General features: G+C 72.3%; 52 protein-coding genes, 1 other RNA gene and 1 pseudogene. 41 read left to right on the top strand and 13 right to left on the bottom strand.

The window, feature by feature from the left end:
- From CNO22_RS03040 to CNO22_RS03025, 4 genes are all read left to right on the top strand, one after another.
- A partial coding sequence (locus tag CNO22_RS03040) for a glycosyltransferase family 2 protein (protein ID WP_100497885.1) occupies window positions 1–1,285 on the top strand: 1,285 nt, incomplete at its 5' end.
- 28 nt (window positions 1,286–1,313) lie between these two features.
- A complete protein-coding gene (glxA, locus tag CNO22_RS03035; RefSeq protein ID WP_100497883.1) occupies window positions 1,314–3,239 on the top strand; it encodes a radical copper oxidase GlxA in 1,926 nt (641 codons plus the stop codon).
- Window positions 3,236–4,276: a glycoside hydrolase family 6 protein gene (locus tag CNO22_RS03030; protein WP_100497882.1), complete on the top strand. Its 1,041-nt coding sequence runs from the start codon at window positions 3,236–3,238 to the stop codon at window positions 4,274–4,276. The genes glxA and CNO22_RS03030 overlap by 4 nt, the downstream gene beginning before the upstream one ends.
- 193 nt (window positions 4,277–4,469) lie before the next feature.
- Window positions 4,470–5,171 carry a hypothetical protein gene (locus CNO22_RS03025; RefSeq protein WP_100497881.1) on the top strand — a complete coding sequence of 234 codons (702 nt, stop codon included), beginning with the start codon at window positions 4,470–4,472 and terminating at the stop codon, window positions 5,169–5,171.
- Window positions 5,172–5,328: 157 nt separating this feature from the next.
- Here the strand turns inward: CNO22_RS03025 and CNO22_RS03020 are convergent, their stop codons facing one another.
- Together CNO22_RS03020 and CNO22_RS03015 are read right to left on the bottom strand one after the other, a co-directional pair.
- Window positions 5,329–6,333, bottom strand: a complete 1,005-nt coding sequence (locus tag CNO22_RS03020) for a patatin-like phospholipase family protein (protein ID WP_100497880.1) — start codon at window positions 6,331–6,333, stop codon at window positions 5,329–5,331.
- 34 nt (window positions 6,334–6,367) lie between these two features.
- Window positions 6,368–6,604, bottom strand: coding sequence for a hypothetical protein (locus CNO22_RS03015; protein WP_100497879.1), 237 nt, complete (start codon window positions 6,602–6,604; stop codon window positions 6,368–6,370).
- A gap of 51 nt (window positions 6,605–6,655) precedes the next feature.
- Between CNO22_RS03015 and cutA the strand changes: the two genes are divergently transcribed.
- Window positions 6,656–7,009: a divalent-cation tolerance protein CutA gene (cutA, locus tag CNO22_RS03010; RefSeq protein WP_100497878.1), complete on the top strand. Its 354-nt coding sequence runs from the start codon at window positions 6,656–6,658 to the stop codon at window positions 7,007–7,009.
- Complete coding sequence (locus CNO22_RS03005; protein WP_100497877.1) at window positions 7,006–8,847, top strand: putative bifunctional diguanylate cyclase/phosphodiesterase; 1,842 nt, start codon at window positions 7,006–7,008, stop codon at window positions 8,845–8,847. Before cutA ends, CNO22_RS03005 begins: the two co-directional genes overlap by 4 nt.
- A gap of 93 nt (window positions 8,848–8,940) precedes the next feature.
- Here CNO22_RS03005 and CNO22_RS03000 read toward each other — a convergent pair whose 3' ends face one another.
- Window positions 8,941–9,231, bottom strand: coding sequence for a DUF6343 family protein (locus tag CNO22_RS03000; protein WP_100497876.1), 291 nt, complete (start codon window positions 9,229–9,231; stop codon window positions 8,941–8,943).
- Between the two features lie 46 nt (window positions 9,232–9,277).
- On the opposite strand from CNO22_RS03000, the gene prfB reads away from it, so the two are divergent.
- The 6 genes from prfB to CNO22_RS02970 all read left to right on the top strand — a co-directional run bounded on the left by prfB (window position 9,278) and on the right by CNO22_RS02970 (window position 14,670).
- A complete protein-coding gene (prfB, locus tag CNO22_RS02995; RefSeq protein WP_100497875.1) occupies window positions 9,278–10,390 on the top strand; it encodes a peptide chain release factor 2 in 1,113 nt (370 codons plus the stop codon).
- Window positions 10,391–10,596: 206 nt separating this feature from the next.
- Window positions 10,597–11,286, top strand: a complete 690-nt coding sequence (ftsE, locus tag CNO22_RS02990) for a cell division ATP-binding protein FtsE (protein WP_100497874.1) — start codon at window positions 10,597–10,599, stop codon at window positions 11,284–11,286.
- A 47-nt stretch (window positions 11,287–11,333) separates the two neighbouring features.
- A complete protein-coding gene (gene ftsX / locus CNO22_RS02985; RefSeq protein WP_100497873.1) occupies window positions 11,334–12,218 on the top strand; it encodes a permease-like cell division protein FtsX in 885 nt (294 codons plus the stop codon).
- A 129-nt stretch (window positions 12,219–12,347) separates the two neighbouring features.
- Window positions 12,348–12,824 (top strand): SsrA-binding protein SmpB, encoded by a 477-nt coding sequence (smpB, locus tag CNO22_RS02980; RefSeq protein WP_100497872.1) that lies wholly within the window; start codon window positions 12,348–12,350, stop codon window positions 12,822–12,824.
- The gene (locus CNO22_RS02975; protein ID WP_100497871.1) at window positions 12,825–13,751 is read left to right on the top strand and encodes an NADP-dependent oxidoreductase; all 927 of its coding nucleotides are present in this window, start codon (window positions 12,825–12,827) and stop codon (window positions 13,749–13,751) included. It abuts the gene before it with no gap.
- Window positions 13,752–13,773: 22 nt separating this feature from the next.
- Window positions 13,774–14,670, top strand: a complete 897-nt coding sequence (locus tag CNO22_RS02970; protein ID WP_100497870.1) for an amidohydrolase family protein — start codon at window positions 13,774–13,776, stop codon at window positions 14,668–14,670.
- A gap of 31 nt (window positions 14,671–14,701) precedes the next feature.
- On the opposite strand, the gene CNO22_RS02965 is transcribed toward CNO22_RS02970, so the two are convergent.
- Window positions 14,702–15,022, bottom strand: a complete 321-nt coding sequence (locus CNO22_RS02965; protein ID WP_100497869.1) for a GYD domain-containing protein — start codon at window positions 15,020–15,022, stop codon at window positions 14,702–14,704.
- On the opposite strand from CNO22_RS02965, the pseudogene CNO22_RS29925 reads away from it, so the two are divergent.
- The 7 genes and pseudogenes from CNO22_RS29925 to CNO22_RS27425 all read left to right on the top strand — a co-directional run.
- Window positions 14,927–15,433 (top strand): annotated as a pseudogene (locus CNO22_RS29925) (protein-tyrosine phosphatase family protein); the annotation flags it as partial. The gene CNO22_RS02965 and the pseudogene CNO22_RS29925 overlap by 96 nt on opposite strands.
- A 191-nt stretch (window positions 15,434–15,624) precedes the next feature.
- A complete protein-coding gene (locus CNO22_RS02955) occupies window positions 15,625–16,494 on the top strand; it encodes an SCO6745 family protein (protein ID WP_100497868.1) in 870 nt (289 codons plus the stop codon).
- The gene (locus CNO22_RS02950) at window positions 16,491–17,027 is read left to right on the top strand and encodes a carboxymuconolactone decarboxylase family protein (RefSeq protein ID WP_100497867.1); all 537 of its coding nucleotides are present in this window, start codon (window positions 16,491–16,493) and stop codon (window positions 17,025–17,027) included. The genes CNO22_RS02955 and CNO22_RS02950 overlap by 4 nt, the downstream gene beginning before the upstream one ends.
- 44 nt (window positions 17,028–17,071) lie before the next feature.
- Entirely contained in the window at window positions 17,072–18,688 is a 1,617-nt protein-coding gene (locus CNO22_RS02945; RefSeq protein WP_100497866.1) for an SLC13 family permease, read from the top strand.
- A 396-nt stretch (window positions 18,689–19,084) separates the two neighbouring features.
- Window positions 19,085–20,224: a magnesium and cobalt transport protein CorA gene (locus CNO22_RS02940; protein ID WP_100497865.1), complete on the top strand. Its 1,140-nt coding sequence runs from the start codon at window positions 19,085–19,087 to the stop codon at window positions 20,222–20,224.
- Window positions 20,225–20,346: 122 nt separating this feature from the next.
- Window positions 20,347–20,723: a transfer-messenger RNA gene (ssrA, locus tag CNO22_RS02935) on the top strand.
- 186 nt (window positions 20,724–20,909) lie between these two features.
- The gene (locus tag CNO22_RS27425; protein ID WP_157936765.1) at window positions 20,910–21,080 is read left to right on the top strand and encodes a hypothetical protein; all 171 of its coding nucleotides are present in this window, start codon (window positions 20,910–20,912) and stop codon (window positions 21,078–21,080) included.
- An 85-nt stretch (window positions 21,081–21,165) separates the two neighbouring features.
- Here the strand turns inward: CNO22_RS27425 and CNO22_RS02930 are convergent, their stop codons facing one another.
- A complete protein-coding gene (locus tag CNO22_RS02930) occupies window positions 21,166–21,381 on the bottom strand; it encodes a hypothetical protein (RefSeq protein ID WP_100497864.1) in 216 nt (71 codons plus the stop codon).
- Window positions 21,382–21,859: 478 nt separating this feature from the next.
- Between CNO22_RS02930 and CNO22_RS02925 the strand changes: the two genes are divergently transcribed.
- Complete coding sequence (locus CNO22_RS02925) at window positions 21,860–23,626, top strand: BCCT family transporter (protein ID WP_232806746.1); 1,767 nt, start codon at window positions 21,860–21,862, stop codon at window positions 23,624–23,626.
- Window positions 23,627–24,193: 567 nt separating this feature from the next.
- Here CNO22_RS02925 and CNO22_RS02920 read toward each other — a convergent pair.
- Both CNO22_RS02920 and CNO22_RS02915 read right to left on the bottom strand, forming a co-directional pair.
- The gene (locus CNO22_RS02920; protein ID WP_100497862.1) at window positions 24,194–25,366 is read right to left on the bottom strand and encodes an NAD(P)/FAD-dependent oxidoreductase; all 1,173 of its coding nucleotides are present in this window, start codon (window positions 25,364–25,366) and stop codon (window positions 24,194–24,196) included.
- Window positions 25,363–25,683, bottom strand: coding sequence for a bifunctional 3-phenylpropionate/cinnamic acid dioxygenase ferredoxin subunit (locus CNO22_RS02915; protein ID WP_100497861.1), 321 nt, complete (start codon window positions 25,681–25,683; stop codon window positions 25,363–25,365). The genes CNO22_RS02920 and CNO22_RS02915 overlap by 4 nt, the downstream gene beginning before the upstream one ends.
- Before the next feature lie 130 nt (window positions 25,684–25,813).
- Between CNO22_RS02915 and CNO22_RS02910 the strand changes: the two genes are divergently transcribed.
- Entirely contained in the window at window positions 25,814–26,605 is a 792-nt protein-coding gene (locus CNO22_RS02910; protein WP_100497860.1) for an IclR family transcriptional regulator, read from the top strand.
- 289 nt (window positions 26,606–26,894) lie between these two features.
- Window positions 26,895–28,016, top strand: coding sequence for an aromatic ring-hydroxylating oxygenase subunit alpha (locus tag CNO22_RS02905; protein ID WP_100497859.1), 1,122 nt, complete (start codon window positions 26,895–26,897; stop codon window positions 28,014–28,016).
- Window positions 28,017–28,115: 99 nt separating this feature from the next.
- Here the strand turns inward: CNO22_RS02905 and CNO22_RS02900 are convergent, their stop codons facing one another.
- The 4 genes from CNO22_RS02900 to CNO22_RS02885 form a co-directional block, all read right to left on the bottom strand.
- Window positions 28,116–29,033, bottom strand: coding sequence for an MBL fold metallo-hydrolase (locus CNO22_RS02900; protein WP_232806745.1), 918 nt, complete (start codon window positions 29,031–29,033; stop codon window positions 28,116–28,118).
- Entirely contained in the window at window positions 29,030–29,851 is an 822-nt protein-coding gene (locus tag CNO22_RS02895) for a methylenetetrahydrofolate reductase (RefSeq protein WP_408609687.1), read from the bottom strand. Before CNO22_RS02895 ends, CNO22_RS02900 begins: the two co-directional genes overlap by 4 nt.
- A 100-nt stretch (window positions 29,852–29,951) precedes the next feature.
- Window positions 29,952–30,563 carry an MBL fold metallo-hydrolase gene (locus tag CNO22_RS02890; RefSeq protein ID WP_100497857.1) on the bottom strand — a complete coding sequence of 204 codons (612 nt, stop codon included), beginning with the start codon at window positions 30,561–30,563 and terminating at the stop codon, window positions 29,952–29,954.
- Window positions 30,560–31,651 (bottom strand): S-(hydroxymethyl)mycothiol dehydrogenase, encoded by a 1,092-nt coding sequence (locus CNO22_RS02885; RefSeq protein WP_100497856.1) that lies wholly within the window; start codon window positions 31,649–31,651, stop codon window positions 30,560–30,562. Before CNO22_RS02885 ends, CNO22_RS02890 begins: the two co-directional genes overlap by 4 nt.
- 201 nt (window positions 31,652–31,852) lie before the next feature.
- On the opposite strand from CNO22_RS02885, the gene glyA reads away from it, so the two are divergent.
- From glyA to folP, 9 genes are all read left to right on the top strand, one after another.
- Window positions 31,853–33,181, top strand: a complete 1,329-nt coding sequence (glyA, locus tag CNO22_RS02880) for a serine hydroxymethyltransferase (protein WP_100497855.1) — start codon at window positions 31,853–31,855, stop codon at window positions 33,179–33,181.
- Window positions 33,178–34,410: a sarcosine oxidase subunit beta family protein gene (locus CNO22_RS02875; RefSeq protein ID WP_100497854.1), complete on the top strand. Its 1,233-nt coding sequence runs from the start codon at window positions 33,178–33,180 to the stop codon at window positions 34,408–34,410. The genes glyA and CNO22_RS02875 overlap by 4 nt, the downstream gene beginning before the upstream one ends.
- A 15-nt stretch (window positions 34,411–34,425) precedes the next feature.
- Window positions 34,426–34,704 carry a sarcosine oxidase subunit delta gene (locus CNO22_RS02870; protein ID WP_100497853.1) on the top strand — a complete coding sequence of 93 codons (279 nt, stop codon included), beginning with the start codon at window positions 34,426–34,428 and terminating at the stop codon, window positions 34,702–34,704.
- The gene (locus CNO22_RS02865) at window positions 34,701–37,568 is read left to right on the top strand and encodes a 2Fe-2S iron-sulfur cluster-binding protein (protein WP_100497852.1); all 2,868 of its coding nucleotides are present in this window, start codon (window positions 34,701–34,703) and stop codon (window positions 37,566–37,568) included. Before CNO22_RS02870 ends, CNO22_RS02865 begins: the two co-directional genes overlap by 4 nt.
- The gene (locus CNO22_RS02860) at window positions 37,561–38,145 is read left to right on the top strand and encodes a sarcosine oxidase subunit gamma (RefSeq protein ID WP_100497851.1); all 585 of its coding nucleotides are present in this window, start codon (window positions 37,561–37,563) and stop codon (window positions 38,143–38,145) included. The genes CNO22_RS02865 and CNO22_RS02860 overlap by 8 nt, the downstream gene beginning before the upstream one ends.
- 50 nt (window positions 38,146–38,195) lie before the next feature.
- Window positions 38,196–40,661: a GcvT family protein gene (locus CNO22_RS02855; protein ID WP_100497850.1), complete on the top strand. Its 2,466-nt coding sequence runs from the start codon at window positions 38,196–38,198 to the stop codon at window positions 40,659–40,661.
- 97 nt (window positions 40,662–40,758) lie between these two features.
- On the top strand, window positions 40,759–41,379 hold the full coding sequence (locus CNO22_RS02850; RefSeq protein WP_100497849.1) for a cyclodeaminase/cyclohydrolase family protein: 621 nt from the start codon (window positions 40,759–40,761) through the stop codon (window positions 41,377–41,379).
- Window positions 41,376–42,215 (top strand): bifunctional 5,10-methylenetetrahydrofolate dehydrogenase/5,10-methenyltetrahydrofolate cyclohydrolase, encoded by an 840-nt coding sequence (locus CNO22_RS02845; RefSeq protein ID WP_100497848.1) that lies wholly within the window; start codon window positions 41,376–41,378, stop codon window positions 42,213–42,215. Before CNO22_RS02850 ends, CNO22_RS02845 begins: the two co-directional genes overlap by 4 nt.
- A gap of 241 nt (window positions 42,216–42,456) precedes the next feature.
- On the top strand, window positions 42,457–43,239 hold the full coding sequence (folP, locus tag CNO22_RS02840; protein WP_232806743.1) for a dihydropteroate synthase: 783 nt from the start codon (window positions 42,457–42,459) through the stop codon (window positions 43,237–43,239).
- A gap of 35 nt (window positions 43,240–43,274) precedes the next feature.
- Here folP and CNO22_RS02835 read toward each other — a convergent pair whose 3' ends face one another.
- Entirely contained in the window at window positions 43,275–44,000 is a 726-nt protein-coding gene (locus tag CNO22_RS02835) for a GntR family transcriptional regulator (RefSeq protein ID WP_100497846.1), read from the bottom strand.
- An 89-nt stretch (window positions 44,001–44,089) separates the two neighbouring features.
- On the opposite strand from CNO22_RS02835, the gene CNO22_RS02830 reads away from it, so the two are divergent.
- The 9 genes from CNO22_RS02830 to CNO22_RS02790 all read left to right on the top strand — a co-directional run bounded on the left by CNO22_RS02830 (window position 44,090) and on the right by CNO22_RS02790 (window position 55,351).
- Window positions 44,090–45,463, top strand: a complete 1,374-nt coding sequence (locus CNO22_RS02830) for an L-serine ammonia-lyase (RefSeq protein WP_100497845.1) — start codon at window positions 44,090–44,092, stop codon at window positions 45,461–45,463.
- Between the two features lie 10 nt (window positions 45,464–45,473).
- Entirely contained in the window at window positions 45,474–46,322 is an 849-nt protein-coding gene (gene purU / locus CNO22_RS02825) for a formyltetrahydrofolate deformylase (protein ID WP_100497844.1), read from the top strand.
- Between the two features lie 19 nt (window positions 46,323–46,341).
- On the top strand, window positions 46,342–47,718 hold the full coding sequence (locus CNO22_RS02820) for a bifunctional folylpolyglutamate synthase/dihydrofolate synthase (RefSeq protein WP_100497843.1): 1,377 nt from the start codon (window positions 46,342–46,344) through the stop codon (window positions 47,716–47,718).
- Window positions 47,715–49,592, top strand: a complete 1,878-nt coding sequence (pabB, locus tag CNO22_RS29605; RefSeq protein ID WP_100497842.1) for an aminodeoxychorismate synthase component I — start codon at window positions 47,715–47,717, stop codon at window positions 49,590–49,592. The genes CNO22_RS02820 and pabB overlap by 4 nt, the downstream gene beginning before the upstream one ends.
- A 466-nt stretch (window positions 49,593–50,058) precedes the next feature.
- Window positions 50,059–51,351, top strand: a complete 1,293-nt coding sequence (locus tag CNO22_RS02810) for a glycosyltransferase (RefSeq protein WP_198588064.1) — start codon at window positions 50,059–50,061, stop codon at window positions 51,349–51,351.
- Entirely contained in the window at window positions 51,351–51,914 is a 564-nt protein-coding gene (locus CNO22_RS02805) for an acyltransferase (protein WP_100497840.1), read from the top strand. The genes CNO22_RS02810 and CNO22_RS02805 overlap by 1 nt, the downstream gene beginning before the upstream one ends.
- A gap of 62 nt (window positions 51,915–51,976) precedes the next feature.
- Window positions 51,977–52,798 (top strand): class I SAM-dependent methyltransferase, encoded by an 822-nt coding sequence (locus CNO22_RS02800; RefSeq protein WP_157936764.1) that lies wholly within the window; start codon window positions 51,977–51,979, stop codon window positions 52,796–52,798.
- 10 nt (window positions 52,799–52,808) lie between these two features.
- Window positions 52,809–53,972 (top strand): glycosyltransferase family protein, encoded by a 1,164-nt coding sequence (locus CNO22_RS02795; RefSeq protein ID WP_157936763.1) that lies wholly within the window; start codon window positions 52,809–52,811, stop codon window positions 53,970–53,972.
- A 485-nt stretch (window positions 53,973–54,457) separates the two neighbouring features.
- Window positions 54,458–55,351 (top strand): ornithine cyclodeaminase family protein, encoded by an 894-nt coding sequence (locus CNO22_RS02790; protein ID WP_100497837.1) that lies wholly within the window; start codon window positions 54,458–54,460, stop codon window positions 55,349–55,351.
- A gap of 27 nt (window positions 55,352–55,378) precedes the next feature.
- On the opposite strand, the gene CNO22_RS27420 is transcribed toward CNO22_RS02790, so the two are convergent.
- Window positions 55,379–55,609 (bottom strand): LytR C-terminal domain-containing protein, encoded by a 231-nt coding sequence (locus tag CNO22_RS27420; RefSeq protein ID WP_157936762.1) that lies wholly within the window; start codon window positions 55,607–55,609, stop codon window positions 55,379–55,381.
- Window positions 55,610–55,634: 25 nt separating this feature from the next.
- Between CNO22_RS27420 and CNO22_RS27415 the strand changes: the two genes are divergently transcribed.
- Window positions 55,635–55,793 carry a hypothetical protein gene (locus CNO22_RS27415; protein WP_157936761.1) on the top strand — a complete coding sequence of 53 codons (159 nt, stop codon included), beginning with the start codon at window positions 55,635–55,637 and terminating at the stop codon, window positions 55,791–55,793.
- Window positions 55,794–55,915 lie beyond the last annotated feature (122 nt).

The raw sequence follows: 55,915 nt of genomic DNA, 5'->3' as shown, positions 1-55,915 counted from the left end.
CCCGGCGGTGCGCGCCATGTGCGCCGAGCTCGGCGTCCGGCACTTCACCCGACGGGGGGTGCCGGAGTGGAACCAGCCCGCCGGCCGGCACAAGACGAAGACCAAGCACGGCAACTACAACGCCTGGCTGGACGCGCACGGCGACGACTACGACTTCTGGGTGTCGGTCGACACCGACCACGTCCCGCTGCCGAACATGGTCGAGCGGCTGATGGGCTACTTCCACGACCCGGACGTCGCCTTCGTGGTGGGCCCGCAGGTCTACGGCAACTACGACAACTTCGTCACCCGCGCCGCGGAGTCGCAGCAGTACCTCTTCCACAGCGTCCTGCAGCGGGCGGCCAACCGGTTCACCACCGCGATGTTCGTCGGCACCAACAACGCGGTGCGCGTCTCCTCCCTGCAGGCCATCGGTGGCCTGCAGGACTCGATCACCGAGGACGCCGCGACCAGCATCGTCTGGCACGCCAGCACCAATCCCGAGACCGGCGCGGCGTGGAAGTCCGTCTACACCCCCGACGTCCTGGCCGTGGGCGAGGGCCCGAGCACCTGGCGGGACTACTTCACCCAGCAGGGCCGGTGGGCCCGCGGCACCGACGAGGTCGTGCTGCGCCGGTTCTGGCGGCTGGCCCCGCGGCTGTCGTTCCCGCGGCGGGCGCACTACGCGCTGTTGATGTCCTACTACCCGGCGACCGCCATCAGCTGGGTGCTGGGCGTCAGCAACCTGGTCGCCTACCTGCTGACCGGCGTCGCCGGCCTGCTCGTCTCCGCCCAACTGTGGCTGATGCTCTACGTCAACGCCGCCGTGCTGCAGGTCGCGGTCTACTTCTGGAACCGCAAGCACAACGTCAGCCCGCACGAGGAGGAGGGCTCCTCGGGCGTCAGCGGGATGGCCATCTCGGTGATGTCGACGCCGCTGTACGTCAGCGCGCTGTGGGCCGCGGTGCGCAACCGCAGCACCGGCTTCGCCGTCACCCGCAAGGGCGCGGTCTCCGGTGACCGGCCGACCTCCTTCACCCGGCACCTCGTCTGGGCCACCGTGCTGCTGACCGCGCTGACGACCTCGCAGCTGCTCGGCCACACCCACGCGGCGATCCGCGTCTGGGCGGTGCTGAGCCTGACCATGTGCCTGCTGCCGGTGGCCATCTGGGCCACCGGGGCGTCCGCCGGCGCCGGCACGCCCCCGAGCCGACGCCGTCCCTGCCCGCCCCGGTCGTCCCGGACGCCGTCGCCGCCGTCCGTCCCCGCACGCCGGCCGTCACCTTCGTCGGCAACCGCGCGGTAGACGTCCCCCAGACCCAGGAGAGCACCCGATGAACCGCCCCAAGCCGAGGCGCAGCCGCCGGCTGCGCAACGCTGCCCTGGTCGCCGCGACGGTGGCCGGGCTGGTCGCGGCCAACGGCCCGGTCGTCACCGCCGTCGCGCAGGAGGCCTACGACGACTTCCAGCGCAGCCAGCCGGAGTACAAGGCGCAGTACGGCTCGTGGGAGACCATCGAGCTGCCCGAGGAGTACCGGACGCAGGCCGTCCACGCCGCGCTGCTGCACACCGGCAAGGTGCTGCTCGTCGCCGGGTCGGGCAACGACGCCCAGGACTTCGAGGCCGGCAGCTTCGAGACGATCGTCTGGGACCCGGTCACCGGTGACACCAAGGAGGTGCCGACGCCGGAGGACCTGTTCTGCTCCGGGCACGCCTACCTGCCCGACGGCAACCTGCTCATCGCCGGCGGCACGCGGGAGTACGAGGTGCTCGCCGGGGACGTCACCAGGGCCGCCGGCGTGCTCACCGTGAAGAACGAGCGCCTCGACGAGTCGGTCACCCTGCCCGCTGGCACCCGGTTCACCGCACGCGGCCACAGCTACGTGTCGGAGGCGGACGTCACGGTGTCGCCCGCGCACCTGATGGCCGACGGCAGCTCCATGGCCGGCGAACAGGACGTGTGGATCGAGGCCGAGGCGGAGGGCGACGCCCCGGTCGTCAACGGCGGCCAGCAGTTCCAGGTCGAGGGCCTCGACGCCGAGGAGCGCGCCACCCTCTACGGCCAGGGCGACACCATCACCCTGGACAAGCAGAACTACCGCGGGCTCGACGCCTCCTACGAGTTCGACGTCGCCACCGAGACCTACCGCGAGACCGACCGGCTGACCGAGTCCCGCTGGTACCCCACGCTGGTCGGCCTGGAGGACGGCGGCGTGCTCGCCGTCTCCGGTCTCGACGAGCACGGCCAGGTCCTCGAGGGGGAGAACGAGGTCTACGACCCGGCCACCCGCACCTGGGAGGAGCGCCCGGACCTGGAGCGCTACTTCCCGACCTACCCAGCCCTGTTCCGCCTGGCCGACGGGTACCGACTGTTCTACAGCGGCTCCAACACCGGCTACGGACCGGCCGAGGAGGGCCGCCGGCCCGGCATCTGGGACCTCGAGGACAACAGCTGGCAGGACGTCCCCGGCCTGCGCGACCCGGAGTTCAACGAGACCAGCAGCTCCTTCATGCTCGCGCCCGCGCAGGACCAGCGGGTGGGCATCGTCGGCGGCGGCGGGGTCGGCGACAGCGAGGAGTCCACGGCGCGCTTCGACGTCGTCGACCTGACCGAGCCCGAGCCGCGCTACGAGCCGGCCGCCACCGACTACCCCAGCCCCGCCCGCTACCTCAACGCGGTCACGCTGCCCGACGACTCGACCCTGCTCACCGGGGGCTCGGTCGGCTACCGCGGCAACTCGCAGAGCGACCTGCACCTGACCACGATGTACGACCCGCACAGCGGCCACCTGCACGAGGCGGCGCCGAACCGGGTCGGGCGCAACTACCACGCCACCGCGCTGCTGCTGCCCGACGGCCGGGTCATGACCATGGGCTCGGACCCGCTGTTCTCCGACGAGGAGAACACCATCCCGGGGAGGTTCGAGACCCGGATCGAGATCTACTCCCCGCCGTACCTCTTCGCCGGGGACCGCCCGGAGATCACCGACGCACCGCAGGAGGTCACCCGGGGCGGCGCCTTCCCGGTCGCCACCGACGGGGACGTCACCGAGGCGCGGCTGATGCGGCCCAGCGCGGTGACCCACCAGACCGACCCCGAGCAGCGCTCCATCGCCCTCGACGTGCAGTCGGCCGGCAGCGGGTCCTACGAGCTCGGCGTCCCCGAGGAGGAGGGCCTCACGCCGAACGGCTGGTACATGTTGGTCGTGGTCGATTCCGAGGGCCTCCCCTCCCCGGCGCGCTGGGTGCACGTCCGATGAGGACGCGTCTGCACGCCCGACGCTCCGTCCGGGCCACGGTGCTGGCGGCCGTCGCCGGCACCGCGGTCGCCTGTGGCGGCAGCGCCGACACACCCGACGCCGCGGCCGAGGAGTCGAGCCGGCTGGCGGGGGAGGAGCTCTGGCTCAACCCCGAGGGCCACGCCCCCGTCGCCGTCGCGCAGGCCCGCGCCGAGGGGCGGACGGCGGACGCCGAGGCGCTCGCCCCGCTGGCCGAGCAGCCGACCGCCAACTGGATCGCCACGCCCGAGAACCCCTATCCGGCGGTCGAGGAGATCTCTCAGGCCGCGGCCGCCGCGGGGGAGCTCCCGGTGCTGGTGGCCTACAACGTGCCGGGGCGGGACTGCGGGTCCTACTCCGCCGGCGGCGCCGCCGACGTCGACGCCTACCTGGCCTGGATCGGCAGCTTCGCGGCGGCGCTGGGCGACCGGCCCGCGGTCGTCGTCCTCGAGCCGGACGCCGTCCCGCAGGCCCTGGTCGGCTGTGAGGGGGTGGACTCCGCCGCCCGCTACCAGCTGCTCACCCAGGCCGTGGAGATCCTCGACCGGCAGCCGGAGACGCGGGTCTACGTGGACGCCGGCAACGCCAGCTGGGTCGACGACGTGCCGGCGCTCGCCGAGGCGCTGCGCCGCAGCGGCGTCGACCACGCCGACGGCTTCGCGCTCAACGTCTCCAACTACGAGACCACCGAGGCCAGCGCGGAGTACGGCCTGGACCTGTCCCGGCAGCTCGAGGAGGGCGCGCCCGAGGGGACGCCGACCGCCCACTTCCTCGTCGACACCAGCCGCAACGGCGTCGGTCCGCCGGAGGACGCCGCCGGCGGGGAGGGCCGCTGGTGCAATCCGCCGGGGCGGGAGATCGGCACGGCGCCGACGACGTCCCCCGGGCTCGACCGGGTCGACGCCCTGCTCTGGATCAAGCAGCCCGGCGACTCCGACGGCACCTGCGGCGGCGGCCCGCCGGCCGGGCAGTGGTGGCCCGAGATGGCCCTCGAGCTGGTCGACGGCGAGGAGGGCTGACCGCACCGGAGGGGCGGGCGTGGATCGTCGCGTTGCCCACCTTCCGCTGTGAGCGGGGTCACGGAGGGGTGCCGGACACGCACCTGGCCCGAGAACTCCTGCTCGGGAGCCGACCGCGCCGGGGCCCGGCTGAGAACCGGGAGCGTCGTCGAGTCGCGGTGACTCGGCCGACGACTCTCCCGACAGGAGCATCATGCGCAACAGATCACTGTTCAGCGTCCTGGCCGGGGCAGCCCTGCTGCCCGCCCTCGCCACCCCCGCGCTCGCGTCGGACGGGTACCACGACGACCACCGGGATGCGGAGACCTACTCCGCCCGCCTGGAGCCCGTGCCGCATCACCCGAAGGCCGACAGCGGGTCCGACGTGCGCGGTCGCGCCACGCTCGTCGAGGTGGACGGCGAGCTGAAGGTCGAGGTGACCGCGCGCGGGCTCAGCCCGCTGCTCCCGCACCTCATGCACATCCACGGCGACCTCGAGGCGAGGAACGAGTGCCCCGGGCCGGAGTTCCGGGCCGGTGGCGTGGACGACCGGCTGATCGAGACCGCCGACGGGTTGCCGGCCTACGGCCCGATCCAGGTCACCTTCAGCGTGGAGGGCGACACCAGCGCGGGTTCCGGGCTGGCCCTCGACCGCGCTCCGGTGGCCGGGAAGGGCGGGAAGCTGATGTACCAGCGCGTCCTCATGGACGTCCCGGAGGGCGTCCTCGACGAGCTCGACGACCTGCACATCGTCATCCACGGTGAGGACCTGGACGACGACGGGATGTACGACTCCGGGCCGATCACGGCCCTGGGCGCACCCCTGGAGGCGGAGCTCCCGGTGGCCTGCGGCGAGCTCGACGAGCGCGGCAGGAGCCACGGCCACGGCCACGGCCACGGCCACCGCCACGGCTGATCGGCCGGACGCCGACCGTCCCACGGCAACCGCGGCAGGCCGCCGGTAGCCGAGGGCGCACGGGCGGCAGCACCTCCGGCAGGCCGTCACGGCCGGAGGTGCTGCCGCCCCGCGTGCCGGCTCCGACGCGGGCGTCTCCGTCGGACGATCGCGTCGATCACCCGATCCCCACACCGCGGCACTCGCGGAGGTAGGCCGCCCAGTCCCACCCCGCGAGGAACTCCCGCGCCGCCGTCGTCCCCGAGGCGACCAGCCGTGCGCGCTCGGCCGGGCCGACGTCGAACTCGGTGAGCCCGGTGCCGCTGGTGTCGACCGAGACCGCGCGCCGCCGCACGCAGGGCCGGGCGAGGTAGGCCCGGTCCCGCGCCGAGACCGTCGTGGCCACCAGCGAGTCCAGCAGCCGCAGCGGCCCCGGCAGCCGGCGCCAGGGGAAGACCGACACGTCCTCGTCCGAGAGGGTGTCCCCGACGCCGACGCCGAACGTCGGCCAGCGCGGGGCCGCGGCGTCGGTGCGGTCGAAGGTCTCCACCGGGAAGTTGGACAGCACCCCGCCGTCCACCAGCGTCGAGCGGCGCCCGGTGCGGGGGTCGCGCAGCGTCTGCGGCGAGAAGAAGTACGGGATCGCCAGTGACGCCCGGACGGCGTCGGCGACCGGCTGCGCGTCGGGGTCCAGGCCGTAGTCGCGGTAGTCCCAGGGCAGCCGCAGCAGCCGGCCCCGGGTGACGTCGGTCGCCGTCACCACCAGGCGGTAGCGCTGCCACGGCGCCAGCGCCGGGTCGTCCCCGGGGTCGTCGCGGCGCAGGTCGCCGAAGGTGTGCACGCCGAGGTCGGCGAGCTCCCGGCGCACCCACTCGGTGACGTAGCGCCCCGGGTGCAGCCCCGACCGGGTGAGCAGGCCGACCGCCGGCGCCACGACCGGCACCGGTGCCCAGGCGTCGGGCACGCGGTCGTACTCCAGCCGGGACGCCCGCTCGAGCACGCCCTCGGCGTCGAGCCCGGTGGCGAGGAAGGCGGCGAGCACGGCCCCGGCCGAGGAGCCGGCGACCCGCTCGAACCGGTAGCGGCGCAGCAGTTCGACGGCGGCGCCGACCAGGGCGATGCCCTTGACCCCACCGCCCTCGAGGACCAGGTCGGCCGGGAGCCGGTCGGGAGGGGGCGTCACGCCCGCACCGTAGGCACGCCCCCTCCCGGTCCGCTCAGCCGCCGCGCTGGACCTCGGCGGCCACCACGCCGCGCAGGGCGAGCAGGAGCGCCTCGTCGGAGGAGTCCCCGCGCTCCAGGGCGCTGCGGGCGCCCTCGGACAGGCTGGCCAGCGCGACGTCCTCGAGCCAGACCGTGTCGCCGCCCACCCGGCGGCCCATCGCGAGGGTGTCGCCCTCGGGCCGGAGGACGTACTCCTCGTTGTCGACCGTGATGGTCATCTCGTCGCTCATGGCCCCGCCCTACCCCGCGGACCTGTCACTCCACCCCTGTTGGATGACCGCGTGGTGGAGGACGTGTGCGAGATCGTGGTCACCGGAAGCGACGCCGAGTGGCTGGGCGGGTACACACGGACACTGGTGGAGGAGAGACTGGTGGCCTGCGGTCACCAGTTCGCCGCGATCCGGTCGGTCTACCGCTGGGAGGGTGCCGTGCACGACGAGGCCGAGGCGCGCGTCGCCCTGCACACGCGCCGGTCGCTGGTGCCGGAGGTCGTCGCCCGCACCGCCGAGCTCCACCCGTACGACGTCCCCTGCGTCATCGCCCTGCCACTCGTCGGCGGCGCCCCCGACTACCTGAGCTGGGTGGTCCGGGAGACCCGGGAGCCGCAGGGCGGAGAGGGGGGAGGGCGGGCATGAGCGCCGTCCACCTGGGCACCGTAGACGCGGAGACCGACGAGGACCGCTCGGACCTGGCAGGGGAGCGCGTGGGACGACGACCGGAGGAGCCCCAGTTGCCGCGCGACGTCCGCCGCCGGGTCGACGGGCCGTCCCAGTCCACGGTCGTCGTCGAGGCCGTGCTCGACGCGCTGCCCTCGCCGACGCTGCTCATCGACGCCAACGGCACGGTGCTGCTCGCCAACACCGCCTGGGAGAAGGCCGCCGACGTCCTCGGCGACGATCGGGTGCGCATCGGGGTGGACGGCGACTACTTCGCCATGGCGCGCCGGCTCAACGGCGACGACAGCACCGCCACGCTGATCGACGAGCTGCGGGCGCTCTCCCGCGGCGAGCGGCCCTCGGTGCAGGCCGACTACGCCCTCGAGCTGCGCGGCGGCACGTACTGGGTCCACCTGCAGGCCTCCCGGGTCGACCAGGCCGGCCAGGTCGTCGTCACCCACACCGACGTCACCAACCGGGTCGCCGCCGAGCGCGCCTCGGACTGGCGGGCGCGCCACGACACCCTCACCGAGCTGCCCAACCGCGCCCACCTGCACGAGCTGATCGACGCCGAGCTGCAGCAGCACGACCGGGGGCCGGTGTCGGTGCTCTTCCTCGACATCGACGGCTTCAAGGACGTCAACGACTCCCTCGGCCACGACGCCGGCGACGACCTGCTGCGCCAGATCGCGCAGCGGCTGACCGGCGTGACCCGCGCCGGCGACACCGTCGGCCGGCTGGGCGGCGACGAGTTCATCGTCCTGTGCCGTGACTGCGACAGCACCGGCGCGGAGGCCCTCGCCGACCGCTGCCGGGCCAGCATCGACCGCCCGTTCGACCTCAGCGGCCGGATGGTGCGGCTCGGCGTCAGCATCGGCATCGCGACCGCGGCGGAGTCCCGGCCCACGCGGGTGCGCTCGACCGACCTGGTCCGCGACGCCGACCTCGCGATGTACGCGGCGAAGGCCGCCGGCCGCAACCGGGTCCGGCTGTTCACCGCCGACCTGCGCGCCGCCGCCCAGCACAAGGCCACCGTCGCCGCCGAGCTGCGCGACGCCGTGGCCGACGGCCAGCTGGTGCTGCACTACCAGCCGGTGCTGCACCTGCCGTCTGGCCGGTGCACCGGCGTCGAGGCACTCGTCCGCTGGCAGCACCCCCACCGCGGCCTGCTCGCGCCGGCCGACTTCCTGCCGACGGCGGCCCAGCACGACCTGATGACGCCGATCGCCCGCTGGGTGCTGCGCACCGCGACCCGGCAGACCGCGGCGTGGGCGGCGGCCGGGCTGCACCTGGTCACCTCGGTGAACATCAGCGCCAGCCACGTCGCCACCGGTACGCTGGTCGCCGACGTCCACGAGGCGCTGGCGGAGTCCGGGCTGCCACCCGAGCAGCTCGTCGTGGAGCTGGCCGAGCGGTCGGTCGCCGAGGACGTCGAGCGCACCGCCGCGCAGTTCGCCGCGCTGCGCCGCTCCGGCGTCGAGGTCTCGATCGACGACTTCGGCGGCGGCTTCTCCTCGCTGGGGCAGCTGGTGGCCCTGCCCACCGGGCTGCTCAAGATCGACCGGAGCCTGGTCGCCTACCCCGAGGGACGGCGCAGCCAGGCGGCTGCGGCGATCGCCGCCGTCGTCGCGCTGGCCCGGGCCTGCGGCGTGCGCACCCAGGCCGAGGGCGTGGAGACCGCGGATCAGCTGGAGCTGGCCACCGAGCTCGGCTGCACCTTCGCCCAGGGCTTCCACCTGGCCCGGCCGATGCCCGCCGAGGACCTGAGCGGCTGGCTCGCCGCGCACGTGGCCCAGCCGGCCGCTGCGCTGTTCTGAGCAGGCCCGCGTCAGCCCGGTTCGCCGCGGGCGGCCTCCCTGCAGGGGCCCGCCGCGAACTCGCGAGTGGCGGGGGGGCAGGGAGGTCCTTTTTCAGCCGGGTTCGCCCCGGGCCTTCCGGCGGGCCACCACCACCAGGTCGACGGCGGCCACGGCGGCCAGCAGTAACAGCACCACCGCCGGCCAGACCGGCAGGGCGTCGCCGGAGAGCCACAGCAGGCCGGCGACCAGGCAGAAGACGAGGCCGAAGGCGGCCAGGACCAGCCGCAGCGTGAGGGCCGACCGCGCCGGCGGGGCGCCGCCGATGCCGGCCGTGGGGTCGTGGTGGTTGGGCAGCCCCCGTGCGTAGTCGTCGCGGGAACGTGGACGGTGCGGGTCACTCATGCCGCCACTGCCTACCCGCGGCCGGAGCGCACTACCCTGGGTCGATGTGGCCGCTGACTTCTCCGTCGTCCTGGACGAACTCGACACGACCCTGACGTCGATCGAGGCGGTCCTCGACGTCGACCGGCTGCGCCGCGAGGTGGCCGAGCTCGAGCAGCAGGCCGCCGCGCCGGACCTCTGGAACGACGTCGAGGCCGCGCAGGCGCTGACCTCCAAGCTCTCCTACCTGCAGGGCGACCTGCGCCGGGTCGAGGAGTTGCGCAGCCGGCTCGACGACGTCGGCCTGCTGCACGAGATGGCCCTCGAGGAGGGTGACGAGGCGACCGCGGCCGAGGCCGAGCGGGAGCTGGCTAGCCTGCGCCAGGCGATCGACGAGCTCGAGGTGCGCACCCTGCTCTCGGGCGAGTACGACTCCCGCGAGGCGCTGGTGACCATCCGCTCCGAGGCCGGGGGCGTCGACGCCGCCGACTTCGCCGAAATGCTCATGCGGATGTACCTGCGCTGGGCCGAGCGGCACAAGTACCCGGTCGAGCTGTACGACGTCAGCTACGCCGAGGAGGCCGGCATCAAGTCGGCGACCTTCGCGGTCAAGCAGCCCTACGCCTACGGCACGCTCTCCGTCGAGCAGGGCACCCACCGGCTGGTGCGCATCTCGCCGTTCGACAACCAGGGCCGCCGGCAGACCTCGTTCGCCGGTGTCGAGGTGCTGCCCGTCGTCGAGCAGACCGACCACGTGGACATCCCGGAGAACGAGATCCGCATCGACGTCTTCCGGTCCAGCGGCCCCGGCGGGCAGAGCGTCAACACCACCGACTCCGCCGTCCGGATCACCCACCTGCCGACCGGCATCGTCGTCTCCTGCCAGAACGAGAAGTCGCAGATCCAGAACCGGGCGGCCGCGATGCGCGTCCTCCAGGCGCGGCTGCTCGCCAAGCGGCAGGAGGAGCAGCGGGCCGAGATGGACGCGCTGCGCGGCGAGGGCAGCAGCTGGGGCAACCAGATGCGCTCCTACGTCCTGCACCCGTACCAGATGGTCAAGGACCTGCGCACCGAGCAGGAGACCGGGAACACCTCCGCCGTCCTCGACGGGGACATCGACCCGTTCATCGAGGCGGGCATCCGGTGGCGCCGACAGCAGGAGGCCGTGCCCTCCAGCTGAAAGAGGGTCGGCAGGACCCGGAGGGCCGGCGAGATCAGACGTCCCGTTCGTCACACCCGTCGCACGGCGGGACGCCGGATGGGCCACGCTGGGTGACGGGCGTCCCGGGCCCCCGGCGGAGCCGCTCACGCTCTGTCGGGACGGGACGGCGACCGACCGCGCGTGACACTCCAGTCTCCCGGGTTCGAGAGGTACCGTGGCCCCTCGTGATCGAACTGCAACACGTCACCAAGCTCTACCCGGCCAGCTCGCGGCCGGCCCTCGATGACGTGTCGACGGAGATCGACAAGGGCGAGTTCGTCTTCCTCATCGGCTCCTCCGGCTCGGGCAAGTCGACGTTCCTGCGGCTGCTGCTCAAGGAGGACGACCCCACCAAGGGGAACGTCATCGTCAACGGCAAGACGCTGAACACGATGAACAAGTGGCAGGTGCCGAAGCTGCGCCGCACCATCGGCTGCGTCTTCCAGGACTTCCGCCTGCTGCGCAACCGCACCGTGGCCCAGAACGTGGCCTTCGCGCTGGAGGTCATCAACAAGCCCCAGCGGACCATCAAGCGCGTCGTCCCCGAGGTCCTGGAGATGGTCGGCCTCGAGGGCAAGGCCGCCCGGCTGCCCAGCGAGCTCTCCGGTGGTGAGCAGCAGCGCGTCGCCATCGCCCGCGCGTTCGTCAACCGGCCGCTGGTGCTGCTGGCCGACGAGCCCACCGGCAACCTCGACCCGGAGACCAGCGAGGGCATCATGCTGCTGCTGGAGCGGATCAACCGCACCGGGACGACGGTCGTCATGGCGACGCACGACTACCACATCGTCGACTCGATGCGCCGCCGCGTGATCGAGCTCAACGGAGGAGTCCTCACCCGCGACCAGTCGCGCGGCGTCTACGGGGTCGGCCGCTGACCCGGCCCCCCGCTCCTCCACCTGCCTGACCTCACGACAGGGAATCCATGCGCGTCAACTTCGTGCTCTCCGAGGTGGCCACCGGGCTGCGTCGCAACCTGACCATGACGGTCGCGATGATCCTGACCACGGCCATCTCGCTCGGCCTCATGGGCACCGGCCTGCTGATCGCCGGGATGATCTCCGACATGAAGGAGATCTACTACGACAAGGTGCAGGTCTCCGTCTTCCTGGCCGACGACGTCACCGACCAGCAGCGGTCGGCCATCGAGCAGCAGCTCGCGGACTCGCCCGAGGTGGCGACCTACATCTACGAGTCCAAGGACGAGGCCTACGCCCGCTTCCAGCAGCAGTTCAGCCAGCAGCCCGAGCTCGTGCAGAACACCCCGCCGGACGCGCTGCCCGAGAGCTTCCGCGTCGAGCTGGTGAACCCGGAGCGCTACGAGGTCATCGCCGCGGAGTTCCCGAACGGGCAGAACGGCGTCGACCAGGTGCGCGACGAGGGCGACTTCCTCGACCGGCTGTTCAGCCTGCTCAACGGCGCCCGCAACGCGACGATCGCCGTCGCCGTCGTCCAGGCGTTGGCGGCGTTGCTGCTGATCTCCAACACGATCCAGCTGGCCGCCTTCAACCGGCGCAACGAGACCAACATCATGCGGCTGGTCGGCGCCTCCCGCTGGTACACCCAGCTGCCGTTCATCCTCGAGGCCGCGCTGGCCGGGCTGATCGGTGCGCTGCTGGCCATCGGCGGCCTGGTGGTCACCAAGATCCTGTTCGTCGACAAGACCCTCGCCGGGCCGATCCGCGCCGGGATCATCCCGCCGGTCGACTGGGGCGCGATCGCCTTCATCAGCCCGGTGATCGCCGGCGCCGGCGTGGGCCTGGCCGCCGTCGCCGCCTACGTGACCCTGCGCCTGTACGTGCGCATATAGGACTGTCGGCCTACCGGCCGACACCGCGACCACGTGCCGTCCCCCGTTGCGCTGAGCGCCGCCGTCGGACCCGCCGGGAGCCCTCCGGGCCCCGCGTCGGGTCCGACGGGGGCCCCTAGACTCGGGTCCATGCCGCGTGAACAGGGGCGGAAGCTCATCGCCCAGAACAAGAAGGCGCGGCACGACTACTCGATCCTCGACACCTACGAGGTGGGCCTGGTGCTCACCGGCACCGAGGTGAAGAGCCTGCGTGCCGGCCGTGCCTCGCTCGTCGACGGCTTCGCCACGGTGGACGGCGGCGAGGTGTGGCTGCAGCACGTGCACATCCCCGAGTACACCGAGGGCACCTGGACCAACCACGCCCCGCGGCGCAAGCGCAAGGTGCTCATGCACCGCGCCGAGATCGACAAGCTGATCGGCAAGACCAAGGAGGGCGGCCTGACCCTGGTGCCGCTCGACCTGTACTTCAAGGACGGCAAGGTCAAGGCGACCCTCGCGCTCGCCAAGGGCAAGAAGTCCTACGACAAGCGCGCCGACCTCGCCGAGCGCGACTCCCGCCGGGAGATCCAGAAGGCCTTCGGCCGCTACGTGAAGGGACGGCGCTGAGTGCGGGGCATCGCGTACGACGAGTTCGGCGGGCCCCAGGTCCTGACCCTCCGCGACGACCTGCCCGACCCACCGGTCGGCCCCGACACCGTGCTGGTGCGGGTGCACGCGGCCGGCGTCAACCCGGTCGACATGCTGATCCGAGCCGGCGGACTGACCGGCGCCTACCCGCACCACCTGCCGATCGTGCCGGGCTGGGACGTCGCCGGGGTCGTCGAGGCCGCCGGTCCGGCGGTCACCGCGTTCGCCGCCGGTGACGAGGTGTTCGGCTACGTCCGCCGGGACGACGTCCAGTGGGGGACGACGGCCGAGTTCGTGCCCGCGCCGCAGCGCTGCCTGGCGCACAAGCCGCAGTCGCTGTCCTTCGCCGAGGCGGCCGGGCTGCCGTTGGCGGGGCTGACCGCCTACCAGTCGCTGACCGAGGCGCTCGACGTCCACGAGGGCGAGCGGGTGCTGGTGCACCGCGCCGCGGGCGGGGTCGGCTTCTCCGCCGTGCAGATCGCCGTCGCGCTCGGCGCGCACGTCATCGGCACGGCCAGCCCGCGCAACCACGGCTTCCCCCGCGACGCGGGGGCCGCCGAGGTGCTCGACTACTCGACCGGGCCGATCAGCGCGCAGCTGTCCGAGCCGGTCGACGCCGTCCTCGACCTGGTCGGCGGCGACACGCTGGCCGACGCGCCGAAGCAGGTCCGCGACCCCGCCCGCATCGTGTCCGTCGTCGACCCGGTGGTGAACGAGATGGGCGGGCGCTACGTCTTCGTCCGGCCCGAGCACGAGCACCTCGAGGAGCTCGGCCGGATGGCCGACGCCGGCCAGCTGCGGGTGCCGATCGCCCGGGCGTTCCCGCTGGAGCAGACCGCCGAGGCGCAGGAGCTGGTCGCGGGCGGGCACGTGCGCGGCAAGGTCGTCGTCACGCTGCGCTCGTGACCACGGGCATGGTCACGCTCCGGTGACGGCGATCGAGGCCCCGGCCGACGACGCCGACGTCCCCCGGTACTGGCGCGAGCTGGGCCTGCCCGGGCTGGTCGACGTGCACGTGCACTTCCTCCCCGAGCGGGTGCAGGCCAAGGTGTGGGCCTACTTCGCCGCGGGCGAGCGGAACTACGGCGCGGCCTGGCCGGTGCAGTACCCGCTGCCGGAGGACGAACGGCTGGCGGTGCTCGACCGCCTCGGCGTCCGGGCGTTCCCCACGCTGCCCTACCCGCACAAGCCGGGCATGGCCGCCTGGCTCAACGACTGGTCGCACGGGTTCGCCGCCGCGCACCCGCAGGTGCTGCAGTCGGCGACCTTCTACCCCGAGCCGGAGGCCGCGGCCTACGTCGAGACGGCGCTGGCGGCCGGCGTGCGGGTGTTCAAGGTGCACGTCCAGGTGGGCGCCTTCGACCCGCGCGACCCGCTGCTGGACCCGGTGTGGGCGCGGCTGGAGGAGACCGGGACCCCCGTCGTCATCCACTGCGGCTCGGGTCCGCTGCGCGGCGAGCACACCGGGCCGGCGCCGATGACCGGCCTGCTCGAGCGGTACCCGCGGTTGCAGTTGGTCATCGCCCACCTGGGCATGCCCGAGTACGCGGCCTTCCTGGACCTGGCCGAGCGCTACGAGCGGGTGCACCTGGACACCACGATGTTCGCCACCGACTTCACCGAGCGGCTGATGCCCTTCGACCCGGCCCTGCGGCCGCGGCTGGGCGCGCTGCGGGACAAGGTGGTGCTCGGCAGCGACTTCCCCTCCATCCCGTACCCGTACGCCCACCAGCTGGCCGCGCTGCACCGGCTGGACCTGGGGGAGGAGTGGCTGCGCGCCGTGTTGTGGCACAACGGCGCGCGGCTGTTCGCGCTGGCGCCCTGACGGTCCCGCCGCTCCGCGCCCGGGGCGGACCTCAGTGCGGACCGGGGGCGTAGTCGGGGTTCAGGCTGGCGGCCCGGTCGACCTCTTCGGGCGTCAGCAGGACGACGGTCCGCACCCGCGCGACGCCGCCCCCGCTGATCGACAGCGTCAGCGCCGCGGCGGCCGCGGTGTCGGGCAGCTCGACGACCGCGTAGACGTCCTCGTCGCCGAGGGCGAAGTCGAAGCTCTCCAGCCGGCCCTCCAGGTCGAGGACGGCGTGCGCGAAGGCGCTGCGGCGGGCCGTGCCACCGGCGGCCATCACCGCCCGCGCGCCCTGCGCCTCGTACCGGGCGATGACCAGGAAGCGGGGCACGGGGCTCTCCTCTCGGCGGCCTGCGCCGATGCTGACGCCCGCCCGCACCGGTCGCAAGGGAGCCACGGGACCCGGTGGCCCGCCGTCCCTACGCTGCGCGGCGTGCGCTGGACCGACGACACCGGGCTGGTCGAGCTGCCCTCCGGCGTCCGGGTCCGCGGCCGCCGGCTGGGCGCTCCGGCGTCCCCGGCCGACCGGGCGGTGGTGCTCGGCGCCGGCCTGCTGCCGCCGTGGCCGGCGTGTCGGGTGCGCTGGCCGGACTTCCGGGTCCCGCTGGACCGCGCCGCCGCCCTCGCCGCGCTGGCCGAGGCGCTGGAGCACGCGCGGGCGGGGGAGCGGGTCGAGGTGGCCTGCCGCGGCGGGGTCGGCCGCACCGGCACCGCGCTGGCCGCGCTCGCCGTCCTCGACGGGCTGCCGGCCGCCGACGCCGTCCGGTGGGTGCGCGAGCGGTACCACCCGCGGGCGGTGGAGACGCCGTGGCAGCGCCGGTGGTTGCGCTCGCTCGGCCGGGACGCCGGCCCTCCCGGGCCCGGCCCCCCTGGAGGGTCCCGCCGCGAGCCTGCGAGTGGTGGGGGCAGGGGGGTCCTCTTAGGGTCCGGCGCATGGTCAGCGCCGATCAGCCCGCTCCCGACGTCGCCCGCGCGCACCGCGCCGTGGAGCCGCTGCACAACCACGTCTACTTCTCGCCCGAGCAGGACGAGTACCTCACCGCGGTCGGGCTGCGCCCCGGCCGGATGTGCTACTTCGCCGGCCGGGCGGCCGCGATGGGCGCGGTCGGGCCGGGCACCGTGACGGCCACCTTCGGCAACTTCGCCCCCACGCTCGTCGCCCGGCACGTGCCGCGCGCCTGGACCCTGGCCACCCCCGAGCAGGTGCTCGCCGCCCGGCTCGACGGGGCCCGCGCCTCGCTGACCCGGCTGCTCGGCGGCGCGGACGCCGCGGCCGCGCCCGAGGTGGCCGAGCTGGCCGGCCTGCTGCGCGAGGCCTGCGCCGCACTGACCCCGGAGGGTCGCCCGCTCTACGCCGCGCACGCCGACCAGCCGTGGCCCGACGAGCCGGTGCTGTCGCTGTGGCACGGGGCCACGCTGCTGCGCGAGCACCGCGGCGACGGGCACATCGCCTGCCTGCTGCGGTCGGGGATGACCGGTCTCGAGGCGCTGGTCACCCACACCTGGACCGGCCGCGGCTTCACCGAGGCCGCCGCCAAGGCGACCCGGGGGTGGAGCGACGAGGAGTGGGCCGCGACCTGCGAGCAGCTCACCGCGCGGGGTCTGCTCGCCGACGGCGGGCTGACCGACGAGGGTCGCCGGCTGCGCGCCGAGATCGAGGCCGGGACCGACGAGGTCTCCGCCGCGCCCTGGGTGCGCCTGGGTGCCGAGCGGACCGCCCGGGTGGTCGAGCTGGGCCGCGCGCTGTCGGCCCGGCTGGTCGCCAACGGCGCGTACCCGGCCGGCGTCCTCGCCGCCCGATGACCGGGGCACGCCTCCCGGAGTCCGGGGACGACGGGCCGACGGCGGAGCTGATGCGCGCCCGCCGAAGCGGCGAGCTCTCCGCGCTGGACCGGCTGCTGCTGCACAGCCCGCCGGTCGCCGAGGGCTGGAACGCGCTGCTCGGCGCGCTGCGCGGGGCGACGACGCTGCCGGCCGACCTGCGCGAGCTGGTGGTGCTGCGGGTGGCGGTGCTCAACGACGCCGACTTCGAGTGGGTCTCGCACGAGCCGATCGCCCGCCGCGCCGGGCTGGCCGAGCTGCAGCTGCAGGTGCTGCGCCGTCCCGACGCCGTCGGTGAGCCGGTGTGGACGCCGGTGCAGGCCGCCGTCCTCGCCTTCACCGACGCCTCGACGCGCGACGTCGTCGTCCCCGACGAGGTGTTCGTCGGAGTCCGGACGCACCTCGACGACCGGCAGGTCGTGGAGCTGACCGTGCTGGTGGGCGGCTACGCGATGGTGTCGCGCTTCCTCGTCGCGCTCGCCGTACCCCCGCCGGAGGGAGAGGTCGCCGGGTAGCCCCTACGCTCCCTATGGTCGGGGTCACAGACCGAGGAGGCGTCATGGCCATCACCGATCGGGGGCCCGGCTCCGGGGGACGCACGGACGTCGACGCCGCGTTCCGCGGCCACGCCACCTACCGCAGCCTGGGTGAGCAGCAGCTCAGCCCGGCGGAGGAGCGGTTCGAGAAGGGGCGCCGCACCGTCGGGTTGTTCCTCGCCCCGGCGGTGACGATCGTCTTCGCGCTGCTGCCGCTCGACCTGCCGCGCGACCAGCACCTGCTCGCCGCGGTGCTGCTCGGCGTCATCGTCCTGTGGATCACCGAGCCGGTGCCGATCCCGATCGGCGGGCTGATCGGGGTCGGCGCGATCGCCGTCCTCGGGGTCGTGTCGGGCGACGACGCCGTCGCCCCGCTCGGGTCGACGACGATCTTCACCTTCATCGGCGCCTTCATCCTGGCCCAGGCGATGCTCAAGCACGGGGTGGCCCGGCGGTTCGCCATGACGATCCTGTCGATGCGCTGGGTCGGCGGCTCGACCGCGCGGCTCGTCATCGCGTTCGGGCTGATCACCGCCCTGCTGTCGGCGTTCGTCTCCAACACCGCCACCGTCGCGATGCTGCTGCCCACCGGGATCGGCATCCTGTCGGTCATCGCCAAGCTGCTGCAGCACAAGGAGATGGTGGCGCCGGACTTCGACCCGCTGCGGCTGCGGGTGGGCGTCGCGCTGATGCTGATGCTGGCCTACGGCGCGAGCGTCGGCGGGCTGATCACCCCCGTCGGCAGCCCGCCCAACCTGATCGGCCGCGGGCTGATCGAGGAGGCGACGGGCGAGCGCATCGGCTTCCTCAGCTGGATGCTCATGGCCCTGCCCATCTGCGCCTTGATGTTCGTGGCGCTGGCCGCGGTCCTGCTGCTGCTCAACCGGCCGGAGATCAAGCGGATCGAGGGCGTGCACGAGTACGTGCAGCAGGAGCGCGAGGCGCTCGGCCCGATGTCCCGGGCGGAGAAGAACACGCTCATCGCCTTCGGGATCACGGTGGCGCTGTGGATCTTCCCCGGCGTCATCGCGCTGACCGCGGGCACCGACTCCGACCTCTACGCGGCGGTCGGCGACCGGCTGGACGAGGGCATCGTCGCCGTCCTCGGGGCGTCGCTGCTGTTCCTGCTGCCCACCGACTGGGGGCGTCGGGACTTCACCCTCAACTGGTCGGACGCGGCGAAGATCGACTGGGGCACGATCCTGCTGTTCGGCACCGGCATCATCTTCGGCTCGCTGCTGGCCGACACCGGGCTGGCCGAGACCATCGGCAACGGATCGGCGAACCTGCTGGGTCTGACGAACGTCTTCGCGATCACCATCTTCGCCGTCATCCTGGCGATCATCATCTCGGAGACGACGTCGAACACCGCCTCGGCGGCGGTGGTCGTGCCGATCGTCATCCCGGTGGCGGTGGCCGCGGGGGTCAACCCGTTCGTGCCGGCGCTCGCGGCCACCTTCGCGGCGTCCTTCGGCTTCATGCTGCCGGTGTCGACGCCGCAGAACGCGATCGTCTACGGCTCCGGCGTCGTGCCGATCACCAAGATGATCCGGTCGGGCATCTCCTTCGACGTCCTCGGCGCGATCCTCATCGTGCTGCTGCTGCCGCTGCTGATCGGCCTCGTGCTCTCCGTCGGCTGACAGCCGCGGGAGCATCGCAGTGAGCGCCGGCGAGCGAGGAGCGGACCGCGGCGCGGAAACGACCCATGGACGACGTCTGACCGTCGTGTGACGTTCACCCGGCCGGGGGAGCCGGGTGGACAGCGCGTGTAACGATGGACGACGGCCCATCGACCGGGCCGGCCCACGGACGACAGGAGGTGCTGCGCGTGCCCAGCGAACCGCCCAGTACCGGCACCGGGGCCGCACCGCCTGTTGAAGGACCCCGTCCTCCCCACCCTTCGTAGAAGGACCCCCTGCTCCCCACCGCTCGCGAGCTCGCGGCGGGGCCCTGCAGGGGGCCGGGACCGGGACGGGGCCACGGGGTGCGGACTCCCGACGAGTCCCCCCGCTCCAGCGTCTCCCCGGGAGTCCGCCGTGGTCGACCGCCGTCGTGCGTCCCTCACCGCCCTGTCCACCCTGGCCCGCCGGCCGCGTCCCGAGCTGACCCTCGCGCCCCCGCCGCAGCCCCCGGTCCCGGCCGTGCCGCAGCGGCAGTCGCTGATCGTCGACAACGCCGTCTACTCGTCGGGACGGCGGGTGGCGACGCCGGACAGCGTCGCCGAGAGCCACGAGTGGCTGGTCGAGGACCCCGACCGCCTGGTGTGGCTGGGCCTCTACCGGCCCGAGCCGGCCGAGCTCGGTGAGCTGGCCGAGCAGTACGACCTGCCCGAGCTGGCGGTCGAGGACGCGATCAAGGCCCACCAGCGGCCGAAGTTCGAGCGCTACGGCAGCACGCTGTTCGTCGTCCTCAAGGCAGCCCGGTACCTCGACGCGGCCGAGGAGGTGGAGTTCGGCGAGCTGCACCTGTTCCTCGGCCGCAACTTCGCCATCACCGTGCGGCACAGCGAGTCCCCGGACCTCTCCCGGGTGCGCCGGCGGCTGGAGAGCGAGCCGGCGCTGCTGGAGAAGGGCAGCGAGGCGGTGCTGTACGCGATTCTCGACGCCGTCGTCGACGGGTACTCGCCGGTGGTCGCGGGGCTGGCCACCGACATCGACGAGATCGAGACCGAGGTCTTCCGCGGGGACCCGGGCGTCTCGCGGCGCATCTACGAGCTCTCCCAGGAGGTGCTGGAGTTCCAGCGCGCCGCGCAGCCGCTCACCGGCATCCTCGCCGCGATCGCTGCGGGCTTCGACAAGTACGGCGTCGACGACGACCTGCGCAGCTACCTGCGTGACGTCGAGGACCACGTCGTCCAGGTCACCGAGCGGGTGGAGGCGTTCCGGCTGCAGCTGCGCGACATCCTCACCGTGAACGCCACGCTGGTGGCCCAGCGACAGAACGAGGAGATCCGCGAGCTCACCGAGGCCTCGATCGCGCAGGGCGAGGAGGTCAAGAAGATCTCCGCGTGGGCGGCCATCCTGTTCGCGCCGACGCTGGTCGGGACGGTGTACGGGATGAACTTCGAGGTCATGCCCGAGCTGGGCTGGGCGCTCGGCTACCCGTTCGCGCTGGTGCTGATGGCGGGGGTCAGCCTCACGCTGTACGCCGTCTTCAAGCGCCGCGACTGGATCTGAGGGAGGACCCCCCACCCCTCGCAGGCTCAGGGCGAGCCCCGGGACGGAACCGCGGCGGGGCCCGGGGTGGCGCGGGAACAACCCGTCGGTGGGTGCCGTTACCCTGTCTGCACAACTACACAGGGGGTGAATGGTCTCGACTGCGGTCGGATGACCAGGGGAAGCGAGCCGAGGAAGCCGACGATGAGCTCGTTAACCACGCGTCGGAAACAACACAAGCGCCGACTCCAGTCAGCGCGACTTCGCCCTCGCTGCCTGATAGCAGCGTAGGCGGGTCTGTCAGCCCGGGTTCGTCATCGGCCCGGATCCTGGCATCAGCTAGATGACTGACCGTGCGTGCCGGTCGCGGGCGCGCGCGGGACACCAAACAGCGACTGGGCCCGTCATCCCGTCTTGTTCGCGAGATCGGGAGGGTCGAGCAGAGACGCAGCGGACTGCGCTCGGAGAAGCCCTGGTGATGCGTCGTAGGACGCGGGTTCGATTCCCGCCACCTCCACCCCGGGGTCCTGGCGAAATGCCAGGCCCTCTGTTGGCGAAAAGCCGGGGACCCCCGCCGCTGTGGCGGGGGTCCCCGGCATTCGTCTAGCGCGTCAGCTACGTGTCGGTGAGCCCCTGTGGGCTCGCCTGACGCCAGTAGGCCCCCCCGCAGACAACTGCACGTCTCGTCCGAGCGCGCAGGCACAGCGTGCACTTCATCGGTCGTCAGTCGGCGCTGCTGGCCACACAACTTTGCGAGCGTGCCAGGTGCGGCCAGATCGGCCGGCCGCTGTTCCCCAACTCCGAGGACGCGGTGCTGGTCTACGGCCGCTCGATCACCGAGGCCCTCCTGCTCCGACCGCCGACTCGGCCGTTCTGAGCTCGGTCGCGGTGACGCTCCGGTGTCGGCCCTAGGCGCGCGCGTGCTTGGGACGTCTGGCCGCCCGCGTCACCAACCTCGCGGATCAGAACGTCCAGGCGTCGGGGACATGCGCTCCCTGAGTCCGCACGCCTTGCCCGGCCCTGCGCAGCCTGCCGGCTACCGGCACGCCGTCTGGTTTCATGTACGCGCCCGCAGCCAGCCGTGACTGCTCCACCCGGGGGACGTCATCGAGGTCGAGCGCCTCGGTGTCCTGCGCAACCCGACCGCCGGCAGTTGATGTCCGGGTGCTGCCGTGCATGATCGGCAGGCTGTCCGTCCGTCGTCGTGACCCGCGTTGGTGCTCGTTCGGCGGTCAAGGCTGAACGTGCCTGCAGCAGGCATCGGCGCCGACACCTTGGGCGCTTCCGGTGGCGCGCCATGACTGATTCCCCGCCCCGTGACCCTGACGTAACGCAGGGTCTCATCCGAGCGGGATGTGTAAGAAGTCACATCGCACTCTTGTCCCGGGATGCGCTATCTGGTTCCCTCCTGCGAAGCAGGTTTCAGATAACGCAACACGAGAGGGGAGTGTCATGGAGCAATCACGCGGCGAGCACGCCTCGTCCTCCCGCCCACCGAGCCAGTCCAACGGCGTTCGGACTGGTCCGACCTCTGTCGGTGGCACCGTCGGTGCGGGGGGTGAGCGCACCACCGCGGACGCCGCCGATGTGACCGTGACCGGAACCCACCCAGCCGTCGCAGAGCCGCCGCCCTGCGTGGCCGATCGCCACTGGGCCGTGGACCGGGTCCTTTTCGCCATCGCCGCGACCATGGCGCTGGGCTTCGTCGCCTGGGGCTTCGTCAGCCCCACCGGGCTGGGCACCGTGAGCGGTTCACTCCTCGGCTGGATCACCGGCAACCTCGGGTGGTTGTTCGTGCTCCTGGCGTCGGCCTTCGTGGTGTACGTCATCTGGCTGGCGGCAGGGAAGTACGGACGGATCCCGCTGGGGCGGGACGACGAGCGGCCGGAGTTCCGCACGGTCTCCTGGGTCGCGATGATGTTCAGCGCCGGCATGGGCATCGGGCTGATGTTCTACGGCGTCGCCGAGCCACTCTCGCACTACGTGTCCCCGCCGCCGCTCACGACCGAGGCCGAGTCGTCCCAGGCAATCCAGACGGCAATGGCGACCACGCTCTTCCACTGGACGCTGCACCCGTGGGCGATGTACGCCGTCGTCGGACTGGCCATCGCCTACGGCACCTTCCGGCGCGGCCGTCGCCAGCTGATCAGCTCCGCCTTCATCCCGCTCCTCGGTGAGCGGCGCGCGGCCGGGCCGGCCGGCCGGGTCATCGACGTCCTGGCCATCTTCGCCACGCTCTTCGGGTCCGCGGCCTCTCTCGGCCTGGGCGCCCTGCAGATCGGGAGCGGGGTCAAGATCCTCGGTTGGGCCGGCGACGTCGGGAACGGCGTCCTCGTCGCGATCATCGCGGTGCTGACCGCGGCCTTCGTCGCCTCGGCCGTCTCCGGCGTCGCCCGCGGCATCCAGTGGCTGTCCAACGTCAACATGGTCCTGGCCCTCGGCCTGGCGCTGTTCGTCTTCGTCCTCGGCCCGACGATCTTCATCCTCAACCTGATCCCGGACGCGGTCGGCAGCTACTTCTCCGACCTCGGGGAGATGGCTGCGCGCACGGAGGCCACCGGCGGAGACGCGATGGCCACCTGGTTGCGCGGGTGGACGGTCTTCTACTGGGCCTGGTGGATCAGCTGGACGCCGTTCGTCGGGTTGTTCATCGCCCGCATCAGCCGCGGCCGGACCATCCGGCAGTTCGTCACCGGTGTGCTCCTGGTGCCCAGCCTGGTCAGCCTGCTGTGGTTCGCCGTCTTCGGCGGGGCAGGCATCGCCGCCCAGCGGGATGGTCTCGACGTCGCGGGTCAGGGCACCACGGAGGGGCAGTTGTTCGCCGTCCTCCAGCAGTACCCCCTCGCCACCGTCGCCACCGTGGTCGTGATGCTGCTGGTCGGCATCTTCTTCGTGTCTGGTGCGGACGCGGCCTCGATCGTCATGGGCTCGCTCTCGCAGCGCGGCACCCTGGAGCCGAGCCGGGCGGTCGTCATCTTCTGGGGCGTCGTCATGGGCTCGGTCGCGGCGATCATGCTGTTGATCAGCGAGGACGGCGCGGCACTGACCGGGCTGCAGAACCTGACGATCATCGCGGCCCTGCCGTTCGCCCTCGTGATGGCCGCGATGGCCGTGAGTCTGGTCAAGGACCTCCGCCGCGATCCGATCGTCCTGCGCGGCAACTACGCCACCCTGGCGATCGAGAAGGCCGTCGTCGACGGCATCAGCCGCCACGGCGAAGACTTTGTCCTCGTCGTGGAGCAGACGCCCGACCCAGGGACGGACATCGAGGCCACGTCCCAGGCGAGCCCGGGGCTGAATCAGCGGTTGCAGGCCAGCCCGGACGGGAACTTCGTGTCCTCGGCGGGGCCCCCGCCGGTTCCCGCCCAGGATCAGCAGCCCACGGCGGAGGCGATCGGCCGGCCGATGGACCCCCGCCCCTAGGGGTACCGCCACCGCCAGGGGAGGGCCTCCCGGCGTCGGAACTCAGTTCCGCGCCGGGAGGCCCTTCGCCGTTCGAGGGATCGTGCTCGGCGCACGGCTGACCAGTGAGGTGGCGCGGTCGACGTCGCCGAGGGCGGTCGGGTGGCGACCCGGTGGTGCGCGCGCGGCTGCTCGCACGTGCCGTCGGACCTGGCCGATTCGACGCCAGCCCCGCCACAGCGGGGTTCTTGCCTGCCATCGCACTGAACGGAAGGGCGACGGTCCGCCTGGCGAGCGCTCGGGCGTGCACGGACGTATGCCTGATGGCGCCCGGCCGCCGCTCCGTCGCCGGCCATGTCATACCCAGCCGTAGCCGCGGCGGTCAGCTGGCGGCCGTTCAGTCGTGGTGTGCGACGGCGATCGGCGGCCGGGCGGGGGAGGCCGGCGCGGCGGGGCGCATGGACCGCAGCCCGGCGTCCACCCGTCGGGGACGGCCGGCACCACTGGAAGCGTGGCAACGACCCCAGAGGTCGGGCTGTGTGGCCCGACCTCTGGGGTCGTGGGATGTGGGCCGTGCCGGCCCGGTGGTCAGGACGGTGCCGGCACTGCGGAGCGGAGCTGTCGGCGCCACCGGGTGAACAGGCGGGGCTGGTTCATCCCCAGCACGGCGACCGGGACATCGTCGCGCTCGTAGACCACCAGGAAGCTCCGCTCGGCGCAGCTGCCCTCCACGACCCGTGCGACGTCATCCTCGCGGCGGGAGCCCGCGAACTGGATGCGGGCGCCGTACTGGTCGGACCAGAAGTAGGGGACCGAGGCCGGCACCGCGCCCTCGGCGCCCAACAGGGTGGCGACGGCGGTGGCCGGCTGCTCCAACGCGTGGGTCCAGTGCTCGATGCGGACGTGCCGTTCCGCGGAGACCGACCACGCCGCTGCGCAGTCGCCGACGGCAACCACACCGGGGATGTTGGTGACGCCGCGGGCGTCGGTGAGGACGCCGTTTCCCAGGGCCACGCCGGAGTCGGCCAACCACTCGATGTTCGGGATGGCGCCGATCCCCACGACGACCACGTCGGCGGGCAGGCGAGTGCCGTCGGTCAGCTCCACGGCCTCGACCCGGCCGGTGCCGACCAGCCCGGCGACCCCGCTGCCGGTCAGCAGGCGGGTGCCGTGGTCGGCGTGCAGCTCGGCGCACACCGCGCCCATCTCGGCGCCCAGGGGGCCGGCGAGCGGAACGGGCATGGCCTCGACGACAGTGACCTCGAGCCCGAGCTTTCGGGCCGTGGAGGCGACCTCCGCCCCGATGAAACCGGCGCCGATCACGACGAGACGGCTGGCGGAGGCCAGGTCCTCCCGGAGGGCGATCGCGTCGTCCAGGGAGCGCAGGACGTGCACACCGCCGAGTCCCTCGCTGCCGGGCAGGCGTCGGGCGCGGGCGCCCGTGGCGAGGACGACCCCGTCGGCCCGGACCTCGCTGCCGTCGCTCAGCAGCACCGAGCGGCTGACGCGGTCCAGGCCGACCGCGGTGGTGCCCAGCCGCCACTCGAGACCGAGTTCCTCGTCGTCGGGCGCGCCCAGGCCGATGTCGTCCAGCGAGGCCGTGCCGGCCAGGAACTCCTTGGACAGCGGCGGGCGGTCGTAGGGGGCGTGCACCTCGTCCCCGATGACCACGATGCGGCCGTCGAAGGACTGGTCCCGGAGCGCGCGGGCGGCCGAGAGGCCTGCCAGCGCCGCGCCGACCACGGCGATCGTGGGGCTCACGCGGCACCGTCCGCGGTGATCCCCGGCTGCACGTAGACCATGCCGTCCTGGACGACGACCCGGTGCGTGCGGACGGGCGTCTTGGCCGGTGGGCCGGACACCTTCCCGGTGCGCAGGTCGAAGCAGGAGGCGTGCAGGGGGCATTCCACGGAGCACCCGTCCAGCCAGCCGTCGGCCAGTGAGGCGTCCTGGTGGGTGCAGGTGTCGTCGATGGCGTAGAAGTCGCCGTCGACGTTGAAGACCGCGATGGGCTCTTCGGCCTCGATGCGGGTCGCCTCGCCGGGCGGCAGCGCGGTCGTGAGACAGACCGGGATCATGGGCGCTCCAGGCTTGTGAGTGTTGCGTGCACCGCAACCCTTTGCCGATAGCGCAACAGCATGTCTGAGTGCTCATGTGCCGTCAAGGGAGCCGGCCGCCTTGAGTCGGTGCGCCACCTACGCTGAGGACATGAGTGGGCCCCAGGGTGCGAACGGTGAGCGCGGCTCGGTCGCCGCGGTCCAGTCCGTGGACCGCGCGCTGAGCGTGCTTGAGATCCTGGCGGCCCACGGGGAGGCCGGCGTCACCGAGGTGGCCGCCGAGCTCGGCGTGCACAAGTCCACGGCCTTCCGCCTGGTCGCGGTGCTGGAGAGCAGGGGATTCGTCGAGCAGTTGGCCGATCGGGGCAAGTACCGGCTGGGCTTCGGGGTCGTGCGCCTGGCCGGCGCCGCTGCCGCACAGTTGGACATCGCCCAGGAGGGGCGGCCGATCTGCGAGGCGCTGGCCACCGACCTCGAGGAGACGGTGAACATCGCCATCCTCGACACCGACCGTGCCGTGAACGTCAGCCAGGTCCGGGGGCCGGCAGCGCTCAGCACGCACAACTGGGTCGGGCAGGGCACCCCCCTGCATGCCACGTCGAGCGGCAAGGTGCTGCTGGCCCACGCACCTGACGCCGTCCGCAAGGGGGTTCTGTCCCGGGACCTGCCACGGTTCACCCCTGCCACGATCAGCGACCCCGAGGCCCTGCGGGAGCATCTCGACCGCATCGTCGAGCGGGGCTGGGGTTCCACCGTGGAGGAGTTCGAGGTCGGACTCAACGCGGTCGCCGCGCCCGTGCGCGACGCGGCCGGTGCGGTGATCGCGGCCCTCAGCGTCTCCGGGCCGTCCTTCCGGATGGACCCGGAGGACTTCCCGAGGGTCGCCCGCCGGTTGACGGCCGGTGCTGACGAGCTGAGCCGACGGCTGGGTTTCTTCCGCTAGTCGCGCCCGCGGGTTGCTGTCCGCGGGCGTGCGCGGTGAGGCGCTGGGACGTCGCCTTGTGCGCCGCCCCCTGACCGCGCCCTGTCTGGAGCTGGCTCATAGTCGCGTGCCGAGTTGCTGTCGCATGTCCGACGAGAAGTTGTTGCGCTATGCGCGACGATCTCTGTAATGTGCAACACATCGGTCGTCCGGATGTGTCCTGGCGGAGGACGACCGTGGTGTGCCGCAGACCCGCGCTATCCGACTCCCGGCGTCCCCAGAATCGCCCGACGGAACCCCGAGGTGCCGTATGACCACCACTGACCTGCCCGCGAGCCTCATCTCCACGCTGCCGGGCCAGTACTACACCGACCCGGCCATCTTCTCGCTGGAGCAGTCCCACGTCTTCGAGAACATGTGGTTCTGCGCCGTGCGGTCGAGTGATCTCCCGACGCCCGGCTCGTTCAAGAAGGTTCAGGTGGGGAGGGAGAGCGTCCTCGTCGTCCGCAGCCGGGACGGACAGCTGCGGTCGTTCCTCAACATCTGCCGGCACCGCGGAGCGCAGATCTGCACCGACGACTCGGGACAGGTGAAGCGGGCCTTCCAGTGCCCCTACCACGCGTGGACCTACGACCTCGACGGCAAGCTCGTCGCGGCTCCGAACCTGACCAAGATGCCCGACATCGACCGAGTCGAGTACGGCCTGGTGCCGGTGGCGTTGCGCGAGTGGCTCGGCTACGCGTGGGTGTGCCTGTCGAAGGAGCCCCCGTCCTTCGAGGACGACGTCGTCGGGGCTGTCGTCGAGCGCCTTGGTGACGTGGAGTCGATCGACCACTATCAGCTCGACTCGCTGAAGGTGGGGCGCCGCATCACCTACGACGTCAAGGCCAACTGGAAGCTCATCATCGAGAACTTCATGGAGTGCTACCACTGCGCGACGATCCACCCGGAGCTGACCGAGGTGCTCCCCGAGTTCGCCGACGGCTACGCCGCGCAGTACTTCGTCGGGCACGGCGCCGAGTTCGGGGACGACGTCAAGGGCTTCACCGTCGACGGCAGCGAGGGTTTCGACAAGCTGCCCGGCGTCGACGACGACCACGACCGGCGCTACTACGCCATCACTGTTCGGCCGACCGTCTTCATCAACCTGGTGCCGGACCACGTGATCTTCCACCGCATGTTCCCGGTCTCGGTGGACCGGACGATCGTGGAGTGCGACTGGCTGTACTCGCACGAGGTCGTCGAATCGGGCAAGGACGTCACTCGGTCGGTCGAGCTGTTCCACCGGGTCAACGAGCAGGACTTCGAGGCTTGCGAGCGGACCCAGCCGGCCATGTCCTCACGTGCGTACGCAAAGGGCGGTGTGCTGGTGCCCTCTGAGCACCACATCGGCGCCTTCCACGAGTGGCTGACGCAGCGCCTGGCGCACTGAGACCGATCCCAGCACGGTCGAGTGGCGGGGCCGGGAGGACGACGTCCTCCCGGCCCCGCAGCATGCCTCCTGCACTCCGGCGCGACCGGACCGGGCGCGTCACACGGCCAGGTAGCCGTCGCCGGTGGCAACGACCCTGCCGTGGCGCTCCAGTCGTTCCAGGTGGAGGAGGGCCGTCCGGCGTTCGACCGCCTCGGTGAACAGCAGCTGGACGTGCGGCCGGTACACGAGCCGGTGTGCGACGACGTCCTTCAGCGTCCGTGGCTGCCGAAGCAGCTGCAGCAGCGTCTCGTCCCGGCGGTCGATCACCGCGGCGAAGCGGTCCAAGGCGTCGAGGAACGCCTGCCGGTCGTCGAGTACGCCGACGTGGTGGGAGGTCCCGTACCAGCGGGCGTCCATGCCGCGGAGTCGTTCGATCGACGCGACGAAGGCATCGAGGCTGCTGGACAGGTCGCCGTAGTAGGGGCCGAAGGACGTGAGGTCGACGTCTCCGAGGAAGAGGAACCCGTCCGGCTCGACGAGCAGGCCGCAGTGTCCGGCGGTGTGCCCCGGCAGGTGGACGACAGTCACCGACCGCCGGCCGAGGTCGAGCACCGCGCCGTCGTCCACGGTGTCCACCGGCCCGTGACCGCGCACGTGAAAGGTCTCGCGCACCTGGTGTCGGAAGACGGCTGCGTCGGCATCAGCCATGCCGAACGCGGACACGAGCGCTTCGGGGTCGCGGACGGCGGTGGCCTCCGCGGGGTGGACGACGACCGGCACCTCCGGGAACAGGTGGAGCCCCGCGACGTGGTCCTCGTGGGCGTGGGTGACGGCGATGAGCTCGACAGGGACGTCCACACCGCCTCGCCGGTCGACCTCGAGTGAGGGGTCGACGAGGACGTTCGCCTCCGTCCCGCGGATGAGCAGGGAGTTGCCGGACGGATAGCGGCCGCCGCCGGGTGAGGTGAGGAGCGTGACGCCCCCGTACTGCATGTCGGGCCCGCGCCTGCCGTCCTTCTGACGGGCCCGCGTCACCCCGGCACTGCGTCGGACAGGCGTTCCAGCCACTCCTGCCGCCACGCCTCCGTCCGTGCCACCTCGTTGAACGTGAACAGGTGGAACCCCTGCAGGTTCTGCTCGGGATGCCCGAGGGCAGGTGCGAGGCGGTCGATGAGCCGGTCCGGCCGGTATCCGTGGGGCAGGAAGAAGCGCCAGAACAGGCTGTGCTGCTTCGCGAGGAAGCGAGCCGACTGACCCAGCCCAATACCGGCCGAGATCCGGACGAGCTTCTGGCGCGTCACGGCGCCGGGGAGCCCGATCCGGATCGGCAGGTCGACGCCCCGCAGCTTCACCTGCCGCGCCCAGGCCCTCGTCGTCGCGGGGTGGAAGCACAGCTGGGTGATGATGTGGGTCGCGTGCGGGGCCTTCCGCTCGAGGGCGCATTCGATCAGCTCTGCGCTGAGGTGCCCGTGGCCTTCGGGGTAGCCGCCGATCCCCACGTGGCGGAAGTGGTGACCGCCGGCGTCCAGGGCTTCGAGCAGGGACAGCGCGTCGGGAAAGGACCCCGCGGGCTCAGGGGCATCGCCCCCGATGACGAACACGCTGTCCACGTCCGCAGCGCGCAGGCGGGCCACGATGTCGGCCAGCTGGGCCTTGTCCCGGACCAGGCGGGCGGCCAAGTGGGGCGAGGTTACGAACCCGTGACCCGACAACCGCTCGGCCAGCTCGAGGGTGGGCGTCAAGCCCTTGGCCTCCGTCACCGTCACGGTGAGTGGCACGGTCCGGGGGACGTGCTCGACGACCGACTCCTCGGCGCCCCGCAGCGGCAGGACCTCGTAGCTGGCATCTCGCAGCGCCCGCTCCAGCGCGACGCGGGATCGCCGCCGCGTCGCCCGGCCGTCGTCCGTGGGCGGAGACCCTGTTCTCGTCGGCGCACGGGTCCCGCCTGGCATCTCACCGGACACGGCCCACCTCCGCGGCGACGGTCGTGTCGTCACCGTGGCCGGTCTTGACGACCGTGTCGCCGGGCAGGGTCAGCAGACACGAGCGGATGGAGTTGAGGATGGTCGGTCTGTCGCTGTAGGACCGTCCGGTGGCGCCGGGGCCACCGCAGAACAGGGTGTCCCCGGTGAAGACGGTGTTCAGGTCACGTGCGTAGAGCGAGGTGCTGCCGGGGCTGTGGCCCGGGGTGTGCATCGAGAGGAGGGACGTCCCGGCCACGTGGAAGGGGGTGCAGTGGCCGAGGGGCTGGTCGGGCAACGCCTCCGGATGGACGCTCTCCCAGAGCATGAGGTCGGCGGCGTTGAGCCAGATCGGCGCCCCGGTGGCCTCGCGGAGGTCGACGGCGGCGGTGATGTGGTCGTTGTGCCCGTGGGTCAGCACGATGGCGGTCACCCGCCGCCCGCCGATGGCCTCGACGATCGGTTCGGGGCGGTGAGGTGCGTCGATGACGAGCACCTCGTCATCGTCCCCTACCAGCCAGACGTTGTTGTCGACGTCGAAGTCCTGCCCGTCGAGGCTGAAGATCCCGTTGACGACGGTCTTCTCGATTCGCGCCGTGCTCACTTGTCCAACACCACGACGCTGCGCAGCACCTCGCCCTGGCGCAGGTTGTCGAATGCCTCCTCGACGTCGTCCAGGCCGATGGCCTCGGTGACGAACTGGTCGAGCGGGAAGCGGCCCTGCCGGTAGAGGTCCACGAGCATCGGGAAGTCGCGGGAGGGCAGGCAGTCGCCGTACCAGGAGGACTTGATCGCTCCGCCGCGGCCGAAGACCTCGATCAACGGCAGGGTGATGGTCATGTCCGGGGTGGGGACGCCGACGAGCACGACCCGGCCGGCCAGGTCGCGGGCGTAGAAGGCCTGCTCGAACACCGCCGGATGGCCGACCGCGTCGATCGCCACGTCCACGCCGAAGCCGTTCGTGTGGCCCTTGATCGCCTCCACCGCGTCGGTGTCCTTCGAGTTGACCGTGTGGGTGGCGCCCATCTTCCTGGCCCATTCCAGCTTCCGGTCGTCGATGTCGACGGCGATGATCGTGGTCGCGCCGGCCAGCTTCGCGCCGGCGATCGCGGCGTCCCCCACGCCGCCGCAGCCGAACACCGCCACCGACTCGCCGCGGCGCACGCCGCCGGTGTTGATCGCCGCGCCCACCCCGGCCATCACGCCGCAGCCGAGCAGGCCCGCGGCGGTGGCCGGGGCGGCCGGGTCGACCTTGGTGCACTGGCCCGAGTGGACCAGCGTCTTCTCCACGAACGCACCGATCCCCAGCGCCGCCGACAGCTCGGTGCCGTCGGCCAGGGTCATCTTCTGCGCGGCGTTGTGGGTGTTGAAGCAGTACTGCAGCTCGCCCTTGAGGCAGGCGCGGCACTGGCCGCACACCGCCCGCCAGTTGAGGATCACGTAGTCGCCCACCTGCACGTTCGTGACGCCCTGCCCGACCGCGGAGACCACGCCGGCGGCCTCGTGGCCCAGCAGGAAGGGGAACTCGTCGTTGATGTTGCCCTCGCGGTAGTGCAGGTCGGTGGCGCAGACCCCGCAGGCCTGCACGTCGACGACGGCCTCCCCGGGGCCGGGGTCGGGGACGACGATCGTCTCGACGGTGACCGGGGCTCCCTTGCTGCGGGCGACGACGCCCTTCACCTCGTAGGCCATGGCGGTGGATCTCCTCTCGGGGGATGTGCGGACGGGGCGCGGTGGTCGCTCCCCTGGGTGGGGTGGGTTCCGACTGCGGTGGAAAGCGGCGGTACATCGCTTCCGCCGCACCCCCTTGACCCCGCCCGTCACCCACCCTACGGTGTTGCACGACTGATATACCAGTCCTTGGCTCTATCTCATGACAGAAGGGACCGCGGCATGGTCGTCCAGGTTGAAGGAGCTCTGCCGGCCACGGCGGTTCTGGACCGCGTGCTCGACCGATCGCTGGCCGACACCGACCCGGAGGTCTCCGAGGCGATCTCCGCCGAGCTGACCCGGCAGCAGACCACGCTGGAGATGATCGCCAGCGAGAACTTTGCCCCGGTCGCGGTGATGCAGGCCCAGGGGTCGGTGCTGACCAACAAGTACGCCGAGGGCTATCCGGGCCGGCGGTACTACGGCGGCTGCGAGCACGTCGACGTGATCGAGCAGCTGGCCATCGACCGGCTCAAGGCGCTGTTCGGCGCGGAGTACGCCAACGTGCAGCCGCACTCGGGTGCGCAGGCCAACGCCGCGGCGATGTCCGCGCTGCTGGAGCCCGGCGACACGATCCTGGGGCTGGACCTGGCCCACGGCGGCCACCTCACCCACGGGATGAAGCTGAACTTCTCCGGCAAGCTCTACGACGTCGCGGCTTACCACGTGCGCTCCGACGACCATCTCGTGGACATGGCCGAGGTCGAGCGGGTCGCCCATGAGCGGCGGCCCAAGCTCATCGTCGCGGGCTGGTCGGCATACCCGCGGCATCTGGACTTCGCCGAGTTCCGGCGGATCGCCGACGAGGTCGGGGCCTACCTGATGGTCGACATGGCCCACTTCGCGGGGCTGGTGGCCGCCGGGCTGCACCCGTCACCCGTCCCGCACGCGCACGTGGTCACCTCGACCACCCACAAGACGCTCGGCGGTCCGCGTGGCGGCGTCATCCTTGCCACGGGGGACCTGGCCAAGAAGTTCAACTCCTCGGTCTTCCCCGGTCAGCAGGGCGGCCCGCTCGAGCACGTGATCGCCGCCAAGGCCGTCGCCTTCAAACTGGCCGGCGAGCCGGCCTTCCGCGAGCGCCAGGAGCGCACGCTCGCCGGCGCGCGGCTGCTGGCCGAGCGGCTCCTGGCCCCCGACTCCCGCGAGGCCGGCATCAACGTGGTCAGCGGCGGTACCGACGTCCACCTCGTCCTGGTGGACCTGCGCGAGTCGGAGCTGGACGGCCGGCAGGCCGAGGACCGGCTGCACGCGATCGGCATCACCGTCAACCGCAACGCGGTGCCCTTCGACCCCCGCCCGCCGATGGTCAGCTCCGGGGTCCGCATCGGCACCCCCGCGCTGGCGGCGCGCGGCTTCGACCTCGACGACTTCGCCGAGGTGGCCGACGTGATCGCCGCTGCGCTGCGGCCCTCGGTGGGCGAGGGGCAACTCGCCGAGCTCCGCACGCGGGTGACCCGGCTGGCCGACCGCCATCCCCTCTACCCCGACCTGACGGAGGTCCCCCGATGAGCCCCCGCACCCCCGGCGCGGACCTGCCGGAGCACCCAGACTTCCTGTGGCGGAGCCCGGAGCCGAAGCGCTCCTACGACGTGGTGCTCGTGGGCGGCGGCGGGCACGGCCTCGCCACCGCGCACTACCTGGCGAAGAACCACGGCATCACCAACGTCGCCGTCCTGGAGAAGGGCTGGCTGGCCGGCGGCAACATGGCCCGCAACACCACGATCATCCGGTCCAACTACCTGTGGGACGAGAGCTCGGCCATCTACGAGCACGCGCTGAAGCTGTGGGAGGGACTCGAGGAGGACCTCGGCTACCCCATCCTGTTCAGCCAGCGCGGCGTGCTCAACCTCGCCCACACCCTGCAGGACGTCCGCGACAGCGTGCGCCGGGTCGAGGCCAACAAGCTCAACGGCATCGACGCGGAGTGGCTGGAGCCGGACGAGGTCCGCAAGATCTGCCCGGTCGTCAACACGTCGGCTGACATCCGCTATCCGGTACTGGGAGCGACGTACCAGCCGCGCGCAGGCATCGCGAAGCACGACTACGTGGCCTGGGGCTTCGCCCGCCGGGCCGACGAGGCCGGCATCGATCTCATCCAGGACTGCGCGGTCACCGGGTTCGCCACCGACGGCAACCGGGTCACCGGGGTGCACACCACCCGCGGCACCATCGCCGCCGGCAAGGTCGCCCTCTGCGCGGCCGGCCACACCTCGGTGCTCACCGACATGCTCGGCATCCGCGTGCCGGTGCAGAGCCACCCGCTGCAGGCGCTGGTCTCCGAGCTGCTCGAGCCGGTGCACCCCACGGTAGTCATGTCCAACGCCGTGCACGTGTACGTCTCCCAGGCGCACAAGGGCGAGCTGGTCATGGGCGCCGGCGTCGACTCCTACAACGGCTACGGGCAGCGCGGCGCCTTCCACATCATCGAGCGTCAGATGGCCGCCGCCGTCGAACTCTTCCCGGTGTTCGCGCGGGCGCACCTGCTGCGCACCTGGGGCGGCATCGTCGACGTCAGCCCCGACGCCTCACCGATCGTCGGGCGGACTCCCTACGACAACCTCTACCTCAACTGCGGCTGGGGCACCGGCGGGTTCAAGGCCACGCCCGGCATCGGCTCGGCCCTCGCGCACACCATCGCCCACGACGAACCCCACCCGTACGTGGCGCCGTTCAGCCTCGACCGATTCGTCACCGGAGCGCTCGTCGACGAGCACGGCGCGGCCGCCGTGGCCCACTGACCCAGGGAGTCTCCCGTGCAACTCATCGAATGCCCGTGGTGCGGCCCCCGCGAGGAGGTCGAGTTCTCCTACGGCGGCCAGGCCCACGTCCCGTACCCGGACGACCCGGGCGGCCTCTCCGACGAGGAGTGGGCGCACTACGTCTTCTTCCGCGACAACACCAAGGGCCGCTTCGCCGAGCGCTGGAACCACAGCATCGGCTGCCGCCGCTGGTTCAACGCGATCCGCGACACCGCCACCTACCGCTTCGAGCGCGTCTACCGCCTCGATGACCCGAAGCCGGTGACCCCATGACCAGCACCTCCCGCACCGCCGAGGGCGGCCGCATCGACCGCGCCACCACGCTCGAGTTCACCTTCGACGGGCAGCCCTTCACCGGCCACCCCGGCGACACGCTGGCCTCGGCGCTGCTCGCCTCCGGCCGGCACCAGATCGCCACGAGCATCAAGCTCGGCCGGCCGCGCGGCGTCGCCGCGGCCTGGGCCGAGGACCCTGGCAGCCTGGTCCAGATCGAGGAGCCCTTCCCCGAGCCCATGCTGCTGGCCACCACCGTCGAGCTCTACGACGGGCTGGCCGCCCACGGCCTGCCGGGGCAGGGCCGCCTCGCCGAGGTCCCCGACTCCGCTCGCTACGACGCGGTCCACCACCACGTCGACCTCCTGGTCGTGGGGGCCGGACCCGCAGGCCTGGCCGCCGCGCTCACCGCCGCCCGGGCCGGGGCTCGCGTCGCGGTCGTCGACGAGCAGTCCGAGGCCGGCGGCTCGCTGCTGTCGGGCACCGAGCGGCTCGACGGCGCTCCGGCGCTGCAGTGGGTCGCCGCCGCGGTCGCCGAGTTGGCCGAGCACCCCGAGGTGCTGCACCTGCAGCGCACGACCGCGTTCGGCAGCTACGAGGACGGCTTCGTCCTGGCGCTCGAACGGCGCACCGACCACCTGGGGGCCACTGCCCCCAAGCACCTGGCCCGCCAGCGGGTGTGGCGCTTCCGGGCCCGCTCCATCGTCGTGGCGACCGGAGCCCACGAGCGACCGGTCGTGTTCACCGACAACGACCGCCCGGGCATCATGCTCGCCGGCGCCGCCCGGACGTTCCTGCACCGCTACGGCGTGCTGCCCGGACGTGAGGCCGTCGTGTTCACCACCAACGACAGCGCGTACGACGCGGCCCTCGACCTGCACCGCGTGGGTGTGTGCGTGCAGGCGGTGGTCGATGCCCGGCCGGAGGGCTCAGCGCGCCGCGAGGAGTGCGAGCGCGCAGGGATCCGGGTCCTCCCCGGGGCGGTCGTGACGGGCACGCAGGGCGTCGACAGGGTCACGCACGCCCTCGTCGCCCCGTTCGTGGACGGAGAGGTCGGCGCCGGCAGCGCGATCGCCTGCGATCTGCTCCTGGTCAGCGGGGGCTGGAACCCCGCGGTGCACCTGTTCAGTCAGGCCCGCGGCCGGCTCCGCTACGACGAGGGCCTAGGCGCGTTCCTCCCCGGGGAGGAGCTCGACGGCCTGTCCGTCACCGGTTCCGCCACCGGCGTGTCCGACCTGGGCGGGTGCCTGGCCCACGGGCAGCGCGTGGCTCGCGCGGCGTTGGCGGCCCTGGCGATCACGCCGGCGGGAGACGACCGGCTGCCTGCCGCTCCGGAGGCCGTCGTCCCGACCGCCCCGCTGGTGCTGTGGCGGGTGCCGGACAGCTCCGGCGCCGAGGGGAGCACCCAGTTCGTCGACCTGCAGCGCGACGCGACGGTCGCCGACATCGCCCGCGCGGTGGGCGCCGGCCTGCGCTCCATCGAGCACATCAAGCGCTACACGACCATCGGGACGGCGCACGACCAGGGCAAGACCTCCGGCGTCCTCACCTCTGGGATCACCGCCGAGCTGCTCGGGATCCCGGTGCAGGACACCGGGACCACCACGTTCCGGCCGCCCTACACCCCGGTCGCCTTCGCCGCTCTGGCCGGGCGCGACCGCGGTCGGCTCTTCGACCCCGAGCGGGTCACCGCCCTGCACGAGTGGCACGTGGCAGCCGGGGCGGTCTTCGAGGACGTCGGCCAGTGGAAGCGTCCCCGCTACTACCCGCAGCCCGGCGAGGACATGGAGGCGGCGGTCCTCCGGGAGTGTGCCGCGGCACGTACCGGCGTCGGCATCCTCGACGGCTCCACCCTTGGCAAGATCGACGTCCAGGGGCCCGACGCCGCTGTCCTCCTGGACCGGCTCTACACGAACCTGATCAGCAGCCTCAAGGTCGGGTCCGTGCGCTACGGCGTCATGTGCGGGGTCGACGGCATGGTCATCGACGACGGCACGGTGCTGCGCCTGGCGGAGGACCGCTTCCTCGTCCTGACCACCACCGGCGGCGCGGCGAAGATCCTCGACTGGATGGAGGAGTGGGTCCAGACCGAGTGGCCGGACCTGCGGGTGCACTGCACGTCGGTCACCGAGCAGTGGGTCACCTTCCCTGTGGTCGGGCCCCGCTCCCGCGACGTCATCGGCGCGGTGTTCCCTGACGTGGACGTCTCCAACGAGGCCTTCCCGTTCATGACCTGGCGGGACACCACCCTCGAGGGGGTGCCGGTCCGGCTGGCCCGGATCAGCTTCTCCGGGGAGCTGGCCTTCGAGGTCTACGTCAACCCCTGGTACGCGGTCGCTGTCTGGGAGCGGCTGCTCGAGGCCGGCCGCCCGTACGGCATCACGCCGTACGGCACGGAGACCATGCACGTGCTCCGCGCGGAGAAGGGCTACCCGATCATCGGGCAGGACACCGACGGCACCGTGACGCCGCAGGACCTCGGCATGGGGTGGGCGGTCTCGAAGAAGAAGCCGGACTTCGTCGGCAAGCGCTCCTTCGCCCGCCCGGCCAACCAGGACCCGCTGCGCAAGCAGCTGGTGGGGCTGCTGCCCACGGACCGCCAGACCGTGCTGCCGGAGGGCTCGCAGATCGTGGAGTTCTTCCCCGACGGGCAGCTGCCACCGCCGCCGGTGCCGATGCTCGGTCACGTCACCTCCAGCTACCGCAGTGCCGAGCTCGCCCGCCCCTTCGCCCTCGCCCTGGTCAAGGGCGGCCGGGAGCGCATCGGCGACACCGTCCACGTCCCCGTCAACGGCACCCTCGTCCCGGTCGAGGTCACCGGCTCGGTGCTGGTCGATCCCGAAGGAGCCCGTCGCGATGGCTGAGCTGCTGCGCACCCACCCGCTGGAGGCGTGGACCACCGCCTTCGAGCGCCTGCCCGACACCGTCGGCATCGCCGTCGAGCCGTTCGTCGCGATGGCCGACGTCCGGCTCGGCACGGTGGACTCGGAGGCCGGCACCCGCCTGGGCGTCGACCTGCCGACGGAGGCCAACACCTGGGTCCCGGCCGAGGCGGGGCGAGCCGTCTGGCTCGGCCCCGACGAGTGGCTGCTGAGCAGCACCACGGAGGCCCCGGAGGAGCTCGAGGCCCGGGTCCGCGCCGCCGTGCTCCCTCTGGGCGGCTCCGCGACGGACGTCTCCGCGCAGCGGATCGGTCTGCGGCTGACCGGTGCGCGGGTGCGCGACGTCCTGGCCAAGGGCTGTTCGGTCGACCTGCACCCGCGGGTCTTCGGCCGGGGGAGCAGCGCGCAGACCACGCTCGGCCAGGCCGGTGTCGTGCTGCTGTCCCTCTCCGACACCGGCGAGGACCACGTCGTCCTCGTTCGGTCGTCCTTCGCCGGCTACCTCGCCGACTGGCTGCTGGACGCGGCCCTGGAGTTCACCCACACCCCCACGCGCTGACGCGCCGTCGTCGGCACGCCCGGATCCACCCGCAGTCAGGAGTAGCGCACATGTCCACCACCCCTCGAGTGGTCGTCATCGGAGCGGGCATCGTCGGCGCCAACCTGGCCGACGAGCTGACCGCTCGTGGCTGGGACCGCGTCACCGTGGTCGACCAGGGACCCCTTCCGCTGACCGGGGGGTCCACCTCGCACGCGCCCGGCCTGGTCTTCCAGACCAACGCCTCCAAGACGATGACCGAGTTCGCGACCTACACGGTCGACAAGCTCAAGGGCATCGACGTGGACGGCGCCTGGTGCTTCAACCAGGTCGGCGGCCTCGAGGTGGCCACCACGCCCGAGCGGCTCGCCGACCTGCACCGCAAGCAGGGCTGGGCCACTTCCTGGGGCGTCGAGTCTCAGGTGGTCGACGTGGACGAGTGTGTGCGGCTGCACCCGCTGGTCGACCGCGACCGCATCCTCGGTGGGCTGCACATCCCCACCGACGGCCTGGCCAAGGCCTCCCGGGCGGTCGTCGCGCTGGCCCGCCGCGCCGAGGCCCGCGGTGCCCGCTTCCAGGGCTCGACCCGCGTGACCGGCATCGAGCAGACCGGTGGCCGGGTGACCGGCGTCCGGACCCCGGACGGCGTCATCCCCGCCGACATCGTGGTGTCCTGCGCCGGCTTCTGGGGGCAGGAGCTCGGTGCCATGGTCGGGATGGACGTGCCGCTGCTGCCACTGGCCCACCAGTTCGTCTGGACCGGACAGGTGCCGGACCTGGTCGGGCGCAACACCGAGCTCAGCGAGGCGGGTCTGCCGATCCTGCGCCACCAGGACCAGGACCTCTACTACCGGGAGCGCGTCGACTGCCTCGGCATCGGCTCCTACGCCCACCGGCCGATGCCGGTCGACCTGCGCGAACTCCCGCAGGGGGACGGCGTGCGGGAGTCGTCCATGCCCTCGATGCTGCCCTTCACCGAGGAGGACTTCGCCCCGGCGTGGGAGCACAGCCAGCAGCTGCTGCCCTCACTGCGCTCGTCAAAGATCGACAACGGCTTCAACGGCGTCTTCTCCTTCACCCCGGACGGCGGCCCGCTGATCGGCGAGTCCACCGACGTCCAGGGCTTCTGGATCGCCGAGGCGGTCTGGGTCACCCACTCGGCGGGGGTCGCCCGGGCGGTGGCGCAGCTCCTGGTCGACGGGCGGTCGGAGATCGACCTGCACGGTTGCGACGTCCACCGCTTCGAGGACATCCAGCTCTCGCCGGAGTACGTGAGCGAGACCTCGCAGCAGAACTTCGTGGAGATCTACGACGTGCTGCACCCGCTGCAGCCGCGGCTGTCCCCCCGCAACCTGCGGGTCAGCCCGTTCCACGCCCGGCAGCGGGAACTCGGCGCGGTCTTCCTCGAGGGGGCCGGCTGGGAGCGGCCGCACTGGTACGAGGCCAACGCCGAACTGGTGAAGGACCTCCCGACGGAGTGGATGCCGCCGTCGCGGGACTCGTGGAGCGCTCAGTTCCACTCGCCGATCGCGGCGGCCGAGGCGTGGAAGACCCGCACCGCCGTGGCGATGTACGACATGACGCCCCTGAAGCGGCTCGAGGTCAGCGGGCCCGGTGCCCTCGGCCTCCTGCAGCGGCTGACGACGGGCGAGATGGACAAGTCGGTCGGGTCGGTGACCTACACCCTGGTCCTCGACGAGGCCGGTGGCATCCGCAGCGACCTCACCGTCGCCCGGCTGGGCGAGCAGCTCTTCCAGATCGGGGCCAACGGCCCCCTCGACCTGGACCACCTCCAGCGGGAGGCACCGGCGGACGGCAGCGTGCAGATCCGGGACACCACCGGCGGCACGTGCTGCATCGGCCTGTGGGGCCCGAGGGCCCGCGACCTCGTCCAGCGGCTCAGCGCCGACGACTTCTCCAACGACGGGCTCAAGTACTTCCGCGCCAAGCGGGCCCGGATCGGGGGAGTGCCCGTGACGGCGATGCGGCTGTCCTATGTCGGCGAGCTCGGCTGGGAGCTCTACACCAGCGCCGACAACGGCCAGCGGCTGTGGGACGTGCTGTGGCGTGCCGGCCAGGACCTGGGCGTCATCGCCGCGGGCCGGGCCGCCTTCAACAGCCTGCGGCTGGAGAAGGGCTACCGCGCCTGGGGCCACGACATGACCACCGAGCACAACCCCTACGAGGCCGGTCTGGGCTTCGCCGTCCGCAAGCAGAAGGACGGCTACGTGGGCAGTGAGGCCGTCGCCGGGCTCAGCGACGACACGGTCGGCCGCCGCCTGTCCTGCCTGACGATCGACGACGGCCGCAGCGTCGTCCTCGGCCACGAACCGGTGTACGTCGACGGCCGACCGGCCGGGTACGTGACCAGCGCGGCCTTCGGGCACACCGTCGGCCGGCCGATCGCCTACGCCTGGCTGCCCGCCTCGGCGACCATCGGCACGAGCGTCGAGATCGAGTACTTCGGCAGTCGCATCCGGGCGACCGTCGCCGCCGAGCCGCTCGTCGACCCGGAGATGACCCGCATCCGCGGCTGAACCCACTCCTTCCGTCTCCGCCCGACCGGCGGGCGCCCCCAGCCACTCCGGGGACCGCCGGCCGGCCGTTGCCCCACCGACCCCGGAGGACCTGCCCATGCGCACCGACACCATCGAGACCTTCCTGGCGCAGCTCGCCGCCAGGGTGCCCGCCCCGGGAGGAGGCGCAACGGCCGCGCTGCACGCAGCGCAGGCCGCCTCCCTGGTGGCGATGGTCGCCCGCTACAGCGACTCGGCGAAGTACGCCGCCCACGCCGAGGAGATCTCCATGATCACGGCGACCGCGGACCGGCTGCGTCAGAACGCGCTCGGCCTGGCCGAGGAGGACGCGGCTGCCTTCACCGCCGTCACGGAGGCCTACGGACTCCCGAAGGACACCCCTGACGCAGCTGCAGTCCGGTCCGAGGCGATCGCCAGGGCCCTGGTCGCCGCAGCGCACGTGCCGGCGATCGTCGTCGCCGTCGCCGAGCAGGTGCTGACCCTGGCCGAGCAGCTCCTGCCCATTGGCAACCGCAACGTGGTCAGCGACGTCGCCGCCGCCGCCGAGGCGGCCCGGGCCGCGGCCACGACGGCGCGGGTCAACGTCGAGATCAACCTCGGCGGCATCAAGGACCCGGCGACCTGGGGAGAGCTCGCCGCGGTGGTCGACACCGTCGACGACCTCGTCCTGCGAGCGGAGAAGGTCACCGCCGCCGTCCGGGACGGACTGGTGCGATGACCGCGACGTTGATCGGGAGCGTCCTGGCCGCCGGCGTCCGCGCCGAGGTCACCGCCGCAGCCGCGGAGCTGGCCGCTGCCGGGACGCCGCCCCGGCTGGCCGTGGTCGTCGCTACGGCGGACGAGTCCAGCGCCTGGTACGTCCGCTCCATCGCCCGGGCCGCGGAGAAGACCGGCATCGCCTGCTCGGTCGTCGACCTCGGGGAGACGGCGACGCCAGACCGGATCCGCGCCGAGCTGGCCGCGCTCAGCGCAGACCCGGCGGTGCACGGCATCATCCTGCAAACCCCGCTGCCGGCCGACGCCGTGTTCGAGGACCTCGCCGCGTCGATCGACCCCGCCAAGGACATCGACGGCGCCAACCCGCTCAGCCTGGGACGGCTCGCCGCGGGCCTGCCCGCCTTCGCGCCGGCGACCGCCGAGGCCGTTCTCGCGCTCCTGGACCACCACGGGATCCCGCTGTCCGGCGCGCACGCCGTCGTGGTCGGGCGTTCCACCGTCGTCGGCAAGCCGGCCGCCCATCTGCTGCTGCAGCGGGACGCCACCGTGACCATCTGTCACAGCCGCACCAAGGACCTGGCCCAGATCACCCGGTCCGCGGACGTGCTGGTCGCGGCCGTCGGGCGGCCGGAGCTCATCACCGCCGAGCACGTCGCCGAGGACGCGGTGGTCGTCGACGTCGGGACCAACCCGGGGCCCGACGGCGGACTGGTCGGGGACGTCGAGGCCCGCTCGGTCTCCGGGCACGCCGCGGCACTCACCCCGGTGCCCGGCGGGGTCGGCCCCGTCACCACCGCGCTCCTCCTGGAGCACACCGTCCGGGCGGCGCGTTCCTAGCCCCGGCAGTCGGGCGGGGCGGCCGTGACCCCGTCGCCACGCCAGAGCCCACCACTGCGCGGGGCCTCCCGGCGCGCGATCGCAGGGAGCCCGCCGTGATCGACCACCGCCAGATGCCTGGCCCGAGCGATCGGAGTGTGCCATGACCCGCTCAGCACTGGTGGAGGGACTGCCCTCCACGTCATCGGGGAGGGGCGGGGCGCCGCACCACCTCAGCCGGGTTCTCGGCGCGGGACGGCCGATGGTCTGCGGGATCCTCAACGTCACCCCCGACTCGTTCTCCGACGGGGGCCTGTTCGACAGCCTGGAACGGGCCGTCGAGCACGGCTGCCGACTGGCCGCCGAAGGTGCCGACCTCATCGACGTCGGCGGGGAGTCCACCCGCCCCGGCTCGCGCCCGCCAACCCTCGGCGAGGAACTGGACCGCGTCGTCCCGGTGGTCGAGGCCCTCGGCCGACAGGTCCCCGTGCCGCTCTCCGTGGACACCTCGCGCCCCGAGGTCATGAGGGCCGCGGTGGCCGCCGGCGCCAGCATGGTCAACGACGTGCGGGCGCTGCAGCGGCCGGGCGCGCTGGAGGCTGCCGCGGAGCTCGGCGTCCCGGTGTGCGTCATGCACATGCAGCGCTCGCCGGAGACCATGCAGGAGGACCCGCGCTACCGGGACGTCGTCACCGACGTGCGCACCTTCCTCGCCGAGCGCATGGTCGCCTGCCTCGACGCCGGCGTCCGCCCGGAGCATCTGGTGGTCGACCCGGGGTTCGGGTTCGGCAAGACGCTGTCGCACAACGTCGCGCTCCTCGCGTCGCTCGACGCGTTCACCGGCCTCGGCGTGCCGGTCATGGTGGGGCTGTCCCGCAAGTCCGTGCTCGGGCGGCTGACCGGACGGACCGTGGGGGACCGGCTGCCCGGTTCACTGGCCGCGGCGCTCGTCGCGGTCCAGCGAGGAGCGTCCGTGCTCCGCGTACACGACGTCGCGGCCACACGGGACGTCCTGGCCGTCCTGGACGCCGTCGACGCCGGCTGACCCCGCTCACGCCCGCCGGGGCAGGGTGGCCTCTCTCAGATCACCGCGCGGATGGCCCGCTCGAAGCCCAGGACGTGCTCACGGGCGAGGTCGTCGGCCCGGTCGGCGTCGCCGGCGCCGATCGCCCGGAGCAGTTCCACGTGCTCGCCGACGTGCTCGTCCACCGTGGGCAGACGGTCCAGGAACAGGCAGAAGATCCGCGTCGCCAGGTTGTCGTACCGGATGAGGACGTCCTCGAGGTGCGGATTGCCGGCCGCCCGGTAGATGGCCCGGTGCACGGCGAGATCCCAGCGCATCAGCTCGGCGCGATCGATCTGGGTGACGTCCAGGTGCTCGATCCCCGTGGCCAGCTCGTCGAGCTCGGCATGGCCTGTGCGGGAGGCCCGCTCGGCGGCACGACGGGCAGCCAGCGGCTCGAGCTGGGCACGGATCTCGGAGATGTGCGCCAGATCGGAGATGTCCATGCCGGTCGCGAACGTCCCCCGCCGCGGGTAGGAGACGACCAGCCGGTCACCCTCCAGCCGCTTCAACGCCTCGCGCACCGGGGTCCGACCCACGCCCAGGTCCTTGGCCAGCTCGTCGTCGTCGATCGGGTCGCCCGGGCGGATGGTCAGCATGATCAGCCGTTCCCTGATCGCCACGTAGGCCTTGTCCGCCAGGGACGTGGCGGCCGACGCGTCGAGATCCAACGGTGCAAGGGTCACGAGCAGATCGTAGATGTTGACCGCCAACGGGTCTTGCCTCTTCAGAGCGAGCGACATACCTTTACGGTACAGCTGATATACCAACGGTGTATCTAGTCGCAGTTGGATGTCGTCGCAATCACATCAACGGGGAGAGGGAGGCACGGGTGACCATCAGCGCCTTCGACCTGTTCAAGGTGGGGATCGGCCCGTCCAGCTCGCACACCGTCGGCCCGATGCGCGCGGCCTGCGCCTTCGTCTCGCGCCTACGGGACGAGGGACTGCTCGGGCAGGTGGCCGGCGTTCGGTGCGAACTCTTCGGATCACTCGGCGCCACCGGGCACGGCCACGGCAGCGTCAAGGCCGTCGTCCTCGGTCTGGAGGGTGAGCAGCCCGACCTCGTCGATCCGCTCGCCGCCGAGCCGCGGGTGGACACCATCCGTCGCGAGGGCAAGCTCCGGCTGGCCGGTGAGCACCCCATCGCGTTTGCGGTGGACGACGACGTCGTGCTCCACCGACGCAAGCGGCTGGAGTTCCACAGCAACGGGATGCTCTTCCGAGCCGTTGACGGCGGCGGGGCGGAGCTCCGCCGGCGCGAGTACTACTCGGTGGGCGGCGGCTTCGTCCTCGACCAGGACGAGGCCGGCAGCCCGGTGGTCGTCGAGGACAGCACGCCCGTGCGGTACCCCTTCCGCACGGGCGAGGAGCTGCTGGCGCGCACGCGGGAGACGGGGCTGCGGATCAGCGACGTGATGCTGGCCAACGAGCTCTCCTGGCGCAGCGAGGCCGAGGTCCGTGCGGGTCTGCTGCACATCTGGTCGGTGATGCAGGAGTGCGTGGAGCGCGGCACGCGGACCACCGGCGTGCTCCCCGGCGGCCTCAGGGTCCGCCGGCGCGCCGCCGCGCTGCGTGCCCAGTTGGAGGGTCATCCGGACGAGACCGACCCGCTCCGCGCGATGGAGTGGGTGACCCTCTACGCCCTGGCGGTCAACGAGGAGAACGCGGCAGGGGGGCGGGTGGTCACCGCGCCGACCAACGGAGCCGCCGGGATCGTGCCGGCAGTCCTGCACTACCTGCGGGACTTCGTCGACACCTACTCCGAGGACGCGGTCGTCCGGTTCCTGCTGACCGCGGCCGCGATCGGGCTGCTGTTCAAGGAGAACGCCTCCATCTCGGGTGCGGAGGTCGGCTGCCAGGGGGAGGTCGGCTCGGCCTGCTCCATGGCCGCCGCCGGACTCGCTGAGGTCATCGGCGGGACGCCGGAGCAGGTGGAGAACGCCGCTGAGATCGGCATCGAGCACAACCTCGGTCTCACCTGCGATCCGGTCGGCGGGCTGGTGCAGATCCCGTGCATCGAGCGCAACGCCGTCGGGTCGGTCAAGGCCATCACCGCGGCCCGCATGGCCGTGCGCGGCGACGGCCGGCACCACGTCCCGCTGGACAAGGCCATCAAGACGATGCGCGAGACCGGCGCGGACATGAAGGACAAGTACAAGGAGACCGCCCGTGGCGGGCTGGCCCTCAACATCGTCGAGTGCTGAGGAGGCACCCGTGTCCCGACCCTTCACCCTCACGCTGAGCTGCCAGGAGCGACCGGGCATCGTGCACGCGGTCAGCACGTTCCTGTTCGAGCACGGCTGCGACATCGTCGAGCACCAGCAGTTCGACGACGCCGTCCGCGGGCAGCTGTTCCTACGGACCTCGTTCGTCAGCTCGCAGGACACCGACACCGACTGCCTGTCGGCGGACTTCCGTGCGGTGGCGGACGAGTTCGGCATGGCCTACCAGGTCGCCGGCGACCAGCCGCCGCGCGTGCTCGTCATGGTGTCCAAGCTGGGCCACTGCCTCAACGACCTCATCTTCCGCTGGCGGGCCGGCAGTCTCGGCGCCGACCTCGTCGCCGTGGTCTCCAACCACGAGGACCTGCGCCCCATGGCAGAGGCGGCCGGGTTGCCGTTCGTCCACGTACCGGTGACGCCGGCGACGAAGCGGGAGGCCGAGGCGCGGCTGCTGGAGCTGGTCGACGAGCACCGGGCCGACCTGGTGGTGCTCGCCCGGTACATGCAGGTGCTCTCCGACGAAGCCTGCGCCGCCCTGCACGGCCGGGCGATCAACATCCACCACTCGTTCCTGCCGGGCTTCAAGGGCGCCAAGCCCTACCACCAGGCCTTCGACCGGGGCGTCAAGCTGGTGGGGGCGACCGCGCACTACGTGACCCCCGACCTGGACGAGGGGCCGATCATCGAGCAGGAGGTCATCCGCATCGACCACACCTACGACCCGCGCGCCCTGGCCACCGTCGGCCAGGACGCCGAGGCGCTGGCGCTGTCCCGGGCCGTGCGCTGGCACAGCGAGCGGCGGGTGCTGCTCAACGGCCATAGCACGGTCGTCTTCCGGTGAACCGGTCGCCGGAGGTCTGATGTCGAGCGGGACGGTCGCCCTGCCCTCGCCCGCCGGCGCACCCGCGTCCCGGTCCGCGCTCGACCGCGTCCGCCGGTACCTGTACGAGGAGCTCGGGCCGCAGCGGGGTCCGCGCGGCGCGGGACTCGAGCGGGCCCGGGCTCTCTTCGGTGCCCTTGGGGAGCCGCAGGACCGCTTCCGCGCCGTGCACGTGGCCGGCACCGCGGGGAAGGGGTCGGTAAGCGCCTTCGTGGCGAGCCTGCTGCGGGCGCACGGGTTCCGGGTCGGTACCCATCTGTCGCCGCACGTCTACTGCCTCCTGGAGCGGTTCCAGATCGACGGCGCCCCCGCCGGAGCCGAGCTCGTCGACGCAGCGTTGACGCGGATCCGGCCGGCAGTCGAGGCGGTGGAGCGGGCCGGGCACGGTCGGCCATCCTTCTTCGAGGTCACCAATGCCACCGCCTTCAGCCTGTTCGCCGATCGGGTGGACTACGGGGTCGTCGAGACGGGGGTCGGGGGACTGCTCGACTCCACCAACACGATCTCCCGGGCGGACAAGCTCGCGGTGATCACCCCGATCGGCCTGGACCACCAGGACCTCCTCGGGGCCACGGTCCGCGAGATCGCGGCCCAGAAGGCCGGCGTCCTGCCCTTCGGCGGTCGTGCGGTCGCGGCTCGCCAGCGGGACGCCGAGGTGGAGGACGTGCTGAGCGCAGAGGCGGCCCGCCGGGGCTGCGACCTCCGGTGGGTGGACCTGGGTCCTCCGGCGGTGCGGGCCTGGACCGGGCCGGGCGGCACCGAACTTCAGCTACGGGGCCAACCGTCCCTGTCCCTGGGGCTGACCGGGCGGCATCAGGCCGGCAACGCCCATCTCGCGCTGCGTGCCGTCGAGGCGATGGCGGCGCGGGACGGGTGGTCCCTCGATGCGGATGCCGTCTGGCTGGGGATGCGGAGCGCCACGCTGCCCGGTCGGTTCGAACGCCGGGTGATCGGTGGCCGGACCGCGGTCCTCGACGGCGCGCACAACCCGATGAAGCTCGCCGCACTGGTGGCGACCCTGCAGGAGGTGTATCCCGGTGCCCGGTTCCCGTGGGTGCTCGCCCTTAAGCAGGACAAGGACCTCCGGGCCGCTCTGCGGGTCGTCGCACCCACGGCCTCGCTGGTGGTCGGCACGCAGTTCGCGACCGGAGACGGTGACCACCCCGCCGGCACGTCCGTCCCAGCCGAGCAGATCGCCATGGCGGCGGGGGGGTGCGGGGTCGAGGCCGTCGTGGAGGAGAACCCGAGGTGCGCGGTAGTCCGTGCGGTGGAGCGAGCCGAGACCGGGCTGCCGGTCGTGGTCAGCGGTTCCTTCCACCTGCTCGCCGGCGTGCGGCCGGGGACGACGGCACGGTGAGATCCGGCAGCCGGCCCGGGGCGCCGTGGGCTCGCTTCGACGACCTGCGCGCCGGGACCGCCGTTCGGTGCCCGCCGCCGCGCCGCGTGCTGGTCGCCGAGCGGCCCGAGGAGGTCCTCGACGTCCTGACCGAGGTCGAGCAGGCCACCGAAGCCGGATGGTGGGCCTTCGGCTACGTCGCCTACGAGGCCGCCGCCGGGCTGGACCCGCGTCTGGCCGTGCACCGGTCCACGCCCATGGGCGTGCCGCTGGTCTGGTTCGGGATCTGCGAAGAGCCGGTTCCCGTGCCTCCGCTGCAGCCGGCCGGACCGGCCGGCGCCGGCCCGGCCCCGACCGCTCGGTGGCGACCCACGTGGACACCGGCCGGGCATGCCCACGGCGTCCGGGAGGTTCGGGAACGGATCGCCGCCGGGGACACGTTCCAGTGCAACCTGACCGTGCGGATGTCCGGCCGCGTGCCAGGGGACCCCTTCCTCCTCTACCGGGACCTGGCGCTGGGCCAGCGCGGCGCCTACAACGCCCATCTCGACCTCGGCCGGTTCGCCGTGGCCAGTGCCAGCCCCGAGCTGTTCTTCGAGCGCCGCGGTGACCAGGTGTTGCTCCGCCCGATGAAGGGAACGGCGCGGCGAGGCCGGGACGGGGACGAAGACCGGCGCCTGGCCGACCAGCTCCGCTCGAGCCCCAAGGAGCGGGCGGAGAACGTCATGATCGTCGACCTCATGCGCAACGACATCGGCCGTGTCGCGGAGATCGGCAGCGTGGACGTGCCCGCGCTCTTCACCCTCGAACGCTACGAGACCGTGCTCCAGCTGACCTCCGACGTCACGGCTCGGCTTCGCCCCGGGACCGGCCTGGTGGAGCTGTTCCGGGCGCTCTTCCCCTGCGGCTCGGTCACGGGAGCACCCAAGGCGAGCTCCATGGAGATCATCCGGTCCCTGGAGCCTGACCCCCGCGGGGTCTACTGCGGGGCGATCGGTCTCGTCGGCCCACCGGACGCGCCGGTTCGGGCCCGCTTCAACGTGGCCATCCGGACCGCCGTGGTCGACACGTCCTCGGGGGAGGCCGTCTACGGCACCGGAAGCGGTATCACGTGGGGCTCGGAGGCGTCGGCCGAGCACGGGGAGATCCTCGCCAAGGCCGCCGTCCTCACCGCTCGGCCCCGTGAGTTCGAGCTGCTGGAGACAATGCGCCATGACCCGGAGCACGGTCTGCGCAACCGGGACCGGCACCTGCAGCGACTGGCGGCCTCGGCCGAGCACCTCGGGTTCCGGTTCGACCTGTCGACGGCGCGACGCGTGCTGGTCGCGCGGCTGGCGGGTGAGCCGGCGGCACGCGTCCGGGTCCGGCTCCGCCGCGACGGGAGTCTCGCCGTCGACGTGGCGGCGCTACCCCCGCCGTCCACCGGCCCGGTACTGCTCGCGGTCGACGACGAGCCGGTGGATCCCCAGGAGATGTGGCTCTACCACAAGACGAACATGCGGGAGCCGTACGACCGGCGACGCGACCGGCGCCCCGACGTCCACGACGCGATCATGCTGAACACCCGCGGCGAGCTGACCGAGGTCACTCGGGCCACCCTGGCGCTGAAGCTCGACGGGGAGTGGTGGACGCCTCCACTGGAATCCGGGTGCCTGCCTGGCGTCGAGCGCGCGCGTCTGCTCGAGGGGGGCCGGCTGCGGGAGCGGCTGCTCCACGTGGCCGACCTCGAGCGGGCGGAGGGGGTGGCGGTGCTCAGTTCGCTGCGGGGCTGGCGTGCCGCAGAGCTGAGCACCGTTCGTCGGGAGGTGGTGCCCACCCGAGGCCCGATCGGGCCGGCTCGGACCTCCCCCCAGGCGGGGAGCCCGGTGTCGGCGGCACTCATCAGCACGGGGTAGGGCTGTCAGTGTGGTGGCCAGAGTTTGAACCTGCAGGTTTGTATTTCGCCAGGATCCCACCCCAACCCAGGGGTTCTCCCCGGAAGGCTGGATTCGTTTCCCCGAATCCGGCGCTCGGGGGAGAGCCCCCAGGACAACCCCCGTCTCCCCACGTAGGGCCCGGTCTGCCGGCCGGGCCCTACGTGCGTCTGCGCCTGCTGGGATCGCCGTCCATCCCACCCAGCCCGTGCCGAGACCCGCTGCCGAGTAGCAACGGCCGGCCGCCGGGTTGCACCGGCATGGCCTGAATCGAGCGCATGGCGGTGCTGCTCCGAGCCTGGGCACGCGCACCGGGCGGTATGGCCTGGCCAGAGCGCCCGGTGACGGCGATGATCGCTCGACTGCCTGCCGTCGGGACACCTCGACGGCGGTCGACGGCCCGGTACACGCCAGAAGGGCCGTGGCATGCAGGGAGGGCGAGGTACCGGTGGGTCGACTGCGCGTGGGGCTGGTCTGCGGACACTTCGATCCCGCGCGCGACGGCGTCGCCGACTACACCCGTCACCTTGCCAGGCAGCTGCGGGCGGCCGGGTGCGAGTCCCTGGTCTGCACCGCGCACCGCTACGCACGGACACCGGGCGAGGAGATCGTCGGCGTGACAGACCGCTGGGATGTCCGCGGTGTCCGCCGCGCTGCCCGCACCATCTCGCGGCTGCCACTGGACGTCGTACACGTCCAGTTCGCGCCGTCCGCCTTCGGCTTCTCCCGGGCGGTGGGCCTGTTACCGCTCCTCCTCCCGGCCGGCACACCGGTGGTGGCCACGTTGCACGAGTACGGCGTCTGGACGGCGGGTGGCGCCGTCGGAGGGCTCCGCTCTGCTGCCTGGTCCGCGATGGAGCGGCAGCAGCGCGCGGACCGTGAGACGTTGGTGCTCACGGTGAAGGCGGACCGGCTGCTCGTCACCGCACCCGAGCACGCCGACGTGGTGCACGCCCGCTTCGCCGGTCGTCGGCTCGAGGTGACACATGTGCCGATCGCGCCCAACATCCCCGTCGCCCGGCTCGACGGGGAGGACGTCCCGTCGGCGGTGCGGGCATCGCTCGGCCTGCCACCGGATGCACGCCTCGCCGTCTTCTTCGGCTTCCTCCATCCGGTCAAGGGCCTGGCGGGCCTCATCGAGGCGGTCGCCGCCGTCCGCCGGGTAGTTCCCGGTCTCCGGCTCGTCGTCGCCGGCGGCGGCGAAAGCCACTCCGTGCACGGGGGTGCCGCTGATGCGATGCGCCGGAGCCTGGAGGACACCGCACGCCGCCACGGCGTCGAGCAGCACGTCATCTTCACGGGCTATCTGCAAGAGGACGACGTGTCCCGCCTGTTGCGCGCCGCGGATGCGGCGGTGTTCCCGTTCGACGCCGGAGTGACCGCCAAGTCGGGGTCCCTCCTCGCCGCGCTCGCGCACGGCGTACCGACGATCGCGACCTCACCTCCTGGCGCGCTGGACCGACCAACGGAGGTCGAGGGCGTCCTCCGTGTGCCACCGCGGAACACCGCTGCACTGGTTGACGCACTGCTCCTCGTGCTGTCCGACCGTGCCCTCGCCACGAGGCTGGCCGCGGCCGGACGCGCGTGCGCCGACCGATGGACGTGGCCGAAGATTGCCGACTTCCACGCCCGGATGTACGCCCAGGTGCTCCGCGAGACCGATCGCGAGGAGAGTCAACGCTTCCGCCGGAGGCTAGTGGCAGGCTCCGGGATCCGCCGTGGCGGCAGGAAGGGACCCTGATGTCTCTGGTCAACCGCGCAATGAGGGCCGTGCGAGAGCGTGGGCTCGCTCTTCTCTCCGCCGATCGTCCCGACGGGAAACCTCCAGGAGCGCGGGATACCGAAGACCCGGCACTGTTCCGGCCGCTCGTCTACGGCGACCCCGACCGCCTGCACATCCATCCGACGGCCATCCTGAACAACGCCCTGATCAACCTGTCCTCGGGGAACGTCACGATCGGCGAGTACGCGTTCTTCGGGCACAACGTCTCGATCCTCACGGGCACGCACGACTGGACGAAGTTCGGCGCCGAGCGTCAGGTGGCCGTTCCCTCCTCCGGCCGCGACGTGGTGATCGAAGAAGGTGCTTGGCTCTCCAGCAACGTCATCGTCGTCGCTCCCTGCCGCATCGGCGCGCACTCCGTGGTCGGGGTCGCGTCGCTGGTGATGGGTGACGTCGAGCCCTACACCGTCGTCGCGGGCAGTCCGGCGAAGGTGCTCCGGGAGATCCCAAGGCCGGAGGCGCCGGCCGCCGCGCCCGCCGATCCCGACGCCGGGGAAGCCGGCAGAGTGGGCGCGGGATGACCCCGAGCGCTGCTCGAGACGGATCCCCGCCGCGGGCGCCAGAGGTGGACCTCGAGCGCCAGGTGACGCTCCTGAGCCATGCCGTCGAAGAGCTGGGCCGCCTGGTTCGGGACACCCAGGACCGGCTGCAGTCGGTGGAGGCCGAGCTGCGGAGTCTGCAGGCGAGTGGCGGGGGCAGCCACCACGTCGACGGATGGGGCCCGCGCTTCGCCGCGATCTACGCCGACTTCACCGAGCACTTCCGCGGCTCGACCGCCGAGGTCAGCGCCAAGCTCGAGGGTTACCTACCCGACGTCCACCGGCTGGTCCGTCAGGGCGGCGTCGTGGACGTGGGCTGCGGCCGAGGTGAATGGCTGGCGCTGCTCCGCGGCGCAGGGGTGGCAGCCCAGGGCGTTGACGCGAACGCCGCGTTCGTGGCCGCGGGCCGCGCGCGTGGGCTGAACATGGAGCTCGGCGACGCCCTCGGATACCTGGAGGCACTGCCGCCGGACTCCATCGACATGGTCACGGCCTTCCACGTCATCGAGCACCTGGCCACCGAGGACCTGCTGGCGCTGCTGGAAGCGGCGAGAGGGGCGCTGCGCCCCGGCGGTTGCCTGCTGCTCGAGACACCGAACCCCACGAACCTGGTCATGGCCGCCTGCGACTTCTACAACGACCCGACCCACCGGTCGCCGCTTCCCCCGGCCCTGACGGAGTACCTCGTGTCCACGCAGGGTTTCGGGAACGTCGAGGTCCGGCCGCTGCATCCGAAGACCTCTCCCCTAGTGCCCACCGGTGATCAGGACACCCGCGCCCAGCTCCCGGAGCTCGTCGCGCAGACGCTCTTCGGACCACAGGACTACGCCGTCCTCGGCTACAAGCTGCCCGGCGAGACCCGGTGAGGCGGCAGCGATGAGCCGGGACGGGTGCCGGGTGCTCTACCTCGACGGCTACACGGTGCCCGATCCGAAGGTGGGCGTTCCGTCCAGTGACGCCATCGGATACGGCATCACCGCGTCCGCGACGATCCGCAACGGACTGGCAGCGCTCGGACTCGACGTCGTCCGTCCCCGACTCGACCCGTCGCCGGCCGGTCTCGGAGGTCCGGAGGAACGGGTCTCCTGGATCCTGTCGAACTACCGCGGCGTGCTCCGCGAACTCGTCGAGGACCCTCCCGACGTCATCTTCTGCTTCCACATCTTCTCGGTCTTCCCCGTGGAGATGAGGCGGATGCTGCTCGACCTCGGTCTGTCGATCCCCATCGTCGGCTACACGCACGGCAGCCACTGGGACCCCACCGACACCTTCCGCTTCGAGACCTACCCCGGGATGGAGGTGCTGGACCTGGCCAACCTGCACGTCCTCGACCGCGTGCTGCTGGTCTCGGAGTACATGCGGACGACGCTGCGGAGCACGATCGGCGCCTTCAACACCCCGCTGGCCGAGCACGTGGACGCCCACGCCGCCGTGGTCGGGTTGCCCCTCGCCGTCGATCGGATCGACACCTGCCGTACCGGGCGCCGGTTCTCCCGTCCGACCGTGGTGTTCAACCACGCCCCGGTGTCCAGCAAGAACCCCGAGCTCTTCGCCCGCGTCATGACCCGTCTGCTGCCGCACCACGACCTCGCCGTCCTCATCACCCGCGACTTCGCGCCGTGGCAGCCGGGTGGTGAGGCGATCGCGGAACTCGCAGCACGGTTCCCGGAGCAGGTGGTCCTCGGCCGTGACATGCCGCTGGACGAGTACTACGAGGCGCTGTGGGCCGCCGACCTGCAGGTGTCGACCGCGACCCACGAGAGCCTCGGCGTGTCGACGCTCGAGGCGATGTACACCGGGAACTGCTGTGTACTCCCGCGACTCGGCAGCTACCCGGACATCTGCGACGGCCATCCGGACGTCCTGTACGAGCTGGGCGAGGGGCCGCTGGAGGAGCGGCTGCGCTACTTCCTCGGGCATCCCGAACGCCGGCGCGCCGTCGCCTCGGAGCTGCAACGGATGACGGCCAGATACCACCCGCGAGCAGTCGTCCAGAAGATCTCCGAAGAGGTGCTGGACGTGGCACGCGGCGGCCCCTGACGGACGTACGCGCTCCTCGATGGGTGCTGGCCTCGGATGCGGCCCTGCTGCGTCACGGACAGGACGGCGTTGGTCGGAACGGCGATACAGGTGATGAATGCCGCGGGTTGTCGCTCAGCGGCCCGGTCGTCGGACCGACGTGTGGGAGACGCCTGCCACTTCACCTGGAGGTGCAGGTGGGAGCCCCGGGCCGCGACCGTGTGAACACATCGCGATCTTGATGTGACAGTGCGTCCAGGAAGATCGGCCACGCCGTCGTGGCCTGCAGCTTCTCATTTCGGGGAGAACCCCACCCCTGCGGCTCAGCCACGTGGGGCCCGGTCAGCAGACCGGGCCCCACGTGTGTCCGGGCCCCGTCCCCGGCGGCCGGGCGCGGCCGCTCGAGGACCCGGCGCACCCCCGGTGTGGCAGGGTGCCGCCGTGCCGCCCCTGACGAGCGCGACCCCCGACCACCGCACCGGCGGAGAGCCGATGGCCGTGCTGCGGTGAGGTCCCTCGACGCGGACGCCGTCGCCGCGCTCGGCCCGGCCGCGGCGGTCCGGGCGATCACGGCCGCGCTGCGCGGCGGGTTCGACCCCGCGACCGACACGCCCCGGACGGCGGTCGGTCTCGCGCACGGCCAGTTCCTGCTCATGCCCTCGGAGACCCCGGCCGCAGCCGGCGTGAAGGTCGCCACGGTCGCTCCCGGCAACCCGGCCCGCGGCCTGCCCCGCATCCAGGCCGTCTACCTGCTCTTCGACGGCGAGACCCTCGGGCTGCGCGCGGTGCTCGACGGCACGGCGCTGACCACGCTGCGCACGCCGGCGATGTCGGTCGCCGCCGTCCTCCCGGTCCTGCCCGACCGGCCGCTGCGGGTCGCGGTGGTCGGCGCCGGGCCGCAGGCCACCGGGCACGTCGCCACGCTGGCCGCCGTCCGCCGGCTGGCCGACGTCACCCACCTGGTCCGCGACCCGTCCCGCACGTCGCTCGATGCGGTCCGGCTCGGCTCCGCGCCGGCCGACGAGGCGCTGCGGACGGCGGACGTCGTCGTCTGCGCGACCTCGGCCCGCTCGCCGGTGTTCGACTCGGCCCTGCTGGGCGACGACGTCGTGGTGATCGCCGTCGGCTCGCACGAGCCCGACGTCCGGGAAGTGGACGCCCTGCTGATGGGCCGGGCCACCGTGGTGGTCGAGGACGTCGCCACCGCCCTGCGCGAGGCCGGCGACGTCGTGCTGGCGATCGCCGAGGGCGCGCTGGGCGCCGCCGGCCTCGTGCCCGTGCGCGACGTCGTCACCGGCGCGGTCATCCCACCGGCCGGCCGGCCCGTGGTCTTCAAGAGCGTCGGCATGTCCTGGCAGGACCTCGTCGTCGCCGAAGCGGTCCTCGCCGCGGACGCCTGAACGACACGGCGCCGGCCGCGGGGCAGGTCAGTCGGAGCAGGCCAGCCGGGCGGCGTCCCCGGACCCGACGACCACGGTGACCCGGTCGACGTCCCCGACCTGCGCGGTGCCGGGCAGGCCCAGCGCGTCGGCGAGCGCGGCCGCCACCTCGGCCTGACCCTCCGGGTAGAGGACGCCGGAGGTCGCGTCCTGCGTGGTGGTGACGGCGCCGACCGTGCCGCCCGCGTCCGCCACCCGGTCACCGACGGCGGCCGGCACGGACGGGTCTGCGGAGCCGTCGCGGATGTCGACCGTGCCGAGCGACGCGACCGCCGGGGTCGTGCACCCGACCGTCGTGGTCGGTGCGGGCGTCGTGGTGGGCGGGGGCGTCGTCGTGACGGGCGGGGTGGTGCTCGGCGGAGCGGTGACCTCAGGCGTCGTCCTGGCCCTTATACACATCTGACGCTGCCGACGCCGCATTACGTTGAGGTCTCGGTGGTCGCTGGCTGCTGATAAAAAGAAAACAACACCTATAGTGCAACACATAGACCAGATAGTACATAACAGATCAAATTATAACATGTA

The sequence above is a fragment of the Geodermatophilus chilensis genome (assembly GCF_002802985.1).
In the GTDB taxonomy this organism is placed as follows: domain Bacteria; phylum Actinomycetota; class Actinomycetes; order Mycobacteriales; family Geodermatophilaceae; genus Geodermatophilus; species Geodermatophilus chilensis.
Note: the sequence above shows the minus strand (reverse complement) of the source record. Positions and strands in the feature narration are given on the sequence as shown.

Coding starts and splice junctions, on each gene's coding strand:
- glxA (WP_100497883.1), top strand. CDS start 1,314: ATGAACCGCCCCAAGCCGAGGCGCAGCCGCCGGCTGCGCAACGCTGCC.
- CNO22_RS03030 (WP_100497882.1), top strand. CDS start 3,236: ATGAGGACGCGTCTGCACGCCCGACGCTCCGTCCGGGCCACGGTGCTG.
- CNO22_RS03025 (WP_100497881.1), top strand. CDS start 4,470: ATGCGCAACAGATCACTGTTCAGCGTCCTGGCCGGGGCAGCCCTGCTG.
- CNO22_RS03015 (WP_100497879.1), bottom strand. CDS start 6,604: ATGAGCGACGAGATGACCATCACGGTCGACAACGAGGAGTACGTCCTC.
- CNO22_RS03005 (WP_100497877.1), top strand. CDS start 7,006: ATGAGCGCCGTCCACCTGGGCACCGTAGACGCGGAGACCGACGAGGAC.
- CNO22_RS03000 (WP_100497876.1), bottom strand. CDS start 9,231: ATGAGTGACCCGCACCGTCCACGTTCCCGCGACGACTACGCACGGGGG.
- ftsX (WP_100497873.1), top strand. CDS start 11,334: ATGCGCGTCAACTTCGTGCTCTCCGAGGTGGCCACCGGGCTGCGTCGC.
- smpB (WP_100497872.1), top strand. CDS start 12,348: ATGCCGCGTGAACAGGGGCGGAAGCTCATCGCCCAGAACAAGAAGGCG.
- CNO22_RS02955 (WP_100497868.1), top strand. CDS start 15,625: ATGGTCAGCGCCGATCAGCCCGCTCCCGACGTCGCCCGCGCGCACCGC.
- CNO22_RS02950 (WP_100497867.1), top strand. CDS start 16,491: ATGACCGGGGCACGCCTCCCGGAGTCCGGGGACGACGGGCCGACGGCG.
- CNO22_RS02945 (WP_100497866.1), top strand. CDS start 17,072: ATGGCCATCACCGATCGGGGGCCCGGCTCCGGGGGACGCACGGACGTC.
- CNO22_RS02930 (WP_100497864.1), bottom strand. CDS start 21,381: ATGCACGGCAGCACCCGGACATCAACTGCCGGCGGTCGGGTTGCGCAG.
- CNO22_RS02915 (WP_100497861.1), bottom strand. CDS start 25,683: ATGATCCCGGTCTGTCTCACGACCGCGCTGCCGCCCGGCGAGGCGACC.
- CNO22_RS02910 (WP_100497860.1), top strand. CDS start 25,814: ATGAGTGGGCCCCAGGGTGCGAACGGTGAGCGCGGCTCGGTCGCCGCG.
- CNO22_RS02905 (WP_100497859.1), top strand. CDS start 26,895: ATGACCACCACTGACCTGCCCGCGAGCCTCATCTCCACGCTGCCGGGC.
- CNO22_RS02885 (WP_100497856.1), bottom strand. CDS start 31,651: ATGGCCTACGAGGTGAAGGGCGTCGTCGCCCGCAGCAAGGGAGCCCCG.
- glyA (WP_100497855.1), top strand. CDS start 31,853: ATGGTCGTCCAGGTTGAAGGAGCTCTGCCGGCCACGGCGGTTCTGGAC.
- CNO22_RS02875 (WP_100497854.1), top strand. CDS start 33,178: ATGAGCCCCCGCACCCCCGGCGCGGACCTGCCGGAGCACCCAGACTTC.
- CNO22_RS02865 (WP_100497852.1), top strand. CDS start 34,701: ATGACCAGCACCTCCCGCACCGCCGAGGGCGGCCGCATCGACCGCGCC.
- CNO22_RS02860 (WP_100497851.1), top strand. CDS start 37,561: ATGGCTGAGCTGCTGCGCACCCACCCGCTGGAGGCGTGGACCACCGCC.
- CNO22_RS02855 (WP_100497850.1), top strand. CDS start 38,196: ATGTCCACCACCCCTCGAGTGGTCGTCATCGGAGCGGGCATCGTCGGC.
- CNO22_RS02850 (WP_100497849.1), top strand. CDS start 40,759: ATGCGCACCGACACCATCGAGACCTTCCTGGCGCAGCTCGCCGCCAGG.
- CNO22_RS02845 (WP_100497848.1), top strand. CDS start 41,376: ATGACCGCGACGTTGATCGGGAGCGTCCTGGCCGCCGGCGTCCGCGCC.
- folP (WP_232806743.1), top strand. CDS start 42,457: ATGGTCTGCGGGATCCTCAACGTCACCCCCGACTCGTTCTCCGACGGG.
- CNO22_RS02835 (WP_100497846.1), bottom strand. CDS start 44,000: ATGTCGCTCGCTCTGAAGAGGCAAGACCCGTTGGCGGTCAACATCTAC.
- CNO22_RS02820 (WP_100497843.1), top strand. CDS start 46,342: ATGTCGAGCGGGACGGTCGCCCTGCCCTCGCCCGCCGGCGCACCCGCG.
- CNO22_RS02805 (WP_100497840.1), top strand. CDS start 51,351: ATGTCTCTGGTCAACCGCGCAATGAGGGCCGTGCGAGAGCGTGGGCTC.
- CNO22_RS02795 (WP_157936763.1), top strand. CDS start 52,809: ATGAGCCGGGACGGGTGCCGGGTGCTCTACCTCGACGGCTACACGGTG.
- CNO22_RS27415 (WP_157936761.1), top strand. CDS start 55,635: ATGTCGACCGTGCCGAGCGACGCGACCGCCGGGGTCGTGCACCCGACC.